Annotated in this window: 65 protein-coding genes (1 of these 65 only partly in view); 12 read left to right on the top strand and 53 right to left on the bottom strand. The window is 42.7% G+C overall.

All coding sequences use genetic code 11. The features are described 5' to 3' along the window. Nucleotides 1-371: the 3' portion of an RNA-guided endonuclease InsQ/TnpB family protein gene (locus CS060_RS07075; protein ID WP_035050106.1), read on the top strand. Its footprint begins 769 nt before the window's first position; the window shows 371 of its 1,140 coding nt (coding positions 770-1,140); the start codon falls outside the window, past its left edge; it ends in the stop codon at nt 369-371. A 156-nt stretch (nt 372-527) separates the two neighbouring features. Beyond that, the gene (locus tag CS060_RS07070) at nt 528-1,391 is read left to right on the top strand and encodes a DUF1002 domain-containing protein (RefSeq protein WP_035050132.1); all 864 of its coding nucleotides are present in this window, start codon (nt 528-530) and stop codon (nt 1,389-1,391) included. 42 nt (nt 1,392-1,433) lie between these two features. Here CS060_RS07070 and lysA read toward each other — a convergent pair whose 3' ends face one another. The 27 genes from lysA to CS060_RS06935 all read right to left on the bottom strand — a co-directional run bounded on the left by lysA (nt 1,434) and on the right by CS060_RS06935 (nt 22,167). Then, entirely contained in the window at nt 1,434-2,753 is a 1,320-nt protein-coding gene (gene lysA / locus CS060_RS07065; RefSeq protein ID WP_099668816.1) for a diaminopimelate decarboxylase, read from the bottom strand. 68 nt (nt 2,754-2,821) lie between these two features. Further along, nucleotides 2,822-4,291, bottom strand: coding sequence for a spore germination protein (locus CS060_RS07060; protein WP_035050103.1), 1,470 nt, complete (start codon nt 4,289-4,291; stop codon nt 2,822-2,824). Next, complete coding sequence (gene spoVAEA / locus CS060_RS07055; protein WP_035050101.1) at nt 4,248-4,850, bottom strand: stage V sporulation protein SpoVABEA; 603 nt, start codon at nt 4,848-4,850, stop codon at nt 4,248-4,250. The genes CS060_RS07060 and spoVAEA overlap by 44 nt, the downstream gene beginning before the upstream one ends. Beyond that, nucleotides 4,847-5,167: a SpoVA/SpoVAEb family sporulation membrane protein gene (locus CS060_RS07050; RefSeq protein WP_035050100.1), complete on the bottom strand. Its 321-nt coding sequence runs from the start codon at nt 5,165-5,167 to the stop codon at nt 4,847-4,849. The genes spoVAEA and CS060_RS07050 overlap by 4 nt, the downstream gene beginning before the upstream one ends. Before the next feature lie 2 nt (nt 5,168-5,169). Then, on the bottom strand, nt 5,170-6,177 hold the full coding sequence (spoVAD, locus tag CS060_RS07045) for a stage V sporulation protein AD (RefSeq protein ID WP_035050099.1): 1,008 nt from the start codon (nt 6,175-6,177) through the stop codon (nt 5,170-5,172). 13 nt (nt 6,178-6,190) lie between these two features. Beyond that, complete coding sequence (locus CS060_RS07040) at nt 6,191-6,535, bottom strand: SpoVA/SpoVAEb family sporulation membrane protein (RefSeq protein ID WP_035050097.1); 345 nt, start codon at nt 6,533-6,535, stop codon at nt 6,191-6,193. An 11-nt stretch (nt 6,536-6,546) separates the two neighbouring features. After that, nucleotides 6,547-6,966, bottom strand: coding sequence for a stage V sporulation protein AB (locus CS060_RS07035; RefSeq protein ID WP_035050095.1), 420 nt, complete (start codon nt 6,964-6,966; stop codon nt 6,547-6,549). Further along, nucleotides 6,956-7,576 carry a stage V sporulation protein AA gene (locus tag CS060_RS07030; RefSeq protein ID WP_035050094.1) on the bottom strand — a complete coding sequence of 207 codons (621 nt, stop codon included), beginning with the start codon at nt 7,574-7,576 and terminating at the stop codon, nt 6,956-6,958. The genes CS060_RS07035 and CS060_RS07030 overlap by 11 nt, the downstream gene beginning before the upstream one ends. An 81-nt stretch (nt 7,577-7,657) precedes the next feature. Beyond that, on the bottom strand, nt 7,658-8,395 hold the full coding sequence (sigF, locus tag CS060_RS07025; protein WP_004889712.1) for an RNA polymerase sporulation sigma factor SigF: 738 nt from the start codon (nt 8,393-8,395) through the stop codon (nt 7,658-7,660). 13 nt (nt 8,396-8,408) lie between these two features. Further along, nucleotides 8,409-8,849: an anti-sigma F factor gene (gene spoIIAB, locus CS060_RS07020; RefSeq protein WP_035050092.1), complete on the bottom strand. Its 441-nt coding sequence runs from the start codon at nt 8,847-8,849 to the stop codon at nt 8,409-8,411. Beyond that, complete coding sequence (spoIIAA, locus tag CS060_RS07015; RefSeq protein ID WP_035050090.1) at nt 8,850-9,200, bottom strand: anti-sigma F factor antagonist; 351 nt, start codon at nt 9,198-9,200, stop codon at nt 8,850-8,852. 100 nt (nt 9,201-9,300) lie between these two features. Next, nucleotides 9,301-10,458, bottom strand: a complete 1,158-nt coding sequence (locus CS060_RS07010; protein ID WP_099668814.1) for a D-alanyl-D-alanine carboxypeptidase family protein — start codon at nt 10,456-10,458, stop codon at nt 9,301-9,303. A 121-nt stretch (nt 10,459-10,579) separates the two neighbouring features. Beyond that, nucleotides 10,580-11,131: a hypothetical protein gene (locus CS060_RS07005; RefSeq protein WP_035047793.1), complete on the bottom strand. Its 552-nt coding sequence runs from the start codon at nt 11,129-11,131 to the stop codon at nt 10,580-10,582. 16 nt (nt 11,132-11,147) lie between these two features. Continuing rightward, a complete protein-coding gene (locus tag CS060_RS07000; RefSeq protein ID WP_231563586.1) occupies nt 11,148-12,449 on the bottom strand; it encodes a sensor histidine kinase in 1,302 nt (433 codons plus the stop codon). Continuing rightward, nucleotides 12,442-13,122: a response regulator transcription factor gene (locus CS060_RS06995; RefSeq protein WP_035047798.1), complete on the bottom strand. Its 681-nt coding sequence runs from the start codon at nt 13,120-13,122 to the stop codon at nt 12,442-12,444. Before CS060_RS06995 ends, CS060_RS07000 begins: the two co-directional genes overlap by 8 nt. A gap of 6 nt (nt 13,123-13,128) precedes the next feature. Then, nucleotides 13,129-13,668 (bottom strand): ferric reductase-like transmembrane domain-containing protein, encoded by a 540-nt coding sequence (locus CS060_RS06990; RefSeq protein ID WP_099668813.1) that lies wholly within the window; start codon nt 13,666-13,668, stop codon nt 13,129-13,131. A 3-nt stretch (nt 13,669-13,671) separates the two neighbouring features. Further along, a complete protein-coding gene (locus CS060_RS06985; protein ID WP_035047801.1) occupies nt 13,672-14,601 on the bottom strand; it encodes an FAD:protein FMN transferase in 930 nt (309 codons plus the stop codon). Between the two features lie 2 nt (nt 14,602-14,603). Continuing rightward, complete coding sequence (locus tag CS060_RS06980) at nt 14,604-14,882, bottom strand: hypothetical protein (protein WP_035047803.1); 279 nt, start codon at nt 14,880-14,882, stop codon at nt 14,604-14,606. Between the two features lie 15 nt (nt 14,883-14,897). After that, complete coding sequence (locus tag CS060_RS06975; protein WP_099668812.1) at nt 14,898-15,539, bottom strand: stalk domain-containing protein; 642 nt, start codon at nt 15,537-15,539, stop codon at nt 14,898-14,900. Between the two features lie 93 nt (nt 15,540-15,632). Continuing rightward, on the bottom strand, nt 15,633-16,934 hold the full coding sequence (locus CS060_RS06970; RefSeq protein ID WP_035047805.1) for a pyrimidine-nucleoside phosphorylase: 1,302 nt from the start codon (nt 16,932-16,934) through the stop codon (nt 15,633-15,635). Nucleotides 16,935-16,952: 18 nt separating this feature from the next. Further along, on the bottom strand, nt 16,953-17,777 hold the full coding sequence (locus CS060_RS06965) for a purine-nucleoside phosphorylase (protein WP_035047807.1): 825 nt from the start codon (nt 17,775-17,777) through the stop codon (nt 16,953-16,955). A 13-nt stretch (nt 17,778-17,790) separates the two neighbouring features. Further along, complete coding sequence (deoB, locus tag CS060_RS06960) at nt 17,791-18,972, bottom strand: phosphopentomutase (protein ID WP_035047809.1); 1,182 nt, start codon at nt 18,970-18,972, stop codon at nt 17,791-17,793. A 158-nt stretch (nt 18,973-19,130) separates the two neighbouring features. Next, a complete protein-coding gene (gene xerD / locus CS060_RS06955) occupies nt 19,131-20,027 on the bottom strand; it encodes a site-specific tyrosine recombinase XerD (RefSeq protein WP_099668815.1) in 897 nt (298 codons plus the stop codon). Nucleotides 20,028-20,034: 7 nt separating this feature from the next. Next, nucleotides 20,035-20,247, bottom strand: coding sequence for a YqzK family protein (locus tag CS060_RS06950; RefSeq protein ID WP_035047811.1), 213 nt, complete (start codon nt 20,245-20,247; stop codon nt 20,035-20,037). Nucleotides 20,248-20,342: 95 nt separating this feature from the next. Beyond that, entirely contained in the window at nt 20,343-20,795 is a 453-nt protein-coding gene (gene fur, locus CS060_RS06945; protein WP_035047813.1) for a ferric iron uptake transcriptional regulator, read from the bottom strand. 104 nt (nt 20,796-20,899) lie between these two features. Then, the gene (spoIIM, locus tag CS060_RS06940) at nt 20,900-21,544 is read right to left on the bottom strand and encodes a stage II sporulation protein M (RefSeq protein ID WP_035047815.1); all 645 of its coding nucleotides are present in this window, start codon (nt 21,542-21,544) and stop codon (nt 20,900-20,902) included. A gap of 83 nt (nt 21,545-21,627) precedes the next feature. Beyond that, nucleotides 21,628-22,167 (bottom strand): NUDIX hydrolase, encoded by a 540-nt coding sequence (locus CS060_RS06935; RefSeq protein WP_099668811.1) that lies wholly within the window; start codon nt 22,165-22,167, stop codon nt 21,628-21,630. Nucleotides 22,168-22,264: 97 nt separating this feature from the next. On the opposite strand from CS060_RS06935, the gene CS060_RS06930 reads away from it, so the two are divergent. Continuing rightward, complete coding sequence (locus CS060_RS06930) at nt 22,265-23,179, top strand: aldo/keto reductase (protein WP_035047817.1); 915 nt, start codon at nt 22,265-22,267, stop codon at nt 23,177-23,179. A 20-nt stretch (nt 23,180-23,199) separates the two neighbouring features. Here the strand turns inward: CS060_RS06930 and CS060_RS06925 are convergent, their stop codons facing one another. Together CS060_RS06925 and CS060_RS06920 are read right to left on the bottom strand one after the other, a co-directional pair. Then, entirely contained in the window at nt 23,200-23,400 is a 201-nt protein-coding gene (locus CS060_RS06925; RefSeq protein ID WP_035047819.1) for a DUF3886 domain-containing protein, read from the bottom strand. Nucleotides 23,401-23,591: 191 nt separating this feature from the next. Continuing rightward, nucleotides 23,592-23,831: a YqkC family protein gene (locus tag CS060_RS06920; protein WP_035047821.1), complete on the bottom strand. Its 240-nt coding sequence runs from the start codon at nt 23,829-23,831 to the stop codon at nt 23,592-23,594. 154 nt (nt 23,832-23,985) lie between these two features. Here CS060_RS06920 and CS060_RS06915 point away from each other — a divergent pair, with 154 nt between their 5' ends. Further along, nucleotides 23,986-24,192 (top strand): CDGSH iron-sulfur domain-containing protein, encoded by a 207-nt coding sequence (locus CS060_RS06915; protein ID WP_035047823.1) that lies wholly within the window; start codon nt 23,986-23,988, stop codon nt 24,190-24,192. A gap of 31 nt (nt 24,193-24,223) precedes the next feature. On the opposite strand, the gene CS060_RS06910 is transcribed toward CS060_RS06915, so the two are convergent. Genes CS060_RS06910 through CS060_RS06900 form a run of 3 tightly spaced genes read right to left on the bottom strand, consistent with a single transcriptional unit; the run spans nt 24,224 to nt 26,282 of the window. Beyond that, nucleotides 24,224-24,541, bottom strand: coding sequence for an iron-sulfur cluster biosynthesis family protein (locus CS060_RS06910; RefSeq protein WP_099668810.1), 318 nt, complete (start codon nt 24,539-24,541; stop codon nt 24,224-24,226). 11 nt (nt 24,542-24,552) lie between these two features. After that, entirely contained in the window at nt 24,553-25,338 is a 786-nt protein-coding gene (locus CS060_RS06905) for an SDR family NAD(P)-dependent oxidoreductase (RefSeq protein ID WP_035047825.1), read from the bottom strand. Then, nucleotides 25,335-26,282, bottom strand: coding sequence for an MBL fold metallo-hydrolase (locus tag CS060_RS06900; RefSeq protein ID WP_035047828.1), 948 nt, complete (start codon nt 26,280-26,282; stop codon nt 25,335-25,337). The genes CS060_RS06905 and CS060_RS06900 overlap by 4 nt, the downstream gene beginning before the upstream one ends. A 438-nt stretch (nt 26,283-26,720) precedes the next feature. Between CS060_RS06900 and proI the strand changes: the two genes are divergently transcribed. Together proI and namA are read left to right on the top strand one after the other, a co-directional pair. Further along, complete coding sequence (gene proI, locus CS060_RS06895) at nt 26,721-27,554, top strand: pyrroline-5-carboxylate reductase ProI (RefSeq protein ID WP_035047830.1); 834 nt, start codon at nt 26,721-26,723, stop codon at nt 27,552-27,554. 72 nt (nt 27,555-27,626) lie between these two features. Beyond that, the gene (gene namA / locus CS060_RS06890) at nt 27,627-28,628 is read left to right on the top strand and encodes an NADPH dehydrogenase NamA (protein WP_035047831.1); all 1,002 of its coding nucleotides are present in this window, start codon (nt 27,627-27,629) and stop codon (nt 28,626-28,628) included. A gap of 38 nt (nt 28,629-28,666) precedes the next feature. Here namA and CS060_RS06885 read toward each other — a convergent pair whose 3' ends face one another. Together CS060_RS06885 and rnz are read right to left on the bottom strand one after the other, a co-directional pair. Then, entirely contained in the window at nt 28,667-28,984 is a 318-nt protein-coding gene (locus tag CS060_RS06885; RefSeq protein ID WP_035047833.1) for a CHY zinc finger protein, read from the bottom strand. Further along, nucleotides 28,981-29,919 (bottom strand): ribonuclease Z, encoded by a 939-nt coding sequence (rnz, locus tag CS060_RS06880; RefSeq protein ID WP_035047835.1) that lies wholly within the window; start codon nt 29,917-29,919, stop codon nt 28,981-28,983. Before rnz ends, CS060_RS06885 begins: the two co-directional genes overlap by 4 nt. A 119-nt stretch (nt 29,920-30,038) precedes the next feature. On the opposite strand from rnz, the gene zwf reads away from it, so the two are divergent. Both zwf and CS060_RS06870 read left to right on the top strand, forming a co-directional pair. After that, nucleotides 30,039-31,526 (top strand): glucose-6-phosphate dehydrogenase, encoded by a 1,488-nt coding sequence (gene zwf, locus CS060_RS06875; protein WP_035047837.1) that lies wholly within the window; start codon nt 30,039-30,041, stop codon nt 31,524-31,526. Nucleotides 31,527-31,539: 13 nt separating this feature from the next. After that, nucleotides 31,540-32,151 carry a cyclase family protein gene (locus CS060_RS06870; protein ID WP_035047839.1) on the top strand — a complete coding sequence of 204 codons (612 nt, stop codon included), beginning with the start codon at nt 31,540-31,542 and terminating at the stop codon, nt 32,149-32,151. An 85-nt stretch (nt 32,152-32,236) separates the two neighbouring features. On the opposite strand, the gene gnd is transcribed toward CS060_RS06870, so the two are convergent. The 3 genes from gnd to CS060_RS06855 all read right to left on the bottom strand — a co-directional run bounded on the left by gnd (nt 32,237) and on the right by CS060_RS06855 (nt 35,308). Next, complete coding sequence (gnd, locus tag CS060_RS06865; protein WP_035047840.1) at nt 32,237-33,646, bottom strand: NADP-dependent phosphogluconate dehydrogenase; 1,410 nt, start codon at nt 33,644-33,646, stop codon at nt 32,237-32,239. Nucleotides 33,647-33,711: 65 nt separating this feature from the next. Further along, nucleotides 33,712-34,179, bottom strand: coding sequence for a chemotaxis protein CheW (locus CS060_RS06860; protein ID WP_035047842.1), 468 nt, complete (start codon nt 34,177-34,179; stop codon nt 33,712-33,714). A gap of 4 nt (nt 34,180-34,183) precedes the next feature. Beyond that, a complete protein-coding gene (locus tag CS060_RS06855) occupies nt 34,184-35,308 on the bottom strand; it encodes a M20/M25/M40 family metallo-hydrolase (protein WP_035047872.1) in 1,125 nt (374 codons plus the stop codon). Nucleotides 35,309-35,472: 164 nt separating this feature from the next. Here CS060_RS06855 and CS060_RS06850 point away from each other — a divergent pair, with 164 nt between their 5' ends. Further along, complete coding sequence (locus CS060_RS06850; protein WP_035047844.1) at nt 35,473-36,807, top strand: PepSY-associated TM helix domain-containing protein; 1,335 nt, start codon at nt 35,473-35,475, stop codon at nt 36,805-36,807. A 39-nt stretch (nt 36,808-36,846) separates the two neighbouring features. On the opposite strand, the gene CS060_RS06845 is transcribed toward CS060_RS06850, so the two are convergent. Both CS060_RS06845 and mce read right to left on the bottom strand, forming a co-directional pair. Next, on the bottom strand, nt 36,847-38,397 hold the full coding sequence (locus tag CS060_RS06845) for an acyl-CoA carboxylase subunit beta (RefSeq protein ID WP_035047846.1): 1,551 nt from the start codon (nt 38,395-38,397) through the stop codon (nt 36,847-36,849). Next, entirely contained in the window at nt 38,394-38,807 is a 414-nt protein-coding gene (mce, locus tag CS060_RS06840; RefSeq protein WP_019416974.1) for a methylmalonyl-CoA epimerase, read from the bottom strand. The genes CS060_RS06845 and mce overlap by 4 nt, the downstream gene beginning before the upstream one ends. 142 nt (nt 38,808-38,949) lie before the next feature. Here mce and prli42 point away from each other — a divergent pair, with 142 nt between their 5' ends. Then, nucleotides 38,950-39,045: a stressosome-associated protein Prli42 gene (prli42, locus tag CS060_RS14120; RefSeq protein ID WP_009373849.1), complete on the top strand. Its 96-nt coding sequence runs from the start codon at nt 38,950-38,952 to the stop codon at nt 39,043-39,045. A 37-nt stretch (nt 39,046-39,082) separates the two neighbouring features. Here the strand turns inward: prli42 and CS060_RS06835 are convergent, their stop codons facing one another. The 13 genes from CS060_RS06835 to CS060_RS06775 all read right to left on the bottom strand — a co-directional run bounded on the left by CS060_RS06835 (nt 39,083) and on the right by CS060_RS06775 (nt 56,194). Then, nucleotides 39,083-39,586 (bottom strand): L,D-transpeptidase, encoded by a 504-nt coding sequence (locus tag CS060_RS06835; RefSeq protein ID WP_035047848.1) that lies wholly within the window; start codon nt 39,584-39,586, stop codon nt 39,083-39,085. A gap of 50 nt (nt 39,587-39,636) precedes the next feature. Next, nucleotides 39,637-40,575 (bottom strand): aromatic acid exporter family protein, encoded by a 939-nt coding sequence (locus CS060_RS06830; RefSeq protein ID WP_035047850.1) that lies wholly within the window; start codon nt 40,573-40,575, stop codon nt 39,637-39,639. A 65-nt stretch (nt 40,576-40,640) separates the two neighbouring features. After that, nucleotides 40,641-41,741 carry a methylmalonyl Co-A mutase-associated GTPase MeaB gene (gene meaB, locus CS060_RS06825; RefSeq protein ID WP_035047852.1) on the bottom strand — a complete coding sequence of 367 codons (1,101 nt, stop codon included), beginning with the start codon at nt 41,739-41,741 and terminating at the stop codon, nt 40,641-40,643. Continuing rightward, nucleotides 41,738-43,927 carry a methylmalonyl-CoA mutase gene (gene scpA, locus CS060_RS06820; protein ID WP_035047854.1) on the bottom strand — a complete coding sequence of 730 codons (2,190 nt, stop codon included), beginning with the start codon at nt 43,925-43,927 and terminating at the stop codon, nt 41,738-41,740. The genes meaB and scpA overlap by 4 nt, the downstream gene beginning before the upstream one ends. Beyond that, entirely contained in the window at nt 43,914-45,896 is a 1,983-nt protein-coding gene (locus CS060_RS06815) for a methylmalonyl-CoA mutase family protein (protein WP_035047856.1), read from the bottom strand. Before CS060_RS06815 ends, scpA begins: the two co-directional genes overlap by 14 nt. Before the next feature lie 159 nt (nt 45,897-46,055). Then, nucleotides 46,056-47,366 (bottom strand): dihydrolipoamide acetyltransferase family protein, encoded by a 1,311-nt coding sequence (locus CS060_RS06810; protein WP_035047858.1) that lies wholly within the window; start codon nt 47,364-47,366, stop codon nt 46,056-46,058. Between the two features lie 12 nt (nt 47,367-47,378). Continuing rightward, the gene (locus CS060_RS06805; protein WP_003394199.1) at nt 47,379-48,362 is read right to left on the bottom strand and encodes an alpha-ketoacid dehydrogenase subunit beta; all 984 of its coding nucleotides are present in this window, start codon (nt 48,360-48,362) and stop codon (nt 47,379-47,381) included. Nucleotides 48,363-48,364: 2 nt separating this feature from the next. Continuing rightward, nucleotides 48,365-49,363: a thiamine pyrophosphate-dependent dehydrogenase E1 component subunit alpha gene (locus CS060_RS06800; RefSeq protein WP_035047860.1), complete on the bottom strand. Its 999-nt coding sequence runs from the start codon at nt 49,361-49,363 to the stop codon at nt 48,365-48,367. Nucleotides 49,364-49,377: 14 nt separating this feature from the next. Then, on the bottom strand, nt 49,378-50,799 hold the full coding sequence (gene lpdA, locus CS060_RS06795) for a dihydrolipoyl dehydrogenase (RefSeq protein WP_035047862.1): 1,422 nt from the start codon (nt 50,797-50,799) through the stop codon (nt 49,378-49,380). A gap of 12 nt (nt 50,800-50,811) precedes the next feature. Continuing rightward, nucleotides 50,812-51,912, bottom strand: coding sequence for a butyrate kinase (gene buk / locus CS060_RS06790; RefSeq protein WP_035047864.1), 1,101 nt, complete (start codon nt 51,910-51,912; stop codon nt 50,812-50,814). Between the two features lie 65 nt (nt 51,913-51,977). Continuing rightward, entirely contained in the window at nt 51,978-53,081 is a 1,104-nt protein-coding gene (bcd, locus tag CS060_RS06785) for a branched-chain amino acid dehydrogenase (protein ID WP_035047866.1), read from the bottom strand. Between the two features lie 16 nt (nt 53,082-53,097). After that, on the bottom strand, nt 53,098-54,000 hold the full coding sequence (gene yqiS, locus CS060_RS06780; RefSeq protein ID WP_035047868.1) for a phosphate butyryltransferase: 903 nt from the start codon (nt 53,998-54,000) through the stop codon (nt 53,098-53,100). Between the two features lie 127 nt (nt 54,001-54,127). Then, a complete protein-coding gene (locus CS060_RS06775) occupies nt 54,128-56,194 on the bottom strand; it encodes a sigma 54-interacting transcriptional regulator (RefSeq protein WP_099668809.1) in 2,067 nt (688 codons plus the stop codon). Between the two features lie 124 nt (nt 56,195-56,318). Between CS060_RS06775 and CS060_RS06770 the strand changes: the two genes are divergently transcribed. Further along, nucleotides 56,319-56,573, top strand: coding sequence for a DUF2627 domain-containing protein (locus CS060_RS06770; RefSeq protein ID WP_035047870.1), 255 nt, complete (start codon nt 56,319-56,321; stop codon nt 56,571-56,573). Here the strand turns inward: CS060_RS06770 and CS060_RS06765 are convergent. Then, entirely contained in the window at nt 56,565-57,299 is a 735-nt protein-coding gene (locus tag CS060_RS06765; protein ID WP_099668808.1) for a glycerophosphodiester phosphodiesterase, read from the bottom strand. The two genes, CS060_RS06770 and CS060_RS06765, sit on opposite strands and share 9 nt — an antisense overlap. A gap of 55 nt (nt 57,300-57,354) precedes the next feature. On the opposite strand from CS060_RS06765, the gene CS060_RS06760 reads away from it, so the two are divergent. Further along, a complete protein-coding gene (locus CS060_RS06760) occupies nt 57,355-57,504 on the top strand; it encodes a YycC family protein (RefSeq protein ID WP_069201716.1) in 150 nt (49 codons plus the stop codon). Nucleotides 57,505-57,540 lie beyond the last annotated feature (36 nt).

The raw sequence follows: 57,540 nt of genomic DNA, 5'->3' as shown, positions 1-57,540 counted from the left end.
TTCGGTTGGAATATAAACGCACGGACTATGAAAATAAGGTAGTCAACGAGTTGGTGAGAACCAAGCCTTCTCGAATCGTCATGGAGCATTTACATGTTCGCGGGATGATGAAAAACGGCCATCTATCCAAATCGATTCAACAACAACGGTTGTACACGTTGAAACAAAAAATCAAACACAAATGCGAATGGTACGGGATCGAGTTTGTCGAAGCCGATCGGTGGTATCCATCAACAAAGATGTGTCATTCGTGCGGATATATTCAACCGAAAATAAAGCTATCAGACCGCGTATTTCGATGCGAGCATTGCGGGATGGAAATGGACAGAGATTGGAATGCAAGTATCAACCTTTCAACATATCCTGCATAGCTGTTTGTACCGTGAGTTACACGGGAAGTCAAGCCTTCGGAGCGCCAAACAAACGAGAGTAGCTTCGGCAAAATCGGGCGCGATGAACAAGGAAGCAAACAGAAATGTCTACAAGGTTCTTGTAGAGTTTTGTAAGTTTTGCGTAACGGTTATGAAATGAAGAAGTGGTTTACGATATTTATTTTATTATTGTTTATGATTCCATCGGTTAGTTTCGCTGATGCGATTGAAGGAGACGTCATTATTACGCTCGGGGAAAATTTAACAGAACAGCAAAAGCAACAAATATTAAAAGAAATGAATGCACCTGAAAACGCTGAAATCATTACAGTCACAAATGCAGAGGAGCATAAATATCTCGGCGATATTATTCCGAAGGGACAAATTGGAACGAAAGCCATTTCGTCATCAAAAATTACGATTGGAGCACCAGGTTCAGGTCTGCAAGTCGAAACAAATAACATTAACTGGGTAACAAAAGAAATGTATATGAACGCCCTAATTACGGCAGGAGTGAAAGATGCAGTTATTTACATTACTGCACCGTTTCCTGTATCCGGAACAGCTGCGTTAACAGGGTTAATGAGAGCGTACGAACTTTCATCGAATGAAACGATCCCTGATGAAGTGAAAAAAGTAGCGAACGAAGAAATGGTGAAAACGGCACAGCTTGGCGAATCCATCGGAAACGATCAAGCGGTCGCGCTGCTTGCGAAAATTAAAGAAGAAATAGCGAAAAATCCACCGCAAACAGATGCGGATATGCGTGCACTCATTGAACGGATCGCTCAAGAACTTGGCATTACGCTAACAGAAGACGAAATAAACAGCTTGCTTTCTTTGTTCAATAAAATGAAAAACGTGAACATCGACTGGAATCAAGTAAACGAACAGCTCGCTCAAGCGAAAGACAAGCTATCTGCTTTTTTACAAACGGAAGAAGGGCGAACGTTTATTCAACGCATCGTCGATCTCTTGCGTGAAATATGGAACGCCCTTCGCGGAGCATTTGGGGCGTAACGCCTACTTATGAACGAGCAATAACCGAGGTAACGACCTCGGTTATTTTTTTACACTTGCCTTTAATGGCAAATCAAGTCGAATTAAATCTTCATACGTTTCGCGTTTCACGACAAGCGTTGCCTCGCCATCTTCAACAAATACGACCGCTGGACGCGGAATGCGATTGTAATTATTCGCCATCGCATAACCGTAAGCACCAGTACAAAAAACAGCTAAATAATCGCCCGGTTGCGCTTTCGGAAGCGGCAAGTCCCAGATGAGCATGTCTCCTGACTCACAACATTTCCCAGCGATCGCTACCACTTCTTCACAATGTTCATGCATGCGGTTAGCTAACACCGCTTCGTATTTTGCCTCATATAGCGCAGGACGAATATTGTCGCTCATTCCACCATCTACGGCAACATATTGACGAACATTTGGCACTTCTTTACGGGAACCGATCGTATAAATCGTTGTCCCTGCATCTCCAACAAGCGAGCGACCTGGTTCGATCCAAATTTCAGGAAAAGGTAGATCAAATGATGCGACATTTCGTTTCACTTCTTCAATAATTTGTTCGACATATTGTTCCGGTGCAAGCGGATCATCTTCTTTCGTGTAACGAATGCCAAAACCGCCGCCAAGATTGACAACTTGTGCAGTAAAACGGTACGTATCACGCCACGTAGCAAGTTTCTCAAATAGCTTTTTCGCTGCAAGAACAAAACCTGTCGCATCAAAAATTTGTGAACCGATATGACAATGAATGCCTAGCACATGAAGATGGGAAGAAGCGAGCGCACGCTGTAATGCTTCATCGGCTTGTCCGTTATGCAAATCGAATCCAAATTTCGAATCTTCTTGACCTGTTAAAATGTAGTCGTGTGTATGTGCCTCAATGCCTGGTGTGACACGTAATAAAATAGGCATCGTATATTCATGCGCACAGCAAAGCTGTTGCAGTAGCTGTAATTCATAAAAATTATCGACGACAACACAACCGATTTTCGCTTCAATTGCCATTTGTAACTCTTCTTCGCTTTTATTGTTGCCATGGAAATGAATGCGTTCGACCGGAAATCCAACAGCTAATGCGGTGTACAGCTCACCACCGGAAACGACATCGAGAGATAATCCTTCTTGTTCCATCAATTGCACGATGGCCATTGTCGAAAACGCTTTGCTTGCATACGCCACTTGCGCACGTACACGATGTTTATCAAACATTCGCTTAAACGCTCGCGCACGCTCACGAATGAGAGCAACATCATAAACGTAAAGCGGGGTTCCGTATGTACGAGCTAATTCAATGGTATCCACACCGCCAATTTCTAAATGTCCCCGGTCATTTATTCGCATCGTTCCGTGCATAATTATACATCCTCCTGATGATTCGAAAATAATTAAAGAAAACGTACCATAAATTTTGGTACGTTTCAACCTTTTTATGTCGATTGTTTTTGTTTATTTTGCGGATGTACGATGCTCGGGCGAATCGATGAACCAGCTACAGATCGACGCACGATAATTTGCATAAACGCCCCTGGATCAAATGGGATAAACGGCCATAAATATGGGGTATTTAACGAGCGAATATTGGCAAGGAAAAGTAAAAACACCGTAACGCCTATCATAAACCCAGGAACACCAAACACCGCAATGACCACTAAAAATAAAAGACGGAAAATTTTATTCGCAATACTTAATTCATAACTTGGTGTCGCAAAAGAACCGATCGCAGCGACAGATACGTATAAAATCACTTCTGGTACAAACAGTCCAACATCAATGGCAATTTGCCCAATTAACGCTGCTGCAATTAAGCCCATCGCTGTGGACAGCGGTGTTGGGGTATGAATCGCGGCCATACGCAAAAACTCAATACCAATATCAGCAATGAGAAGTTGCACAAAAATCGGGATATTTGTTTTTTCATTCGGACCGATATACGATAATTTCTCTGGTAATAACGACGGGTCAAGGACAAATACGAACCAAAGCGGAAGTAAGAAAAGGGAAGCAAAAATACCTAAAAACCGTACCCATCGTACGAACGTCCCTACTGCTGGCGATTGCCGATATTCTTCCGCATGTTGAACGTGATGGAAATACGTTGTTGGCGTAATAATGACGCTCGGTGACGTATCGACCATAATGATCACATGCCCTTCTAATAAATGTGTGGCAGCGACGTCAGGTCTCTCTGTATAACGAACGAGCGGGTACGGGTTGTATCCTTGTTTCACTAAAAATTCTTCAATTGTTTTATCTGCCATTGTTAACCCATCAATTTTAATTTCGTTTAATTCCTTCTTAATGAGCTCAACAAGTCCCGGATCGGCCACGTCTTGAATATATGCGATACAAATGTCCGTTTTTGACCGTTCGCCAACTTGCATCATTTCAAAGCGAAGACGCTCATCTCTAATACGTCGGCGAGTAAGTGCTGTATTGACGACAATATTTTCAACATACCCATCGCGCGCCCCGCGCACTACTTTTTCTGTATCCGGTTCTTCAGGAGAACGCCCTGGATAACTGCGTACATCGACAGCAAACGCTTTTGTCTCCCCATCAATAAACAATAAAATTAACCCTGTCAATAAAAAGTCGACCGCTTCATCTAAACTTTTTACTGGATTCACTTGCTGATGGACGAGACGATTTTTAATAATTTCAGGAAGCTTGGTCGGTTGTCGCTCGCGATCATTCACCTGAACGAGCATTTCAAGCAGTTCAATAATATATTGTGTATCACAAAGTCCATTGCAATAATATAAATGGACATCTGTTTTTAAAATGTGCAATTTGCGAACACCTAAATCGAAGCTCGTGCCAACGCCGATCGCATCTTTGAAAAACTGCTCGTTTTCACTCAACTTCGGAGAAATCGGTGTGTAACTTTCTGTTTTCATCGCGTTTGCTCCTTTCGAGAATATATTCAATCGCTTTGCGTGTAATCGGGCAACCGTTGCGAATATCATCACGACGTCTCATTTTTCCGATATCGCCAATTCCAACAACAATCGGGATATTTAATTCATCTAAACAATATACCGTATCTCCATTGATTCGACCGAACTCCCATTCACGAATACCTTCTTTATCAACACCGTATGTTGTGAAATGACCATCATAATCGATACAAAGATGTACTTTTGTCCATTCCTGGTTGTTCGTATCAGATGCAACCGCAATCGCTCCTAGCACATCAATTTGTTCGTGTGTCGCAACATAACGAAGTGCTTGCTCCCCCGCTCCTTCGCCGATAATGCCACTATCATCAAACATGACAAAAACAGGGTCATACGGCGTCTGCAAAATAAGATCAACAAGCTGTTTCCCTGTGAGACGAGATGGATTGCCTTGCGATTGGCTAATGCAACGAGCACCAAGTTGTTTTGCAAGCTTCTCGAGTGCACGTTGCACATGTTGATCACCATCTGTCACTAAAATGACTTTTCTTTTTTTCATTCGATCCTTCCTCTCGGTCTACAAACGATCGCGGTCATCCATGCGACAAAAAGCGGAAATGAAATAAAAAAGATGACATTTGTAAAGTCCCCCGTTTTTACCGCTTGTATACAAGAAGCGCCAACGTGAACAAGTGTCGCTTCTATCCCTGCATGGGCAAATGACTGGATAGAATGATATACACCGACCGATTCGAGCGCTATACCAATGAATACAAATATCGTCATCATGCGAATAAACGACCACTTCCTTAGCAACAACTGTCCAATTAGTGCCAATGTACCACCGATGACAAATACGTATACGTATGTTTCCATTTTTACGTCACCGCTTCAATGGCAATCGCATGTGCGATCGCTGGAATTGTTTGATGTTGTTTCACCATCGTACTATTAAACAATGCTCCTGTCGCTACAACGAGCATCGTCTTTATTTTTTTCTCTCTCATTTTCTTAAGGAAATAACTATACGTCACAACAGCACAACATGCACATCCGCTCCCCCCCGCAAACGCTTGTTGTTCCGCATCGTAAATGAGCACACCACAATCATCATATCGCTCGCTTAAGTTCATACCCGCGTCATAGCATAACGACTTCAATTCACTACTTCCGACTTTTCCTAAATCCCCTGTGATAATCACATCATACGCTTCGCTCGAAAGTCCACAGTCCATCAAATGCTGCCTAATCGTCGCAAACGCCGCCGGCGCCATCGCTCGTCCCATGTCGAGTGGATCCGTCACCCCACTATCGACGACCCGACCAATCGTTGCGGCGCGAATGCGAAAAGGGGAACGTGTCGTACTTAATAGTGCTGCCGCTCCCCCTGTCACCGTCCACGATGCACTTCCCCCTTTTTGAACACCGATTGTCGTCGGGAAACGAAACTGTCGCTCGGCTGCACCGTAGTGACTACTTGTTGCAACTAACACACGATGAGCAAATGCGCCATCAATAAACGTACTAGCCACGAGCATCGCTTCCGTAATCGTTGAACAAGCGCTAAATACTCCTAAAAAAGGAATGTCTAATTCACTTGCAACATAATTTGCAGTAATCGTTTGATTCAGTAAATCCCCCGCAATAAATAAGTCAATGTCTTTTGTTTGTACGTTTCCGTTTGTTAAACAAATCGTAATCGCTTCTTTCATCAACCGCCGTTCTGCGAGCTCCCAACTTTGTTCCTCGCAATATAAATCGTCATAAGCTCGATCAAATGTTGGACCGAGTGGACCTTCAAGCTCTTTCGGGCCGACAACCGTGCCGACCGATTCGATATAAATATTAGTATCAAACATAATCGTTTGTTCCCCTACTTTTTTCATCTAAACCCCCCCCTCACAAAAATAAAGTTGCAACATACGATGCTACAACTAACGTGACAATGATGCTCCCCCCAACAGAAAGCATATGTTCTGCTGCTCCTTCATTCCGATACTCAAGGGCACTAGCGCTCCATATGTTTGCTAAACTCATCATTGGCACGATCATCCCCGCCCCTGCAAATTGCGTCAATCGGCGATAAAATCGGGTTGGCGTAAATATCGCAGCGCATACGATGAGCGTACCATTCATCCAGCGAACGGCTCCTGCTTCATCCATCTGGAACCATATGCTGTACATATCGATAAGCGCTTGTCCAATGACAGCAATAAAACCTCCGAACAAAAATGCTTTTCCCATCTGTTTCACTCCTATTGATTCACGAAATATATCCAATGAAAAAGAGAACCTGCTACTTTACCAAGTACCATTGCCATGAGTAAAACGACAATTTGTTCGTCAATGCCGAGCCGTTTAGCTAAAATCGGAAAAACATTTAACACTTCCGTTAATGCTGCTGCAAGCATGCCAACAAATACACCGCTAAACAACCCAATAGCGCTTGCCAAAATAGGAGGAAAAGAAAAAAGAGGATCGCGCAAGCTCATCCAGCTACTTACCACTGCCCCAAGTACAACGCCCCATTCGTACGTTGCAATCCATTTCATTGTTTTAGTTAATTGTGTTAAGCGCGGGATGACGCCAAGAACAGTTAAAAATGCGACAAAACCAGAACCGACAGCTAATCCCCCTGCTAATCCGACAAATGCTACAATGAATTCACGAATCATCGTCCATTCGCCTCATCGCCTCTTTATTTTCATGCATAATGACATATTGATCGAGCGATTGTTGGTATTGAAACATTTCAACTTCAAGCGGGCTCGGCTCTTCATTAATTCGTTTTTTGAAAAAATGGTTAAAAAATAAAATCATACCAATCCCCAATCCGAGTGAATACGGAATTTGAAACCATAACGGTTTGTCTACTTCTTTTCCTGTGATTACCCGATACAGCCGTTGTTGTACTTGTTGCATGCTCACATCTTCGTGAAAATTCATAATCGCAAGCCCCGATCCGATAAATAAAAGAAGCCAAACGATTGGAACATATAAATAGCCCCATCGTTTTTTTTCATAAACGACTTCAACGATCGTTTGTGACGGTCCGAGCGACTGAATATCATCATGCGGCGCAACGGCCATTAATGCTTTCATCACATGCATCACGTCGATAATGACAATGTTACGATCTTTCTTTTGCACTGTATAAATAGGAGTTTTTACAATATCATCGATGCGTTTGTTTGCGACGACTTGTGCTACATCTCCTACCCGAATCGTTGCGTTCGGTTGTACTTGAATGCGATGACGCATTTTCAAAAAAATCGTTTCTTTCATACTGACACCTTGCTTCCATCTTTGTATTCGTAGTATGACATATGACCGTTCTCTATATGCATAAGAAAAGCCCGAACAGACTTATTCGTCCATTCGAGCTTTCATTTGTTGCAATATTTTTTTCTCTAAACGAGACACTTGCACTTGAGAGATGCCTAATCTAGCTGCCACTTCTGATTGGGTTTGGTCTTTATAATAGCGCAAGTAGACGATGAGCCGTTCACGTTCATCTAGCTCTTCCATTGCCTTTTTCAATGCAATTTTGTCAAACCAAACATCTTGCTCGTCCGCAATTTGATCGAGCAGCGTAATCGGATCACCATCGTTTTCGTACACCGTTTCATGAATGGACGTCGGTGAACGGACAGCTTCTTGCGCTAGTACAACATCCTCAGGTGAAATTTGCAAAAACTGTGCGATTTCATTCACCGTTGGAACACGACCGTTTTGTTTCGATAATTCGTCTTTTGCTTTTCTAATTTTATTGCCAATTTCTTTTAATGAACGACTCACTTTGACAGACCCATCATCGCGAATGAATCGTTGAATTTCCCCAAGAATCATTGGTACCGCATACGTTGAAAACTTGACATCGTAAGATAAATCAAACTTATCGACCGATTTCATTAAACCGATACAACCGATTTGAAACAAATCTTCAGGTTCGTATCCGCGGTTTAAAAACCGCTGCACGACCGACCAGACAAGCCGCATATTTTTTTCGATAATCTCATCGCGCGCCTGCTGATCGCCTTGCTGGCTTCTTCGAATCAACTCTTTGATTTCATGATCTTTGACAGCTTGTACCTCGACATCCATAGGCACGTCTCCCTTAATTGCATAGCGCTTTGCTTTTCGTTAAATGCTTAATCAACTCCACCGTTGTTCCTTCATTCACTTTGGAATAAATGTTCACTTCATCCATAAAGTTTTCCATGATTGTAAATCCCATACCAGAACGCTCAAGCTCCGGCTTTGTCGTAAATAACGGTTGTCGCGCTTCTTCCACGTTTTCAATTCCTTTTCCGTGATCACGAATCGTTAAATGAACGGTATGCCCTTCAATGATGACAGAAATATAGACAACACCGTTTGGATCATTTTCATAGCCATGAATAATCGCATTCGTTACTGCTTCAGATACAACCGTTTTAATTTCCGTTAACTCATCGAGCGTTGGGTCAAGTTGCGCTACAAATGCTGCAACCGTCACACGAGCAAATGATTCATTTTGGCTGAGGGCGGAAAATTGAAGGTGCATTTCATTTCTCATTTACGCCACCCCCAACGTTTGTAATGCATATTGTTCATTCACTTCTAAACGAATAATTTTGAACAACCCTGACATATCAAATAAGCGTTTAATTGATGGAGAAACTGAACAAACAACCATCTCTCCACCCATACGTTGTATTTGTTTATATCTTCCTAAAATAACACCTAATCCTGAGCTATCCATGAACGTTAACTCATTCAAATTTAAAACGATTGCTTTAATCCGTTCGCGTTCTAATACATCAGTGACAGCTGCGCGCAACTGTTCAGCTGTATGATGATCTAGTTCGCCAGCTAATCGAACAAGCAATACGTGTTGTTTCACTTCTAACTGAATCGATAAACTCACTATCGTTTCCCCCTTATCCGTTTAGGTTAAGGAAGAATTCGATTTGTTTATGCGTCAATCCTTCTTACTGACAAAACTAGTCGTCATTCGTCCTATTTCGTCAAGAAGTGCGGGAGAAGGTACTAAACATTCGTTTAAACAATTCCCACATATTTGCTTCTTCTACTTGCTCTTTCGCCACTAAAGGACTTTTCGCGATAACCGCTCCATCTTTTTTCACAACGAGCGTACCTAGCACGTCCCCTTTTTTGACAGGTGCCTTCACTTTTTTATTTAACCTCCACGTTGTTTTCACCGCTTCTGATTTTTCGCCTTTTTTCAACAAAACAGAAACTGGCTCAGATGTCACAGCTGCAATCGATTTTTTCTTTCCTTTGCTGACAGGTAGCAGCGCAATTGTTTCGCCTTTTTTATAAAGCGGCTTCGTTTCATAATGACTAAATGCATAGTCTAACATTTTTGTAATTTGTGCATTCCGCGACTTTGGCGTTGGCGCCCCAAACACGACTGCAATGACGCGCATATTTCCTTTTTTCGCCGTCGCTGTTAAACAATATTTTGCTTCGCTCGTATAGCCTGTTTTTAATCCGTCAACACCGGGATAAAATTTTACAAGCCGATTTGTATTAACGAGCCAAAATTTTTTATCCGAATTTTCTCGTAAGTAATCTTCATACGTACCTGTATATTTTGTAATTAAATCATATTTCAATAGCTCTTTGGCCATAATCGCCATATCATATGCAGTACTATAATGATTTTTCGCTGGTAAACCTGTTGTATTTTCAAATGCAGTATGCTTTAAACCGAGCTGTTTTGCTTTTTCGTTCATCATATGAACGAACGCTTCTTCTGATCCCGCAATTCGTTCCGCTAACGCAACAGACGCATCATTGCCCGATCCGATCGCCACACCCTTTAGCAAATCGTCAACCGTCATTTCTTCTCCTGGTTCAAGAAAAATTTGCGATCCGCCCATCGATGCAGCATATTCACTTGCGCGCACCCGTTCGTCTAACTTTAGCTTCCCTTGATCAATCGCTTCCATAACGAGAAGCATCGTCATAATTTTCGTCATGCTCGCTGGTGGGAGCGGCTCATGGGCATTTTTTTCATACAAAATAGCCCCTGTGTCTCGTTCAATTAAAATGGCTGATCGCGCCTCTGTTGCCAATTCGATTTTCGGTTGTTCCGCATGCACAGATACGATCGGGAAAAATAATAACGTGATGACAAGCACATAAAAAAATCGCTTCATCTCCAACCCTCCATTTCTTTATACTTGCCATCCTTTCCATTTTTTATTTTTTATATACAACTACAACGAATGAAAAAAAGTCGGATCATCCTTTTGTATATAGGACGTCCGACTTGTACATTCACGAAAATGCAATATGAATGGCAGTCAATATTCCAGCAATCGATAGCAAACTAATATGTGCAGCCCGAACAAAACCATTTCTTTTTTGCTTTAAAAGAATAAATCCAACAAGTGCCGCCATCCCTATTAGCATCGTTGCAATACCGCCAACATACTCCCTTATTTCTAGCTTTTCTTCGGATATATACATTAGCACACCGTGGGAGAGCATGAGAAGAAAAGCAATGATACCGGCTCTTATGTGCCATTTCCCTAATATCCTCAACATAAAAATAACGATCGATTGACTTTTGGGGAACATTTTTAAAAAATGATTTGCTTGACGTCTGAAAGGAAAAAGTATCCCAGCAAAAGAAGCGACCATTACAGATCCCCAACCTAGCAGTTCCCCAGCTTCTTCGAACACTTCTTCTTTGCCCTCGCCATATTGCTCATGAAACTCTGTTTTATCGTCATCATCAGCTAAAACAATATGCGACGAATACGCTACAAAATAAAGAGATAAACAAAATAACAACATCATAACAATCGAACTTGCTCGTCTTCCCATTTATTTTCCCTCCGTTTTATGCATGTATTTGTGGAAGTGTGATAATGAACCGACTTCCTTCTCCTACTTTGCTTTGCACAGTGATTGTGCCATCGTGGGCATCGACAATCCATTTGGCGATCGAAAGTCCGATGCCATTTCCTTGCAAATTTCGCGATCGCGATTGATCAACACGGTAAAAACGCTCGAAAATAAAAGGCTGGTGTTCCGGTGGGATCCCTATTCCGGTGTCGCTCACCTCAATTTCCACCTTGCCTTTATCATCACGAACCGTAATCGTTATCTCCCCATTTTCTACGTTATACTTTATCGCGTTATCAAGCAAAATAAACAATAGTTGTGCAATTCTTTCTTTATCTCCGTAGATCACGACATGCTGTGGTACACTCGCATCGCATGTAATCTTTTTTTCTTCAGTTAACATTCGGCATTTTCTCATCCATTCGTCAATCATTGGGGCTAATGCAAATTGCTCTTTTGTAAGGAAAATTGTGTTTGCATCGAAACGGGCGAGCAACAACAAATCGTGAACAAGTTTCGTCATTCTCTTTAATTCATCTTTCATGTCATGAAATATTTGCAAAGAAAAGTCGCTTAGTTTTTTCCGCTCTTCCACTTCAATCACTTCAATCGAAGATTGTAATATGCTTAGCGGTGTTCTAAGTTCGTGAGAAGCATTTGTCACAAAATCTTTTTGGCGTTGAAACGCATTTACAATCGGAATCATCGCTTTTCCAGACATGTAATATCCGAGCCAAATCGAAAGCCCAATAAATAAGACAGCAATGATGCCTAATGCGATTACTAGCACCTTGATAATATCCATTTGCGTCGTAATATTCGTTCCTGTATAAATCGTTCCGATGTGTACACCGTCTTGAAAAACGGGTTTTCCTGATAGAAGAAACGAAATCGTTGTTCCATCGGCCATGTTCATCGTTTCGCGTCGAACTTCTCCATCCCGCGGAATCCAATCAGCGATAAAACGAATTAATTGCTTGCGAATTTCGGGTAAAGACTCATCACCGTTAATAATTTTCCCATCTTTCGTGACAACATAATAAAACATCGGAATTTCTGCGCGATAATCGACCGTATTCTTTTTCGTATGCATCGCATATGGCCGGTTATGTAAATACAAAAGTTCGGAGCGATGTTCTTTATATTCTTCTTCGGCCAATGCAACGACTTGTTGTTCTTGCTTCGTGATGATGAGGGCAGAACCAACGATATAGCTAATAGCTATGAAAGAAATAAGAAAAAAAACCATTAAACTTGTAAATAACAACGTTAGACGAAACCGCATTTGCTTAAACATTCGATTGCCCATGGCTAAACTTGTACCCTACCCCTCGCACATTTTGAATGAGTGTTCCGTCGTCTTCTAATTTTTTTCGCAGTAAGCGAATAAATGAATCGATATTGTTGTTTGAAATTTCTGTGTCTAATCCCCAAACTCGTTCAATCATCACTTCACGTCGCAAAATTTGATTCGGATGGCGCATGAAAAGCTCCATTAACTGAAATTCTCGAGCAGTCAATGGAATCTTTTTATCACCTTTTCGAATGGCATGTTCATGCAAAAGAAGCGACATATTTCCAACCGATAGCTCCTCCGTTTGAAAAGGCTGAACAGCTCGCCGCGATAACGCACGAATACGAGCAAAAAGTTCAGCGAACTCAAACGGCTTGACAATGTAGTCATCCGCTCCATCATCTAACCCCATTACTTTATCTTCAATACCATCTCGCGCTGTTAACATTAAAATCGCGCCGTTAAACCTCTCTTTACGCAACTTTCTACAAATCTCAATTCCGCTTTGATACGGCATCATCCAATCAAGAATGATGAGATCGTAAGTAGTTTGTTTCGCAAAAAAGTACGCATCTTCTCCATTTGTCACCCAATCGACTACATAATTTTCTTTTTTCAACATATGAACAATTAATTTACCAAGCCGCTCATCATCTTCTGCGAGTAAAATGTACATCCCTCTTTACCCCCTATGACGATTGTTGACTGCGTAAAGTAAACGGAATGAAAGAATGATAAAAAAACAGCATAACGTCGCTGTGTACATGATCGTTACCCATCGTTCATTCGTATCTGCTCCAATGAGTATACCGTGGATAGCCGCAAAAAGAAAGCCAGGTAAAATAAGTAAATGAACAACTTTCCATATTGTCCTTCCTACCTTTTTCACTAGATCACTTGTCACAAAGATAAGAAACATAAAATAGAACGATACGATCCCTGAACTTGTTGCGAAAGGGCGATATGAAGCTACGAACGGAATAAAAATTTCTCGCCAAGAAAACGGTTGGTATGAATCAAAATGCAACAACAACCCATGAAAAAAAGCGATTAGAAAAGCGAACCATCCGAACGTTTGATGAGCGAGAAGAATAATAAGACGAACTTGTTTAGAGACAATATTCATTTGCTGCACAAACCCGAAGCAAACGGATAAAAAAAGAAGACAATATGCCGCCAACCCGGCACCGCGAATCCACTCCCAAGTAGAAAATATAGTCATCGTTTAAATCACCATCTTATCGACATGTTTGACGATTGAAGGGGACATGAGCATTTGCTTATTTTGCTTCACAATGACGCAAGCAGCATTCGGAAAATAAGCATTCAACCATCGAATGCCTTCATTTGCCGGCAACATACATAACACTTTGGAAATCACTTCAGCTTCTATAACGCTATAAGCAAAAGCTGTCGCTTGCACAACATCACTACGTGGATTTTGACCCGTTTGTCCATCGATAATGTGGTGAGCGGTTTGACCATTCATTTTCCAGCTTCGATACAAAACGTTTGATGTTGCAACAGCTCCGTTTGACATAATAAAATGGGCGATATCTTCATTTTCGCTAAACGGATTTGCGATACCAATTGTTTTTTGCGACTCTCCCCATATGAACATATCGCCGCCTGCATCGATAAGCCCATCATCCATCCCCAAACGTTTTAATTGTCCATACGCTTGATCAACGCTCCAGCCTTTTCCGATCCCACCGAGATCTATTTCATCCATCGTATGTTTCATTACAGCTTTATTCTGTGGTAAAAAAGAAAGCGAAAGACTTGATGGCATACGATGTACTTTCTTTTCGTATGAATGCACGGTCATTTGTTTTTGAAAAGAGTGAACATATCCCATTTCTTTTAAAACAGTCCCGATGAACGGATTGAAACGAAACTGCGTTCGTATCGCATATTCAAACGCAATATGTAAGACGTCATATAAAATAGGGTGAATGGCAATCACGCTGTTTACTTGCGCTTTATTTAGTCTCGTCAGTTCACTATTGCTTAGAAAACGTGAGCAAATCGCTTCGCAAGTGGCAAACCATTCCCGCATCTGTGTTTGCCAATCGTTCGCTTGGCGTGAACAACTCCCCTCAATTTTGATCGTCGTTCCCATGCCGTGAAAAGTGATCGACTGTTTTCTCTCCATCTTTACGATCTCCTCGTTCGATTTTCAGCTGGCGGTAAAGATTGTCTTCCTTCTTTTGGCGTAACTATGATCGCTTCTTTCGAATATTGAACATCCCAGTTTCCTTCTTCCCAATCTAAAGCTATTAACTGCTTTTCGCGTTGCTCATTGACTTCTTCAGCAATCGTACGTTGCAATTGAGACGGATCATTTAATGGCTCATTCACAAGCCGGAGGCAGGCTGTAAAAACCGCAACACTTCCTAATCCTGTAACCCACTTTACCCATTTGTTCGTACTCATATTTATTCCTCCATATCAATATAGTTCGATTTGTTGTCCCATCCATCGCACTTCGAATCCTAAGCCGTTTGCCAACACGCTAATTGGAATGTACATTTCTCCACCTTCCGAAAATAAAGGGAGAGGCATTGGCGTTTTTTTCATCATCTCGTAAGCGACTCTCGTTCCATTTTTAACAATTAAGTGATGTTCGCTAAACTGAATTTCAGCAATTTGCGAGCGCGAATAAACTGTAACAGAAGCGCCGATATATTTCGCCGTTTCTTCAAGCGGAACGAATATTTGCCCTTTCATCGGAACAGCTACAACATGAATAGGATTTTTCGCTGACATAGCGATTGTAATCGTCTGTCGATTGTTTATCGGCGTGTTTTCATATTCGCTTAGCATTTCTGGATATCTCGACCATTTGTACCAATACTCTTTTCTCACCATCGTTTCTTTCACATCTTTGACACCCTCATATCGGTCATCTTCACGTTCAAAATGACGTTTTTTGTATCCATCATCTTCGTACTGTTCATATTCATCCTCAAACTCGTGTTCCTCGTGATCGTTCTTTTTATACTTGTTGTCATGAGCGTACACGAAAGATGCGAAGCTGTAAGCACTAAACATAAGCATACATACGGCGAAGAAAAAGACTGCCTTTCTCATCGCTATTCCTCCTTATTTACACCGTTTTACGTCTATTGTAGACATTTATTATGAAAAGAAAATGAAAAAACCTGAAGGAACGAATCCTTCAGGTTACGAAATTTTATCGTAAATTAATGTTGGTGCTTGAACTGGTGTCGCTGAAATACGAATGTTTTCATATAGTTTTTGTTTTACATCATCAATTTGTTCGCGGTTGCTGTAAATCGTAACGAGCGATTCCCCTTTTTTCACGGCATCGCCAACTTTTTTACGAAGCACTAAACCGACCGCTAAGTCAATTGTCGATTCTTTCGTTGCACGACCGGCACCGAGCCACATTGCTGCTGTTCCGACTGCATCTGCGACAATTTCTGATACGTATCCATCTTCTTTTGCTTCAAGTTCAATGACGTATTTCGCTTGTGGCAATTTGCTTGGGTCATCAACGACAGATGCATCGCCACCTTGTGCAGCTAAAAACGTTTTAAATGTTTGAAGTGCGGAGCCATCTTTCATTGCTCTTTCTAACATATGACGAGCTTCTTCAAGCGAAGATGCTTTTTCCGCTAAATATACCATATGACTTCCAAGCACTAAGCAAAGCTCTTGTAAATCTTCTGGACCTTCCCCTTTTAACGTATCGATCGCTTCTTTTACTTCGAGGGCGTTTCCGATCGCATAACCGAGCGGCTGGCTCATATCGGAAATAATCGCCATCGTTTTACGTCCAACACGGTTTCCAATATCGACCATCGCTTTCGCTAATGCTTTCGCATCGTTTAAATCTTTCATAAACGCGCCCGCACCTGTTTTTACGTCTAACACGATCGCATCTGCACCGGCTGCAATTTTTTTGCTCATAATCGATGAAGCGATTAACGGAATGCTATTGACCGTTGCTGTTACATCGCGAAGCGCATACAATTTTTTATCGGCTGGCGTTAAGTTGCCAGACTGACCGACAACCGCAATTTTATTTTTATTTACAAGTTCAATAAATTCATCGTTGCTAATTTCAACGTGAAATCCTGGCACAGATTCTAGTTTATCAATTGTTCCGCCTGTGTGACCAAGGCCGCGACCAGACATTTTTGCAACCGGAACGCCGACAGATGCAACAAGTGGACCTAACACTAACGTTGTTGTATCACCCACACCGCCCGTTGAGTGTTTGTCAACTTTAATTCCTTCAATTCTTGAAAGGTCAATCGTATCACCTGAATGTACCATCGCCATCGTTAATTCCGCCGTCTCTTCTTCGTTCATGCCGCGGAAAAAAATCGCCATCGCTAGTGCGCTCATTTGATAGTCAGGAATGTCACCTTTTGTATAGCCTTCAATAATAAATTGAATTTCTTCCTTCGTTAACGCATGACCGTCTCGTTTTTTCTCAATTAAATCGACCATTCTCATCGCCATTCACCTTCTCGTTTATTTTTTCGCCATGTTGCGCACGATTGCTTTTACAAATCGTAAAAAGTCAGCTTTTACTTTTTCTGTCGTTTCGATCACTTCATCATGTGTGAGCGGCTGATCTAAAATGCCGGCAGCCATATTGGAAATGCACGAAATGCCTAACACTTCCATTCCTCCATGGCGAGCAACGATCACTTCAGGCACAGTGGACATACCGACTGCATCGCCGCCCATGACGCGAATCATACGAATTTCTGCTGGTGTTTCGTATGCTGGACCTGTATTGGCGACATATACCCCTTCGCGCACACGCAATCCAATTTCATTCGCCACATCTTTCGCGAGTTGACGAAGTCGTTTGCTATATGCTTCCGACATGTCTGGGAAGCGCACACCAAGTGCAGCATCGTTCGGACCGATCAGCGGATTGCCACCCATGTTATTAATATGATCTGAAATAATCATTAAATCGCCTGGTTCAAACGATTCATTTACACCGCCTGCCGCATTTGTCACAATTAATTGTTCAACACCGAGCGCTTTCATCACGCGTACAGGGAATGTTACCTTTTCAAAACTGTACCCTTCATAATAATGGAATCGCCCTTGCATCACGATGACAGTCGCACCTTCTAACTGGCCATATACAAGTTGACCGGCATGCCCTTCGACTGTCGATACAGGGAAATTTGGAATATCACTGTACGAAATTTTAATCGCTTGTTCAATTTCATCTGCCAACACACCTAAACCAGAACCAAGAATTAAGCCGATTTGCGGTGAAGTTGGAAACTTTTCTTTTAAAAATTGTGCCGCTTGTTCAATTGCTGCTCGATTCATTTTGTCACGCTCCTTATTTCAACTCATGTAAAAAACTCGTTCCGTATTTCGGCATATTTACACGAAAGTTTTCCGCAATTGTTGCTCCAACGTCTGCAAACGTTTCACGCAACGGAAGTTGTTTTCCTTCGTTCATGCTCGGACTATAAACGAGAAGGGGAACATATTCGCGCGTATGGTCGGTTCCATGATGAATCGGGTCATTTCCATGGTCTGCCGTAATAATTAATAAATCGTCTTCTTTTAAACGTTCAAACACTTCTGGTAAACGGGCATCAAACTCTTCTAACGCATCTCCGTATCCTTTTGGGTCGCGACGATGACCGTATAATGCATCGAAATCAACAAGATTCACAAAGCTGAGCCCTGTAAAGTCCATTTGTAACGTATCGACTAATTTGTCCATTCCGTCCATATTTGATTTTGTGCGCAACGTTTGTGTCACACCTTCGTTATCGTAAATATCAGCAATTTTACCGATGGCGATCACGTCGTAACCTGCATCTTGTAATTCATTCATTACCGTACGACCAAACGGTTTTAACGCATAATCGTGACGATTCGCTGTCCGTTGGAAGCTTCCTGGCTTCCCGATGAATGGACGAGCAATGACGCGACCGACCATATATTTTTCATCAAGCGTCAATTCACGCGCAATTTTACAAATACGATACAATTCTTCTAACGGAATAATTTCTTCATGCGCTGCGATTTGTAACACTGAGTCGGCTGACGTATATACAATAAGCGCACCTGTTTCCATATGTTCAGGGCCGAGCTCATCAATAATCGCTGTGCCACTTGCTGGTTTATTCCCAATCACTTTTCTTCCTGTTCGTTTTTCTAATTCATCAATCAGCTCTTTTGGAAATCCGTCAGGAAATACTTGAAACGGCGTATCAATGCGAAGCCCCATTAACTCCCAATGTCCTGTCATTGTATCTTTTCCAGCCGACGCTTCTTGCATTTTTGTATAGTACGCAAGCGGTTTGTCCGCTTTCGCCACTCCTTTTATTTCACGAATATTGCTTAACCCAAGCTTCGCCATGTTCGGCATGTTCAAGCCGCCGCGATGTTCGGCAATATGTCCAAGTGTATCTGCACCTTTATCATTATATTTTTCAGCATCTGGCGCTTCGCCAATTCCAACTGAATCCATCACAATTAAAAATACACGTTTATATGTAGGCTTCACCTTTTTACCTCCTCAATCGCTTCATTCGCTTTATAGCATACCCACCATAAAACAAAATCACGCATCGTTCATATTTGTCAGAAGTCTGACAACTAAATTATAAAACGTTTTCATAATGAATTGCAATAAAAAAACTGTGACAAATCATCGTCACAGTTTTATGCTCTCGGATGAAACTGCTTGTACACGTCTTTTAAACGCGTTTTCGTGACGTGCGTATAAATTTGCGTCGTTGAAATATCGGCATGCCCGAGCATTTCTTGCACCGCTCGTAAATCTGCCCCATTTTCTAATAAATGTGTCGCAAATGAATGACGCAACGTATGAGGAGTTAATTGTTTTTGAATGTTTGCTTCTTGAGCGAGTCGTTTTAAAATTTTCCAACATCCTTGTCGTGTCAAACGCTCACCATGATGATTTAAAAATAACGCGTCTGTCGTTCCTTTTTTTCGTTGCAACAGCTCTGGACGACCTTGTTCTATATACCGTTTTAATGCTTCTGTCGCCATTTTCCCAATCGGAACGATGCGCTCTTTTCGCCCTTTTCCGTAACAACGAATAAACCCCATTGTTAAATGAACATCGGATATGTTTAATTGAATAAGCTCGCTCACGCGCATACCGGTCGCATACAGCAACTCTAGCATCGCCTTATCCCGAATGCTAAATGGGGTATTTTGTTTCGGTGCTTCCAATAACGCTTCAACTTCCGCCATCGACAACACGTTTGGCAATTTTCGCGGCAGTTGCGGTGTTTCAATATGAACAGTCGGATCTTGGTCGACTACTTTTTCACGTAATAAAAATTGATGAAATGACCGAACAGACGCCAGATGGCGCGCAATCGTTTTTGGTGAGCTTCCTTTTTCTTTTAAAAACTTTAAAAATTGCATAATATGAAAACGGGTTACATTGTTCCAACTACACAGTTGTTCGACTTTTTGCAAATATTGAACATATTTTTTTAAGTCGCGCTCATATGACACAATCGTGTTATGAGCTAAATTTCGTTCTACAATTAAATAGTGAATAAAATCTTTTACTTGATCTTCCACACGCATCCTACTCCCCGTTTTGATAAAAAAACAACAGTCGATCGAGCCAACTCGTTTCTTGTCGTTCCGTCGTTGATACTTTCACAGCTGATCCCATCGGCTCGTCGTAACGACGGTAATAGTTATATTCCTCGCTCATCCATACAATACTATAATAAAATAAAATCGTACATCCCGTAAATAAAAGAAACACTTTTAGCACGTCAACCATTCTTCTCATCGCATACCTCCGTCAACTGTCATATAGTAAGAGGATATGCCCGTTTCATCGCATTTTATACATAAATGAAAAAACCTTTTCATAGACGAAAAGGTTTACTGTTCTTCATGCTTCTCTTGACAACGGTAACAAATGCCGTGAAATGTTAAACGGTGATCTTTAATTTTAAAATTCCAATCCCGCTCTACAATCGCTTCAACGTCTTCTAATAAATCTTCTTGAATTTCATCGACCGCTCCACATTCAATGCACACTAAATGATGATGAAAATGCGCCGCACCTTCCTTACGAAGATCGTAGCGGGAAACGCCATCCCCAAAGTTAATTTTATCGACAATTTTCAATTCTGTTAATAGCTCCAACGTGCGATATACTGTCGCTAACCCTATTTCCGGTGCTTTTTCTTTCACGAGGAGGTAAACATCTTCCGCGCTTAAATGATCTTCCTCATGTTCAAGCAACACACGTACCGTCGCTTCCCGTTGCGGCGTTAATTTATAGCTTGCGGCATGCAATTGTTTTTTAATTCGTTCAAGGCGACCTTCCATTGTTATTCCCTCCCTCGTTACTCATTCTCATTATAACAAAAGAAAGGAACGTGTCAAAATAAAATGATTATAAACTGATAAATAAAATGATTATTAAATAATAATTATTTCTCTATTAATTCAACAACTTCTTTCATGAGCAACGGGGATACGTATGCTTCAAGTGAAGATGCAAACACTAATGCGATGCTAAACGATAACATGACAAACGTATAGCGAAGCATCGCTCGAAAAATTGGTTCGTTCGTTCGTTTCACAAATTGATGTCGAATCATTTTTAAAGAAAATGAAATCGATACAGCGGCCATTATAATAAAAATGGGAACGAGAATAATATTTTGTGGGACGACGGAGACGAAAGCTAGCAAAAATCCGTTCCATCCCATTTGATTAACTAAAAATCCAACAGTAAAACCGACAACAAGCCCTTTTAAAAATAATAAAATTAAAATAAGTGGTAACCCTACAAGCGACATTGCTAAAATCCACATCAACCCAATATATTTTAAATTTTGTAAAAAACTTTCTTTCCATACGTCATGCGCACTTGCAATATGTCCCGCGGACACTTGTCCAAAAAAATTCGTTAAATAATAATATAAATCTTGTTTTTGGTTGAAACTTAAACTATTGACAACAATCGCGCCAAAAACAACGCCCATCACAAAAAGAACGACGGTAAACACATATGTCGTATAATGCTCTTGTACATGCTGGCCCCATGTTGTCGTCCATGATCGCTTTCTCATCGCTCCATCCCCCTACACGTTCTGTTACTACATTGTATGGGAAAAGGAGCGTGATATGACAAAAAGCGGTCGGGATGACCGCTTTACGCCTGCAATTGCCAATATAAAAGAGCATAAATCGTTTTTGCATCGTAAATTTGCTTTTCTTCGACCATGTTTAGTGCTTCTTCTAACGTCACTTCGAGCACATCGACAAACTCGTCATCATCGAGCATTTGCTTTTCGCTTTTTTTCGTTAGTCCTTTAGCAAGAAATATATGTACTAATTCATCCGCAAATCCTGGGGAAGTGTAAAAAGAGTGAAGCGGCTCCATTTTCTCGCATACGTATCCCGTTTCTTCCTCGAGTTCACGTTTCGCTGTTTCAAGCGGTTCTTCCCCTTTTTCTAGCTTTCCTGCTGGAATTTCAACAAGCACTCGCTCCAACGCTTTTCGATATTGACGAACGAGCACAATTTTATTTTCTTCTGTGATCGCAAGCACCGCAACCGCTCCAGGATGCTTGACAATTTCACGCTTGCTCGTTTCTCCGTTTGGCAACAACACATCTTCCACATATACGTCAATCACTTTTCCAGAAAAAATGCGCTTTTGATTTATCGTTTTTTCATATAAATGATCCATCTTTTCACCACCATGTCATTTTTCATTTCCATTGTACTACATGAACAAAGACAAATGGAAAACTTATTCGTTATAATGATGAAAAAGGAGTGGGAACATGAAGAAACGAAAGCTCGGACATTCGAACTTATATGTGAGTGAAATTGGGTTTGGATGTATGTCGCTCGGTACATCGGAAAGCGAGGCAATTCGTATCATTCACGAAGCGATCGATCAAGGCGTCAACTACTTCGATACAGCCGATCTATATGATCGTGGGCTAAATGAAGAAATTGTTGGAAAAGCGCTAAAAGGGAAACGCCACGATGTCATCGTTGCAACGAAAGTAGGGAATCGTTGGACAGAACAAGGAGATGGCTGGATGTGGGATCCGTCAAAAGCATATATAAAAGAAGCGGTGAAGCATAGCCTGCGACGATTACAAACCGATTATATTGATGTATATCAACTACATGGTGGGACAATTGATGATCCGATCGATGAAACAATTGAGGCGTTTGAGGAATTGCAACAAGAAGGCGTGATTCGCTATTACGGCATTTCCTCTATGCGCCCAAACGTCATTCGCGAATACGTCAAACGCTCGCGCATCGTTTCTATTATGATGCCGTATAGTTTACTTGATCGCCGTGCTGAAGAATGGTTTCCGCTTTTGAAGCAACATCACGTTAGCGTCATTGCTCGCGGACCGCTAGCAAAAGGATTATTAACTGAACGTCCGATCGAACGAGCAAGCGAAAATACGAAACAACACGGCTATGTCGATTATTCATTTGCCGAGTTAGTGACGCTCATTCCAAAATTAAAAGCGGTTGCTCCGAACGAAACGCTTACAACGATTGCCCTTCGTTTTTGTTTAGCTCATGATGCAGTTGCCACTGTCGTTCCAGGCGCAAGCCGATTATCGCAACTAATCGAAAACGTCGCTGCTCAATCAGTCACATTGAGCGATGAACAAATGGCTTTATTAAAACAACTTACAAAACAAACGATGTTTACTGATCATCGGTAACCGAGGGTGTTCGCCCTCGGTTATTTAAATTTTCGCCAATCTAAGTCACTTTCTTCTAACCATTCGGCAAACGTTTTATTTTTTTCTCGCCTACGAGCTTCTTCCTTCCGCTTTGCTTCCTCTTCTTCTTTTCGTTTTTGTTCTTCCTCTTGCAGTTGCTTTTGTTTTTGCTTAAGCTGTTCGACCAATTGCTCATTTAATCGATCTTTTAGCATAAACATCCCTCTCTTTCTCCAAACTAATAAAGAACAAACGTAAAGGAGTGAACTGTCATGACAAAAAATAAAAGCCAAAAAGGAAAAACGACAGCCGATACCGTTCGTCCTGTGATTGCTAAAGAGGAATTAGAAAAAGCGATTCATCCGACAAAGCGTCAAAATTCTCCGCAATAAGAAGGGGGGCACTCGTCCCCTTACAAAATATCTGTAATACGCGGCATATGTTGTTCGATCCACGCAAGCGCTTCATCTAACTGTACGAACGATTGTGTTTCAAATGTCATCTCATCCTGCAGTAACCAAACATCCCGTTCGTCGTTTGAAAATCCTGCAACGGACCAATGAAGTAAGCTATATGGATGGTTATTGTACAAAAACGACACCCATGTTTTTTCTTTTGCTATTTTCCGAAGACGGTTCACTTGATCATTCACAACTATCACTCTTTCTATGTCAATTACGTATACATCCCTATTTTAACCCAATATTGTAAAATAAGAAAAGAGCACTTCTAAAACAAAAAAAGTTGCGATCTCTATAGGAACAAGATAGTATATACGATATAAGGTATACAAGGAGGTGGAATATATGGCGAAAGTGCAAATTAAAGTGATGGATAACGGTTCATTTCGTGTGACCGGAGATGTTGAATTAATTGATATGGAAGGAAACAAGTTTGAAACAAAAGAAACATTTTCCCTCTGTCGTTGCGGGCTCTCACAAAACATGCCGTTTTGTGATGCTGCCCATAAAGGAAAATTTGAATCAGTTGTTCGCGCACCGAAAAACGAATAAGCCCGGCTTTTATTCCGGGCTTTTTACTTTGTTAGCGCTCCATAAGCGACATGCGCGGATTCAATATTTGATTCGGGCTTTTTAATTGAAAACAGCCTGCTCCATCGACAACATCAATCGTCATTTGTTCATCAAAAAAAATGAGCCGATGTTTTTCCAGCCAAATCGGCATATCGTTTGTTTCAATCGCTACATCATGTTCGTCTAATTGATCGACAAGCAGTAACATAGGCACTCCATTTACAGCACATCCACAATCATCTGTATCGTATGTCAGCTTGACGTGCTTGTTTCCACGAACACGATGAAGCTGTTGGATTGCTCGTTTTGTTATCGTAATTTTCACCATTTACACCTCGCTTACTTTTTTAAAAACGCTTGTTTTCCGACTTTTTCGATAAGCGCCGGGAACAATTGATACAATCGACTTCCTATATGCATCCAAAACGGCAAGTTCACTTCGCGCGTCGGAGTAAGCATCACATCAACGATGCGCTTTGCGACAAATTCAGGGCGAAGCATCCATCGTTTCACGTTTTTCACATATTCTCCAGACGTATCAGCAACAGTAAAAAAGTTTGTTTCAATAGGTCCAGGGTTGATAGCCGTCACATAAATGCCGTACATGGACGCTTCCATTCGCAAGCTATTTGTAAATCCAAGGACAGCATGTTTTGTTGCAGCATATACGCTCGATTTCGGCGTCGCCATTTTTCCTGCTTGAGATGCGACATTAATAATGTGTCCCGATCGTTTTTTCATCATATGTGTGTACACTTTTTTTGTACATGCGATCAATCCAAGCACGTTGACATCAAACATTTGCTTCGCTTCCGAGAGATCGATATGCTCGACATATCGAAACACACCGAACCCAGCATTATTGACGAGAATATCGATATCGACAGACGCGAGTAATCGATCAAATACAACATCTACTTCCTCTTGGTTACTGACATCTAACTGTTCATATAAGCAAGACATGCCGTACGTTTGTTCAATATGTTGCGCGATTTGCGCCAACTTTTCTTTTGAGCGGGCGAGCAATATCGGTATTCCTCCACGCTTCGCTACTTCGTATGCAATTTGTTCGCCAATGCCGCTCGACGCTCCTGTAATAACGACGTATTTCCCTTTTAGCTTCATGATCTCACCACTTCGTACATATATATTTGACCGTCTTTTTCTTTTCTCACTGCTCCAATTGCTTCTAAATAATCGAGTTGACCGATCGTTTCGGACATCGTCAATAAAAATTCACGTTCATATACGGACGGAAAAAGCGCGCGACATACGTCAAATGCTGTCATTGGTTTTTCACTTAACAATTGCCATACGTATTGTGCACGCTCTTTTTGTTTTTCAAGCCGCTTTTCGACCAGTGATGCAACATCTGTCACATCTTCTCCATGTCCTGTAACAATTGTGGCAATGTCGTAATTCAGTAGTTTTTTTAATGAATCGTTATATTGCAAAAGTGGTTTTGGGCGCTCTTGTTCACCGATCGCAGGCGGCTCTAACAACGGATTGGATGAAATGGTCGCTAACAAATGATCTCCTCCGATCATCAAGCCGTCTGCTTCCCGATATAATACAATATGACTTTGCGCGTGACCTGGCGTTTCGATCACTGTCCATCCTTCGATCATATCTCCTTCTTTCACCTCTTGAGTGAGCGAGCGCTCGCACGAAAAACGGAGAGAACGTCGAAAGTTCCCAAGTTTCGCTATTCCTTCTTCACCAATTCCACATTCAATTAAAAATTGCTCAAAATATTGTTGATGCCATGCAAAAAAAGCAGCATCTTTTGCAATCCAAGGGGCCGCTTTGCGATGGCCAATAACAGGAAGCGACGATGGTAAATAGTCGAGTAAACCGACGTGATCGGGATGGTGATGAGTAATGATGACTTGCTCAATATCTTCCGGTTCATAGCCGAGTGCGCGTAATTCACGAACGAAGACATGCCATGCTTCTTCCGTTTTCACCCCAGCATCAATAAGCGTTAAACGGTCTCCTTTGACAATATACATATTGACATCGCCAACGGCAAATGGCGTTGGGACGACAATGCGATGCAACTGTTCCATTTTTTTCGGCTCCTTCATTATATCATCATAACTTTTCGTTTCGTCTGTTTATCAGTTTACACTTATTTTTTTCGTTTGTCATTTATTTTTATTTATTTATTAAAAAATTCAGAAAATAAAACTTTATAACCTATTGACAACAAGCTTGTCTTTCATGCATAATTGCAAACAAATCATATATACATGAAGCGATGAATAGGGCCAGTACATGATAAACGGTAACAAGAGAGTGAAACCCGTTGGCTGAAAGGTTTCATTACCCTCTTTATCATGGAACCTACCCTATGAGCAGTTAGGCAAACCTAACCGTCTTGCCGACGATACCGGCATAAGAGGTGGGCACATTGTGCCAACAAAGGTGGTACCGCGGAAATAAAGACCTTTCCGTCCTTTATCGGACGAAAGGTCTTTTTTATTTTGAGATGAGGAGGAGAAAAGATGAGCAAAGAAACAACCATTACGTTTCTTGGGGCAGGATCGATGGCAGAGGCGCTTATTTCAGGGGTAGTCAAAACGTTATATGAACCAACGCAAATCATCGTGACGAATCGCTCGAATGGCGAACGTCTTCAATATTTGCAGCAAACATACGGGGTGCGAACAGAAATTAATAAAGAAAAAGCAGTGAAAGAAGCGGATATCGTGATTTTAGCGATGAAACCGAAAGACGTCGCCGAAAGCCTTACGCCAATTGCGCACGCTTTTTGCGAACAACAGCTCATTATTTCTTTACTTGCTGGAGTGACGACCGATACAATTACATCGTTCATCGGAAAAAAAATGCCTGTCATTCGTGCCATGCCAAATACATCGGCAGCCATTCGAAAATCAGCGACTGCCCTTTCATCCGGTCGCTATGCGTCAGATGACCATTTAGCGGTCGCCAAAAAGCTATTTGAAACAGTCGGCATCGCCACAGTCGTGGAAGAACAGCATTTGCATGCCGTCACAGGACTATCTGGAAGCGGACCAGCGTACGTTTATTATTTAGTTGAAGCGATGGAAAAAGCAGCAGATGAAATTGGACTTGAGCGCGAGATTGCCAAAGAGCTTATTTTACAGACAATTATCGGCGCGGCTCATATGCTAAAAGCAACGAATAAACATCCGTACGTGCTGCGCAAAGAAGTCACAAGCCCAGGCGGAACGACAGAAGCTGGCATTGGCGTGCTTGAGCGCTATCGCTATCAAGAGGCGATGGTCGCCTGCATTAAACGAGCGACGGAACGATCCAAAGAGCTTGGAGAGGCACTCCTTTCCTCCGTCCAGTAGTGCAAGTTGTTTTTCTTTTCCAAATACCCATGGTATCATTTGTTATGAAACATACTATGGGAGGGAGTAGACATGTTATTTTCACCATATACGATTCGAGACGTCACATTAAAAAACCGCATCGTGATGTCGCCGATGTGCATGTATGCATGCGACCGTGAAGACGGAACGGTACACAACTGGCATCTCATCCATTATCCGACGCGAGCCGTCGGGCAAGTCGGACTCATTATTGTCGAAGCGACAGCGGTAACACCGCAAGGGAGAATTTCTGCCCGCGATTTAGGGATTTGGGACGACAACCACATCGACGGATTGCAGACGCTTACGATGCTCGTTCATGAACAAAGGGCAAAAATCGGCATTCAGCTTGCCCATGCGGGACGAAAAGCAATGGTTGCAGGAGAAATCGTTGCACCATCGCCACTTCCGTTTGATGAAACGATGCCGACGCCAAAAGAAATGACAAAAGCCGATATTGAAGAAACGATTCATGCGTTTCAACAAGGTGCACGTCGCGCTAAGGAAGCTGGATTTGATGTCATCGAAATTCACGCCGCTCACGGTTATTTAATTAACGAGTTTTTATCGCCGCTCACAAACAAACGAACAGATGAATACGGTGGAGAAAACCGTTACCGCTTTTTAAGCGAAGTGATTGAAGCGGTAAAAGAAGTATGGGACGGTCCGCTATTTGTTCGCATTTCTGCTTCCGACTATCACCCAGACGGTTTAACGGTGAACGACTACGTCGAATATGCCAAACGCATGAAAGCGCAAGGCGTTGACCTCATTGATGTTAGCTCTGGCGCTGTCGTTCCAGCAAAAATTCATGCGTACCCAGGCTATCAAGTGCCGTTTGCGGAAACGATTCGCCGTGAGGCAGACGTCGCGACTGGTGCTGTCGGACTTATTACGTCAGGCTTACAGGCAGAAGAAATTTTACGCAACGGCCGCGCCGATTTGATTTTTATCGGTCGCGAGCTTCTTCGCAACCCATATTGGCCAAAAACAGCGGCAAACGAACTAGGCATATCGCTTGAAGCACCGAAGCCATATGTCAGAGGGTGGTAAAACACAACAAAGGATGTCCAATGTGGCGGACATCCTTTTTATACTTCAAAATAATAATGTGCGTGAAGTTGACATCCCGGATTAAACGCCGCGTTGCAATGTGGACAATGGTAATTGCTCGTCATATATTGTTTAATCGTCAGCTCCGTTTGACAAACCCCGCATAAAATCGCCTTTTCATGAAAACGTTCTTTTGGCCATACCGCATGTTTTCCGCAACCATGTTCTTCATGACAGTGCACGCACGGGAAGTACGTTTGGCAACAATAAAACTTAATCGCGATAACATCGCGTTCACTATGATAATGTACACATCGTGTCTGTTTGTCGATGACGCTTCCTTTTACCTCGATCATCTCTCATCATTCCCTTTTCTTATAATTGGAAATGATGAAAAATCAAAGGCAAGCGCGACATTTGGAAAAATCGTTTTCGCTTCTTCAACGAGTTCGTCACACATCTCTCCTTGGTAACGGGAACTAATATGTGTCAAAATAAGCTGCTTCGCTCCAGCCCGCTTCGCCACCTCAGCCGCCTGCACCGTTGTGGAATGATAGTAATCTCGCGCTAAATGGGCTTCGTTTGCACTAAACGTTGCTTCATGTACGAGCACGTCCACTCCTTCGGCAAGTTCCACACTTGCCTCACAATAACGCGTATCTCCCATAATCGCAATCATACGTCCTTTTTTTGGCGAGGCAACAAATTTGCGTCCATCAATCACCGTTCCATCGTCTAACGTAACAAGCTCTCCTCGTTTAATCTGTTGATAAATGGGACCTGGCTTCACCCCGAGGGCACGCAACTCGTCAACGAGCAACGTACCCGGTAAATCTTTTTCAACGATTCGGAAACCGTATGAAGGTAAACCATGATCAAGCAATTTCGCTGTAACAATAAACTGCTCATCTTCAAAGATGACTCCTTCTGTAAACTCTTCAATATACAACTCATATTTCAGTCGCGTACCGCTTACCGTTAGTGATGTTTCGATAAACGAACGAATACCAGCCGGACCATAAACAAAAAGAGGAGTCTCTCCACCTTGAAATGAGCGACTTCCAAGCAACCCCGGTAAACCAAAAATGTGATCGCCGTGTAAATGAGTAATAAAAATACGTTCAATGCGTCGCGGGCGAATAGACGTATGTAAAATTTGATGTTGCGTTGCTTCACCGCAATCAAACAGCCATGTCGCTCCTCTTTCTTCTAATAACTGAAGGGCAATCGCCGATACGTTTCTCCCTTTCGACGGGACACCAGAGCCCGTTCCTAAAAACAATAATTCCACGCTACAAACTCCTCTCTTTTCTTTAGTCGGATAAAACATTTGCGTTTACCACAATAAACCTCTAAAATTACATTATCATGAACCTTTCAAAAAATGAATAAAAGTGAGGTATATGGTCCGTGAATGACGTACAACCAAAAGCAACAATTGTTATTTTTGGCGCGACTGGCGACTTAGCAAAACGCAAATTATTCCCATCTATTTATAAACTTTATCAAAAAGGAAAGCTTTCTGAACAGTTTGCGGTTGTTGGCGTCGCTCGTCGCCCCCATACAGATGAATCGTTTCGTCATTACGTAAAAGAAACGATTGAAGAGGCAACAAAACAAGAATTAATAGATGAAAAATTTATTTCTCATTTTTACTATCATTCATTAGATGCAACAAATACGCAATCATACGAACAATTAAATGAATTATTAACGCGTGTGGAAGAGCAATTTCATATTCCGGGCAACCGCATTTTTTACTTGGCGATGGCGCCTGAGTTTTTCGGAACGATTACATCGCATTTAAAATCAGAAGGACTGACAGCGACAAACGGCTGGACGCGATTAGTCATTGAAAAACCGTTCGGACACGATTTGCAAAGCGCACAAAAATTAAATGAAGAAATTCGACAATCGTTTTCCGAGGAACAAATTTTCCGGATTGACCATTATCTCGGCAAAGAAATGGTGCAAAACATTGAAGTCATTCGCTTTGCAAACGCCATTTTTGAACCGCTTTGGAACAATCGCTTTATTGCCAACATTCAAATTACATCGAGCGAAACGCTCGGGGTGGAAGATCGCGGTCGCTACTATGATCATTCTGGTGCGCTTCGCGATATGGTGCAAAACCATATGCTGCAAATGGTTGCCCTTCTCGCAATGGAGCCGCCAATTAAGCTGACAACAGATGACATCCGCAGCGAAAAAGTGAAAGTGCTTCGTGCGCTTCGTCCGATGACACATGATGATGTCGATAACTATTTCGTGCGCGGGCAATACGGACGCGGCATCGTGGGCGGGCAACAAGTCGTCGGATATCGTGAAGAACATAACGTCGATCCAAACTCCAATACAGAAACGTTTGTTGCAGGGAAATTAATGATCGACAACTTCCGCTGGGCAGGTGTGCCATTTTACATACGAACAGGAAAACGAATGACGGAAAAATCGACGAAAATCGTTGTACAATTTAAAGATGTGCCGATGAACTTATATTATCGCACAAGCGAACACGTTCATCCGAACTTGCTCGTCATCCATATTCAGCCCGATGAAGGCATTACCCTCCATTTAAACGCGAAAAAAAGCGGCGAAAGCATGAAAACGACGCCAATTAAGCTCGATTACTGCAACAACTGCATCGACGGCATTAATACACCAGAAGCGTATGAGAAATTGTTATATGACTGCATGCGCGGCGATGCGACAAACTTTACGCATTGGGATGAAGTCGCTGCCTCATGGAGCTTTGTCGACCCGATTTCTGAAGTATGGGCAAACACGAAAGCCGCTGACTTCCCGAACTACGAAGCTGGCTCGATGGGACCAAAAAAGGCAGATGAACTATTACAAAAAGACGGCTTCCACTGGTGGTCGCTAAACGGAACAATGTAAGGAGGAACAAAACATGAAAATGTACGATGCCACCGCTCCAATTTTTGAAGGCATGCCTGTGTATAAAAATAAGCCGGAAAAACAACCGAAACTAACGACCGTCACGAACGATTACGTCACTGAATCGCGCATCGACATGGATGTACATACCGGCACGCACATTGACGCACCGCTCCATATGGTAAAAAACGGAGAAACGTTTGAAACGATTCCGCTTGAAAAACTCGTCGGCTACTGCAAAGTATTAGACGTCACAAACGTCCATGATCGCATTACAAAAGAAGATCTCATTCATTTTGATATTCAAGAAAATGATTTTCTCTTATTCAAAACAAAAAACTCGTTCGACGACGCTTTTAACTTTGAATTTATTTACGTTGCCGAAGATGCTGCGATGCACTTAGCAGAAAAACGCATTCGCGGCGTCGGCATTGACGCGCTCGGCGTCGAACGCAACCAAGCGGGACACCCAACACATAAAACGTTGTTCGGTCACGGTATTATTGTGATCGAAGGACTTCGCCTAAAAGACGTTCCAGCAGGCGAATATTGGATGGTCGCTGCTCCGCTTAAACTCGTCGGCACCGACGCCGCCCCAGCGCGTGTATTGTTATTTGAACAATAAACAATCCCCCTCATCGCATGGTGAGGGGGATTTTATAAATTCTCTTAAAAACCCCCTAGAGCCTCTTGCCCTAGGGGGTGTTCGTTTATTTTAACCATTCCGTATGGAAAATGCCTTCTTTGTCGATGCGCTCGTATGTGTGGGCACCGAAGTAGTCGCGCTGGGCTTGGATAAGGTTCGCTGGCAATGTTTCCATCCGATAGCTGTCGTAGTAGGCTAAGGCGCTTGCGAACGCTGGTACTGGGATGCCGCGCATTGCTGCCGTTGCGACGATTTCGCGGAGCGATTGTTGATAGTTTTCGACGATTTCTTTAAAGTATGGGTCAAGCAATAAGTTTGGAAGCGCCGGGTCGCGGTCATACGCTTCTTTAATTTTTTGCAAAAATTGCGCACGAATGATGCAGCCGCCGCGGAAAATCATCGCGATATTCCCGTATTGTAAATTCCAGTTGTATTCTTCGGATGCGGCTTTCATTTGCGCAAAGCCTTGGGCGTACGAGCAAATTTTGCTCATGTAAAGCGCACGGCGAACAGCTTCAATAAAGTGCGCGCGATCGCCTTCATACGGCTTCACTGCTGGGCCAGCTAATAGCTTGCTTGCTTTCACGCGCTCTTCTTTCATTGCAGAAATAAAGCGAGCAAATACCGATTCCGTAATAATTGGAAGCGGAACACCTAAATCGAGCGCGTTTTGGCTCGTCCATTTTCCTGTTCCTTTTTGCCCTGCTTTGTCTAAAATAACATCGACGAGCGGTTTGCCAGTTTCTTCATCGATTTTCGTGAAAATGTCTGCCGTAATTTCGATTAAATAGCTATCTAATTCACCTTTATTCCACTCCGCAAACACTTCATGAAGCTCTTTGGCATTTAATCCGAGCACATGCTTTAATAAAAAGTATGCTTCGGCAATTAATTGCATATCGCCATATTCAATGCCGTTATGCACCATTTTTACGTAATGGCCCGCACCGTCTGGACCGATGTATGTCGTGCACGGTTCGCCATCGACTTTTGCCGCAATCGCTTCGAAAATCGGGCGAACGAGTTCATGCGCTTCTTTTTGTCCACCTGGCATAATCGAAGGTCCTTTTAACGCCCCTTCTTCTCCACCAGAAACGCCTGTCCCGATGAAATGAATGCCAAGCTCAGCAAGTTCTTTATTGCGGCGTTGTGTATCTTTAAAATACGTGTTGCCGCCATCAATCACGATATCGCCTTTTTCTAAATACGGCTTTAGTTGCTCAATGGTTGCGTCTGTTGCGGCACCTGCTTTTACCATCAACAAAATTTTCCGCGGCTTCTCAAGCGCGTTAACAAACTGTTCGATGCTATATGTACCGACGACGTTTTTCCCTTCCGCTTCTTTTAAAAACTCGTCTGTTTTTTCGCGTGAACGGTTATATACGGCAACGGAATATCCACGGCTTTCAATGTTAAGCGCCAAGTTTTTTCCCATGACCGCTAAACCGATCACACCAATTTGTTGTTTCGCCATAGCAAACGTTCCTTTCTATATTTTGATTGTTCAAAAAAGAACATACCATAATCATCTTTTCTCGTTCAAGTGTTCTGTTTCTCATTTTTTATATGTTCTTTAATAGTACTTGATCCTTCTAAATGATCGAACAATATTGTCGGATCAATGACGGTAATTAGCCGATCAGGCAAGTTCGCAATACCGATGAAATATGGCGTTTGTTGATAAGCGAGCATATTGACTTGCTTCATCATATGTGACGGGATATCAATAATTTCTTTTGCATCGTCTACAATAAACGCGACATGTACATCGTCTGTATGCACAACGATGAGGCGCGTTTTTTCTGTTTCCGTATATGGACGGCGATATAAAATTTGCGACGTATCAAGCACAGGAACGAGTTCACCGCGAATGCGCACAACACCGAGCATATACGAAGGCATTCCCGGAATGATCGTCGGATGGCTCATTTTTTCGATGGAAACAACATGTTCAACCGGAATGGCATATTGTTCATTCGCAAGTTGAAAAACGACGACTTTCTCCATCGTTTCACCCCCTTGTCGCTACTTCCTCAATAATGGCAAGCACCATCTCCGTTGCTTTGACAAGTTCTTCAATTGGCATCCGTTCATTTGTTGTATGAATGTCTTCATAACCGATCGCTAAGTTTACGGTTGGAATGCCAAATCCTGCAATGACATTCGCATCGCTACCCCCACCGCTACGCAACAGCTCATGCGGACGACCAATTTTTTCAGCCGCTCGCTTCGCTACTTCAACAACATAATCCCCATCTCCAAATTTAAATCCTGGGTACATCACTTCCACGTGAACATCTGCACGACCACCCATTTCTTCCGCTACTCGCTCAAACGCTTCTTTCATTTTCGCGACTTGCGCTTCCATTTTTTCTGGAACGAGCGAACGCGCCTCTGCTAAAATGTCAACGCGATCGCAAACGATATTTGTTTGTGTTCCACCTTCAAAACGGCCGATGTTTGCGGTTGTTTCTTCATCGATGCGCCCGAGCGGCATTTGCGCAATCGCTTTCGCGGCGATTGTAATTGCCGACACGCCACGCTCTGGTGCAACACCGGCATGAGCCGTCTTTCCGTGAACAGTCACTTTCAACTTCGCTTGCGTCGGAGCAGCAACGATAATTTGTCCAACTTTTCCATCGCTATCTAGCGCATATCCAAATTTCGCTTGAATGAGCGACGGATCAAGCGCCTTCGCCCCAACGAGCCCAGATTCTTCTCCAACAGTAATAATAAATTGAATTGTGCCGTGCGCGATTTGTTTTTCTTTTAACACTCGGATCGCTTCAAACATGGCGGCAAGCCCTGCTTTATCGTCCGCTCCTAAAATCGTTGTCCCATCTGTCACAATATATCCATCTTGAATCGACGGCTTGACCCCTTTTCCTGGCACAACCGTATCCATGTGTGATGTAAAGTAAATCGGATCTATCCCTTCTTTTGTCGCAGGCAATGTGCAAATTAAGTTTCCTGCACCATGACCGGTTTGTGCTGTCGTATCATCTTCAATAACGTGTAAACCGAGCGCTTCAAACTTCGCTTTCAGCACATCTGCAATGTCACGTTCATATTTTGTTTCGGAATCAATTTGCACAAGTTCTAAAAATTCATCAACTAAACGTTGCTTATTGACCATCATGCATCCTCCTATGAATGTACTCACTTTTAAGTATAACGAAAATTCCTTCATATGGCGATGAACATGTACACATAATTTTTTTCTTTCATTTCACACATTTGTCACAATTTCATTATATCATTCATCTTGAACTTCATTTCATAGTAAATTAGGAGGTTTTTATGGATTACTTAACGAACAAAGATTTTTACAAAGCAATATGGCGTTGGCACTTTTATGCTGGAATCATTTTTGCGCCATTTTTAATTATTCTTTCCATTACGGGAGCCATCTACTTATTTAAGCCACAAATTGAATCTGTTTTATACAACGATCTCTATTATGTTCAAGAGGGAGAACATGAGCTAGCCCCAAGCTACGTGATTGAACAAGTCAAAAACACGTATGAAAATGCCACTGTCGTCAGCTATCGTCCGAGCGATGCCCCTAACCGTTCAACAGAAGTGGGCATTGTTTTAGATGGAAAAACTTATATCGTTTTTGTTAACCCATATACCGGCGATATTGTTGGTAAACTCGCAAAAGAAGATAAGCTTATGAATATCATTGTCAAGTTGCACGGCGAGCTCATGGTCGGAACAGTTGGTGATCGAATCGTTGAACTTGCAGCATGTTGGGCCGTTATTTTATTAATAACGGGATTATATTTATGGTGGCCACGAAACCGCTCTTTATATGGCATTGTAAAAATTCGCTTTCATGAAGGAAAGCGCGTCATGTGGAAAGACATTCATTCCGTTCTTGCTATTTGGCTTTCTATGTTTATTTTATTGCTTATTTTAACCGGTTTACCTTGGGCTGGATTTATGGGCGATAAAATTAATCAAATCGCTACAGCCACCCATACAGGATATCCATCTGGATTATGGGATGAAATACCTGAATCTGTTGTTCCAACAAAATCGGTCGCAGATGTGCCATGGGCTGCAGAAAATATGCCTGTGCCTGAATCGAAACAAAATGGGGCAATGACGATTCCGGTTGAATCAGTTATTCAAATTGCAAAAGATCGGCATGTTCACCCTGGCTTTTCTATTTACTTCCCTGAAGGAGAAAAAGGAGTATATACCGTTTCCGTCTTTCCGAACTTGCCGCAAGATCAAGCTACATTACATATTGATCAATATAGCGGGGAAGTGTTAGCAGATTTACGCTTTAAAGATTATGGGTGGCTAGCTAAAATGATCGAAATTGGCATTGCCCTTCATGAAGGTCGATATTTCGGCTTATTTAATCAATTGATCGGTCTTGTAACTTGCCTCGGTCTTATTTTCATTGCGTATAGCGGTGTTGTCATGTGGTGGAAACGACGTCCAAATGGGGCACTTGGTGTACCACCTGCACCACAAAGCAAAAAAGTGATGCGAATAGTCACCTTTATCATTATCGTATTAGGACTTACCATGCCTTTAGTCGCTCTTTCATTAGTCATCGCTTTTGTTGTCGATTGGATTGTTATCCGTCGCATTCCAAAATTGCAAACATGGTTCTCGTAAGGGAAAGCGAACAGTGCACCCACTGTTCGCTTTTCTCTACTACAACGGAATATTCCCATGTTTCTTTTTTGGACGCTCTTCCTGTTTATGGCGAAGCATATCGAGCGCTTGAATGAGCTTGATTCTCGTATCTCGCGGATCGATGACGTCATCGACCATACCGTACTTGGCTGCGACATACGGATTCGCGAACTTATCGCGGTATTCTTCAATTTTTTGCGCCCGCGTTTCTTCTGGGTTCGGACTATTTTCGATGTCGCTTGCGAAAATAATGTTTGCTGCCCCTTGTGGTCCCATAACGGCAATTTCTGCATTTGGCCATGCGTATACGACATCGGCTCCGATCGATTTACTGTTTAATGCAACGTATGCTCCGCCATATGCTTTCCGTAAAATGACCGTTATTTTCGGCACGGTCGCTTCCGAATACGCATATAAAATTTTCGCTCCATGGCGAATGATTCCCCCGTGCTCTTGTTTGACTCCTGGGAAAAAGCCTGTCACATCTTCAAATGTAATAATCGGAATATTAAATGAATCGCAAAAGCGAATAAAACGCGCCGCTTTATCCGATGAATCGATATCTAGTCCTCCCGCCATAAACTTCGGCTGGTTGCATACAAGTCCGACAACTTCTCCTTTTATGCGGGCAAAGCCGATGACAATATTTTTCGCAAAATCTTTTTGTACTTCCATAAACGATCCTTCGTCAACGACTTGCCACACGACGTTTCGCACATCGTATGGACGCACCGCATCAATAGGAATGGCATCCGCTAAATCGGGACGATAATCGCTTTCCTTTTGTGCAGGTGCAGCAGGCGGCTTTTCTTGACAATTTTGTGGAAGATAGCTTAATAGTCGTCGTACTTGCGCAAGCACCTCTTCTTCTGTCGCTCCTGAAAAGTGAGCATTTCCGCTAATCGTATTGTGAACGCGCGCGCCACCTAAATCTTCGGCACTAATTTTTTCTCCTGTCACCGTTTCAATTACTTTCGGTCCCGTAATAAACATTTGGCTCGTTTTTTCAACCATAAAAACAAAATCGGTAATGGCTGGTGAATAGACAGCCCCTCCTGCACATGGACCCATAATGACAGAAATTTGCGGAACGACACCAGAATAAATGGAGTTCCGATAAAAAATATGTCCGTACCCGTCTAGTGACAATACCCCTTCTTGAATACGCGCGCCACCAGAATCGTTTAATCCGATGATTGGAGCCCCTGTTTTCGCTGCTAAATCCATAATATTCGCAATTTTTTTCGCATGCATCTCCCCAAGCGCTCCACCGAATACAGTAAAGTCTTGCGAAAAGACAAATACTGTTCGTCCATCGATTTTGCCGTATCCTGTGACAACTCCATCACCCGGACCTTTTTTTCCCGCTAATCCAAAATCGGTGCAACGATGTTCAATAAACGGATTTAACTCAACGAACGTCCCTTCATCTAATAAAAGATCGATGCGCTCTCTTGCTGTTAATTTTCCCTTTTCATGTTGCTTTGCAATTTTATCGTCTCCACCGCCTAACTCAATTTCTCGGCGACGGTCATATAACTCGTTTATTTTATCGTACATGTCCATTATTGCCCACCGACCTTTTCACAAAGCTCATATAACACGCCGCGGGCTGATTTCGGATGCATAAAAGCGATGTGTGCACCGCCTGCACCGCGCTTCGGCTGCTCGTGAATCATACGAATGCCGTTATTTTTTAACTCTTCGATGCGCTGCTCGATATGATCAACCCCAAGCGCAACGTGATGAATACCTTCGCCCCGCTTTTCAATAAAAGAAGCAATTGGGCTATGTTCAGAGAGCGGCTCAAGCAGTTCAAGCTTGACATCGCCAACTTTTAAAAATGCTACCCGAACTTGTTCTGATTCAACCGTTTCAATACCAACGCACGATAAGCCGAGCGTATCCGTATAAAACGGAAGCGCCTCGTCTAACGATTTGACTGCAATGCCAATATGATCGACTTTTTTTACTTCCATGACCCCCACCCCTTTGTTGTTCTCGGTTGCAAACCATCTGTGTATTTCGACATCTTTTTTCTTTTTTCCTTCTTTTTTTGCATTTTTCCTGCTTGTTTGCCGCACAGCATGTTTGTACAATAGGAAGCAAGAGGTGAAGAACATGCATTCAAAAAAAGTGCAAAAAATTGTTGTTTATTTAATGCTTGGCTCGATGCTTTTAACCTCTTTGCTCGCTGGATTAAGCATGTGGATATAGAACAAGCTGACCATATTCGGTCAGCTTGTTCTTTGTTTTATTTCAGCGCCCCATACTTTTTACCGAGCTGTTGGAACGATTCATTTGTTTTTACAATCGCTACTTTCGTTCCTAGTGGCACGTTCGGGTATAACGCCTCGACATCGCGATTGTGCATACGTACACATCCTTCTGTTATATAACGTCCAATCGATTCAGGTCGATTCGTTCCATGAATCCCATACGTTCGTCCATCCGTCCCACGCGCATCAAATCCAATCCAACGCGTACCAAGCGGATTGTTCGGGGCGCCGCCTGGAATATTTTTCTTTCGATAGTACGGATTGACCGCCTTTACCGTAACGGTAAATAATCCTTCTGGCGTGAGCGCATTCTTTTTTCCTGTAGCAACACGATATATACGTTCAATTTTTCCATGGCGAATAAAAGCAAGTTGATTCGTTTGTTTGTTAACAATAATCATCGGATCACCAACGCGCGGATTGTCTCCAAGCGGCCAAAGCGGTGAAAGAAAAAGAAAGAAAGCAAAAAGAAGCGGCATCATCTCACCCTTTTTCAATTATTGTGCGTAAAAAAAGGGGGATCATACCGTTACAATTGACTTTTGATGATTAAATATTGTTCCATCTCTTTCACAAAATGCAAAAGAGCCGCACGTTGTTCAAACTCCTCGCGCGTTTTTGGTAACGGCATTTGTTGAAACTGTTTTTTCATCTCCTCAAGTTGCCGAATAAAACGATCCGCTGTATTTCCCGGGTGAATCGCATCGCTTAGTTCATCGATAAAATCAGCAATCATATTGCGTTGCTCGACCGTATATGTCATGGAACTAATAAGCGGCAACATCCGCTCAATAATTTCAAATTGCCGTTCGCGCATACGAAAATATCGGTAATAATAATCTTCATTGCGTAAAAAATGGTTTTCAATGTTTTGTAATGCAAGCGCCTTTGCTTGCTTTAACGTATCGCCCGCTAAAGCAATTTCTTTTCCGTCCCATAAACTTTCATTCGTCCGTAAATAATGAACAATTTCTTTAAAAATAATGCGAAATAAATCTTCTACAATACGTTGATATTCTTTTAAATCTTTTTCCACGCTCGGCATGTACATATTGACGAGCAAAGCGATGCCGATGCCGATGATCATTAACATCACTTCATTATAAACGAGATGCCACGTCATCGCTTTCGCCATATATACGTGCAAAATGATGACCGCACTTGTCGCAATTCCTTCGGTCACTTTCAACGAAACGGTTGTCGGAATAAAAAATAATAGCAATAAACCGATCGAAATCGGATGATAACGAAGCCCTTCAAAAAAGAAAAACGAAAACAACAAACCAACTAAACCAGCAACAAACCGAGCACGCGCTGTTTGCAATGATTTTTTTTTCGTCACTTGAACGCAAAGTAATGTAATAATGCCAGCAGAAGCGAAATTTTCAAGATGCAACGATTGGGCAATCGCAATAGCGCTCGCCGTTCCGATTGCTGTTTTTACAGTTCGATAACCAATTTTTAGCATAGCTATCACACTCCGCCCTCATTATAACACATTCCAATATAAAAGGTGCCCATCACGGACACCTTTTACATTTGTTCATATAAATGAATTAATTGCTCGGCAGCCATCGTGACAGGCTGTTTTCCTGCCATCACCTCTTGTTCAATAGCCGGCAACTGTTGTTGTACAACTGGATGATGAAAAAAGCGGTTGTGTAAGTAATCTTTAATCATTGCATGCAGCCAATCTTTCATCTGTTCTCTTCTTCTTTCCTCAAACACACCCGATTGTTTTGTCGTTTGCACAAACCGTTCGATCACTTCCCAAATTTGTTCAATTCCTTCTCCGTAAAGAGAAGAACATGTATAGGCTTTCGTTTCCCAGCCTTTCGTTGCGTGGCGCAAGTAGTGTAAAATTTGATTATATTCTTCTTTCGCTACTTCTGCTTTCTTTTTATTGTCGCCATCTGCTTTATTAATGACGATCGCATCGACGAGTTCCATCATTCCTTTTTTCATTCCTTGCAATTCATCACCAGCGCCCGTTAAAGCGAGCAATAAGAAAAAATCAACCATACCGCGCACCGCCACTTCGCTTTGACCAACACCGACCGTTTCCACAAGAATTACATCATATCCAGCTGCTTCACAAAGCAACATCGTCTCGCGTGTTTTGCGATGCACGCCACCGAGCGTCCCGCCTGATGGGGAGGGACGAATAAACGCACGCGGATGGCGCGCTAAATGTTCCATGCGCGTTTTATCTCCAAGAATGCTTCCTCCTGTAATTGAACTGCTCGGATCGACAGCTAATACGGCAACACGATGTCCTTTCTCACATAAAAATTGTCCGAACGCTTCAATAAACGTACTTTTTCCTGCTCCCGGCACACCGGTGATGCCAATGCGAATGGAGCGCCCGACATATGGAAGGAGTTCATGCAAAATGCGCTGAGCTTTTTCGGTATGTTTTGCTGCATTGCTTTCAATAAGCGTGATCGCTTGCGCTAAAATGGTGCGATCATGATTCAATACACCTGCAACATATTCCTCAACGGAACGTTCTTTTCGTTTTACCGATCGGTTTTCTTTCGCTAAATGGGCACGATCGTTTCCTTTCACATACGACGTTGCAAACATCTTTCCGTCATCAGCCCATTCAGGCCGAGATGTCCGTTCTTCGCTCATTCACTCACTTCCTCGTAACCGAGTCGTCGATAAATCTCATGCAATACTTTTTGTGCTGCTACCGGAATGATTGTACCTGGCCCAAAAATTGCAGCTGCACCATGTTCATATAAAAATTCGTAATCTTGCGGTGGAATGACTCCACCAACGACAACGATAATATCTTCACGCCCTAATTTCCGCAACTCTTCAACAAGTTGTGGCAACAACGTTTTATGCCCCGCAGCAAGCGAGCTCATGCCGACGACATGGACGTCGTTTTCAACCGCTTGCCGAGCTGTTTCTTCTGGTGTTTGAAAGAGAGGACCGATATCGACATCAAACCCTAAATCAGCAAATGCTGTTGCAATTACTTTTGCTCCGCGGTCATGTCCATCTTGTCCCATTTTTGCGATTAAGATGCGTGGTCGTCTTCCTTCTAGCTCGTAAAATTCATCCGTCATTTTTTTGACGCGGGCAATTTCTTCTTCGTTTGTAAACTCGGAACTATATACGCCGCTCACGGAACGAATGACGGCTTTATGCCTGCCTGCTACTTTTTCAATCGCATCAGATATTTCCCCTAACGTCGCCCGAGCGCGCGCTGCCTCTACCGCCAATTCAAGCAAGTTTCCTTCACCTGTTTCTGCTGCTTTCGTAATTGCTTGCAACGTTTGTTGAACGCGTTCTTCATCACGAGAAGCGCGCAACTGTTTTAATTTTTCAATTTGCCGCTCTCTAACGGCCGTATTATCGACTTCTAAAATATCGATCGGTTGTTCTTTTTCTGGACGATATTTATTCACGCCGATAATCGTCTCCGCACCGGAGTCAATTTTTGCTTGCCTTCTTGCCGCAGCTTCTTCGATGCGCATTTTTGGCAAACCTGTTTCAATCGCTTTCGCCATTCCGCCGAGATTTTCGATTTCCTCAATGTGAGCCCATGCACACTTCATTAATTCGTTCGTTAACGTTTCCACATAATACGAACCTGCCCATGGGTCAATGACTTGGCAAATGCCTGTTTCTTCTTGTAAATAAAGCTGCGTATTGCGTGCGATGCGAGCGGAAAAGTCCGTCGGTAATGCAATTGCCTCATCAAGCGCATTTGTATGAAGCGACTGCGTATGTCCCATCGCTGCGGCATGCGCTTCTAAACATGTGCGCACGACGTTATTAAACGGATCTTGTTCAGTTAAGCTCCATCCCGATGTTTGCGAATGCGTGCGAAGGGCGAGCGATTTTTGGTTTTTCGGGTTAAATGTTTTCATCATTTTCGCCCAAATGATTCGCGCTGCGCGCATTTTTGCTACTTCCATAAAATAGTTCATCCCAATCGCCCAGAAAAACGATAGACGCGGAGCAAATGAATCAATGTCAATGCCTGCTTTTAGTCCTGTGCGAACATACTCTAATCCATCCGCAAGCGTATAAGCGAGTTCAATATCTGCAGGTGCTCCTGCTTCTTGCATATGGTAACCTGAAATGCTTATGCTGTTGAATTTCGGCATATGTTTGGACGTATACGCAAAAATGTCTGCAATAATACGCATGGACATTTCTGGTGGATAAATGTACGTATTCCGCACCATATATTCTTTTAAAATGTCATTTTGAATCGTTCCAGATAGCTGTTCTTGTTTTACTCCTTGTTCTTCGGCCGTCACAATGTAAAACGCCATAATTGGCAATACGGCACCGTTCATCGTCATCGATACGGACATTTGGTCAAGCGGGATGCCGTCAAATAACGTTTTCATATCTAACACAGAATCAATGGCGACTCCTGCCTTGCCGACATCCCCGATAACGCGCGGATGGTCGGAGTCATATCCCCGATGTGTTGCAAGATCAAAAGCGACAGACAGCCCTTTTTGACCCATCGCTAAGTTGCGACGATAAAATGCATTGCTTTCTTCCGCTGTCGAAAAGCCAGCGTATTGACGAATCGTCCATGGGCGATTGACGTACATCGATGGATATGGTCCACGAACGTATGGCGGAATGCCCGGCATATAGTCAAGAAAATCGAGGTCTGCTATATCTTCTTTCGTATATAGCGGTTTGATCGCAATATGTTCGTTTGTTTGGAATACGAGTTCATCGAATGTTGCTCTTACTTTTTGTTCGATCGCTTTTTTCCACGTTTGTTCATCAACTGGCTTTCCATATTGTAACGATCGATTGGCAAAATTAATTTTCCCCATCCACGTTCACCCCCATATCTTTCATAAATGCGAAAATCGTATCGTAGCAGTTCGAACCGATATGAATGAATCCATTGACGCCCGCTTCTATAAACGTTGCTTCAATATGTGATGGTTGCTTTCCTGCGACATATATGCGAACATCGCTTTTTTTCGTTTTTACTTGACGCACAATATGCGGAACGGCATCTACATAATCATCATCTGTCCCGCAAATGATATAATGCGTTCCGTTCATTTGTAGCACTCCGTCTACGGCTTCTTCTGGCGTCATATAGCCATCATTTTTTACGACTGAAAATCCACCCGCTTCAAAAAAACCTGTCATAAAATCAGCGCGCGCTTTATGTTTTGGAATCGAACCGAGATTTACAAGATGCACAGTTGGACGCTGACCGCTTGTTTCTGCATGGCGTTCCGATGCTTTGCGAAGCTGTTCAAACGGCTCAGATAAACGCCATTGTCGAATCGGTGACACGATCACGGCTGAACTTTCCTTTTCATGTATAACATGTTGAGCGATCGCTCGACGTTTAACAAGCGAAAGCGCCTCTTCCATTGTTTTTATATCGATATACATATGATTGCTTCCGTAAGCAGTGTACGTATGTTTCGGTGCTGACGGCTCAGCAATGTTTGCATATACGTTCGTTCCGACGATCTTTTCTTTTCTTGCTTTCACATGTTGTTCACGTTGTTTTGCTATGTTTTCAATTTCCTTTTGCACAAATCCGCATTGAAGCGCTTTTGTCATCCCGCCTTGCGCTTCGACCTGTTGAAATAATTTCCAAGCTTCTTCAGCAACTTGAGCCGTCAACGTTTCGACATAATAAGACCCACCAGCTGGATCGATCACTTTTCCGATATGGGCTTCTTCTAACAAAATAAGTTGTGTATTTCTCGCGATGCGCGTTGCAAATTCATCTTCTGTTGCAAATGGCTCATTAAATGGTGAAACATGCAAACTATTTGCCCCACCGACAATCGCAGCAAACGCTTCTGTCGTTGCGCGAAGCATGTTGACGTACGGATCGTATACCGTTTTCGTAAAATACGACGTACGCGCATGAATGGATAGTTTTTGCGCTTGTTCGCTTCCTCCGAACGCTTGCACAATGTTTGACCAAATGAGCCGCGCAGCACGTAGCTTCGCAATTTCTATAAAGAAATGTGAGCCAACTGGGAAAGAAAAATCGATACGGTTGGCTACGTCATCAATCGTTAATCCACGCTCGAGACATTCGTTTATATACTCTACGGCTGAGGCAAAAGTAAATGCAAGCTGTTGAATCGCATGGCCTCCCCCATTATGATATGGATCAGCATGAACGAGAATTGTTTTCACATGCGGCATATGTGTTTTCGCCCATGTCGTCACATCTGCCATGACATCGTATAAAGTAGAAAGCGGCATAGGAAGCTTTCCTGTGATCGTCAGTAAATGAAGTGGATCCATTCCGATCGTCCCGCGCATGCGACTAAGCGGCTGTCCACTTTCCTCAAGGTATGTCACAAAAAGAGGAAAAAACGGAAAAGAACACGCTCCTGTATCGATGCGAAGAGAATGATTAGTTAAAGGAATGTTTGAAAACATCGCTTCGATTTGCTCGATCGTTTGAATGAAAAAGTTTAAATTCGGCAATACGACATGAATTTCTGTCTGTCCACGTTCTAACTGATGCTTCATGCTCGCATTCCACTGTTGAGGTGTAGAAGCTGAGCATTGCTGGCTTACTTCCCATCCTTTTTTTATATATCCTTCTACTTCTGTTCCGCGTACATATGAAGGAAAACCTGGATATTGTTCGATATGTAATCCTTCTAAATCCGCACGCGTGTAAATCGGTTTTAATTCAATTTGTTCATATGTTTTAGCATGTAGTTGATCGATCGATTTTCCTTTTAACGATTTTTCTACTTCTTGTTTCCATTCGTCGTAGCTTGGAATCGGAAACGATATTTGTTTCATTGTGGCACCCCATCCCCCTTTGTTGTTAAAACGCTTTCTTTTCTTATTTTTGAAAATATTCGTTACATTTTTTATTGTAGTACATCGTCGAAAGGAAGAAAAGAGAAATCGTTGATATAAGAAGAAGAGGATAACTATTCGTTACCCTCCTCATCATCATTAGTAAATTGGTGTGTTTTCTTTTGTGACATGCTCTAAAATTTCTTTGACACGCGCTAAAAAGCGACCGCAAATTAAACCATCGAGCACGCGATGATCTAGCGATAAGCAAAGGTTAACCATATCGCGAACCGCAATCATACCGTCTTTGACAACCGGGCGTTTCACGATCGATTCAACTTGTAAAATCGCTGCTTGCGGGTAGTTAATGATTCCCATCGATTGCACCGAACCGAACGAACCTGTGTTATTGACTGTAAATGTGCCCCCTTGCATATCTTCCGGACGGAGCTTACCTGCGCGCACTTTTGCGGCTAATTCAGCAATTTCACGCGCAATTCCTTTAATTGATTTTTCATCAGCATGTTTAATGACTGGAACGAATAAGGCGTCATCTGTTGCTACGGCAATTGAAATGTTAATATCTTTCTTTTGAACAATTTTATCTCCTGCCCACATCGAGTTCATTTGTGGGAATTCTTTTAACGCTTGAGCCACCGCTTTTACAAAAAACGCAAAATACGTTAAGTTAAAGCCTTCGCGCTTTTTAAATTCGTCTTTAATCGAATCGCGATAAGCAACTAAGTTTGTTACATCGACTTCAACCATCGTCCATGCGTGTGGCGCTTCATGTTTACTACGAAGCATGTTTGTCGCAATCGCTTTTCGAACTGGTGTCACTGGAATTTCAATATCGCCTGGTTGAAGCGGTACGTTAGGCGCAGCGGCTTGTTTCGGTGCTGCCGCAACTGAAGCTTCCGCTTTTGGCGCTTCTTGTACCGACTGCACAGGCGCTTGAACCGAAGCGGTTGGCGTTTGACTTGGCGTTGGAATGTTGCCGGATTCGATCAATTTCAACAAGTCTTTGCGCGTAATGCGTCCGCCCATGCCTGTTCCTTGTACTTGTTCAAGGTCGATGTTGTGCTCTTGGGCAAGGCGAAGAACGGCTGGCGAATAGCGGCCTCTTTCTCCCACCGGTTTTTTCGGCATTGCTGCTTGTGCTGGCGCTGACGGAGCTTCCGCTTTCGGTGCTTCTTCTTGTTTCGTTTCCGCCGTTTCTATGCCTTCTCCTTCGACTTCAATCGTACAAATGACGGCGCCAACTGGCAACGTTTCCCCTTCTTTTGCGATAATTTCTTTAATGACACCAGCAAATGAAGATGGAATTTCTGCATTCACTTTATCTGTCATCACTTCGGCAAGCGGATCATATTTGTTGACACGAGTGCCAACAGATACGAGCCATTGACTAATCGTCCCTTCCGTTACACTTTCCCCAAGCTGTGGCATCGTAATTTTCTCAATCGCCATCGTGACTCCTCCTTAAAACTGCGCCAATTCGCGCATCGCCTTTTCGACTTTATCTGGGTTGACCATAAAGAATTTTTCCATCGTTGGCGCATATGGCATAGCTGGAACGTCTGGACCAGCTAGTCGCATAATTGGTGCGTCTAAATCGAATAAGCAATGTTCTGCAATAATCGCCGCTACTTCGCTCATGACGCTTCCTTCTTTATTGTCCTCTGTCACAAGCAATACTTTTCCTGTTTTGCTTGCTGCTTCAATAATCGCTTCTTTATCGAGCGGATAGACGGTACGCAAATCTAAAATGTGAGCGGAAATGCCTTCTTGCGCCAATTTTTCAGCAGCTTGCAAAGCAAAATGAACGCATAAGCCGTACGTAATAACTGTAATGTCTTCTCCTTCACGTTTGACATCTGCTTTACCGATCGGAAGCACATAGTCGTCTGTTGGAACTTCTCCTTTAATGAGACGATATGCGCGCTTATGCTCAAAGAACAACACTGGATCTTCATCACGAATCGCCGCTTTTAATAATCCTTTCACATCGTACGGTGTAGACGGCATGACGATTTTTAATCCCGGTTGATTCGCAAAAATTGCTTCAACAGATTGAGAATGATATAACGCTCCGTGAACACCGCCACCGTATGGAGCACGAATAACAATCGGACAATTCCAATCGTTATTCGAACGATAACGAATGCGCGCCGCTTCAGAAATAATTTGGTTGACAGCAGGCATAATAAAATCCGCAAATTGAATTTCAGCAATTGGGCGTAATCCGTACATCGCTGCACCGATCCCGACACCAACGATGGCAGATTCCGCTAACGGCGTATCGATGACTCGCTCTTCCCCAAATTGATCATAAAGCCCTTGCGTCGCTTTAAATACGCCCCCTTTTTTTCCAACATCTTCTCCAAGTACGAATACGCGCGGGTCACGTTCCATTTCTTCGCGAATGGCCATCGTAACGGCATCGATATATGAAATGACAGGCATGTTTATTCCTCCTCTGCGTACACGTATTTCAACGCATGTTCTGGTTGTGCATATGGTGCTTTTTCTGCGTAGTCTGTCGCTTCGTTCACTTGTTTCATCGCACGATCAACAATTTCTTTTTCCAGCTCATCCGTTAATACGCCTACTTCTTTTAAGTAGTTCGCAAATAAATAAATTGGATCTTTTGATTTTGCTTCTGCAATTTCTTCTGGCGTACGATATGCACGATCGTCATCGTCTGATGAATGCGCTGTTAAACGATAAGCAACCGTTTCAATTAATGTTGGTCCTTCACCACGGCGCGCACGATCTGCTGCTTCTTTTACGACGCGATATACTTCAAGCGGATCTGTACCGTCTACTGTATATCCTGGCATGCCATAGCCGATCGCACGGTCTGACACTTTTTCGCATGCTAATTGTTTTTCAATTGGAACAGAGATGGCATATTTATTGTTTTCGCACATAAAGATGACCGGCAGCTTATGAACGCCTGCAAAGTTTGCTCCTTCGTGGAAGTCACCTTGGTTCGAAGACCCTTCTCCAAATGTAACGAACGATACGAAATCTTTTTTCTCCGTTTTTGCTGCTAACGCAATGCCAACCGCATGCGGCACTTGTGTTGTAACAGGGGAAGAACCTGTGACGATTCGGTTTTTCTTTTTCCCGAAATGCCCTGGCATTTGGCGACCGCCAGAGTTTGGATCTTCCGCTTTCGCAAATGCTGAAAGCATCAATTCTGTCGGTGTCATACCGAACGTTAATACAACACCCATGTCACGATAATAAGGCAAGACGTAATCTTTCGTGCGATCTAAAGCGAATGCCGCTCCTACTTGCGCCGCTTCTTGTCCTTGGCAAGAGATAACGAACGGAATTTTACCTGCACGGTTTAACAACCACATCCGCTCGTCAATTTTACGCGCTAACACCATCGTTTCATACATTTGTAAAACGGTTTCATCGCTTAAACCGAGTTGTTTATGACGATTTTCCGCCATCATTCATTCCTCCTTTAAAAATGAATCGCTTTTCCGTCAACAGCAAGCGCCGCTTCCATCATCGCTTCTGACAGCGTCGGATGCGGATGAATCGTGTGGGCAATTTCCCAAGGTGTTGCATTGAGCACACGCGCTAATCCAGCTTCAGAAATCATATCCGTTACATGTGGGCCAACCATATGCACACCGAGTACATCATCTGTTTTTGCATCGGCGACGATTTTTACAAACCCTTCAGCTTCCCCGTACACAAGCGCTTTGCCGATCGCTTTAAACGGAAATTTGCCGACTTTCACGTCATATCCTTTTGTTTTCGCTTCTTCTTCTGTTAAACCAACGCTTGCCGCTTCAGGACGACTGTAAATACATTTTGGCACCATCGTATAATCGAGTGGATAAACAGTATTTCCAGCAAGATGTTCAATCGCGATGATTCCCTCATGTGAAGCAACATGGGCAAGTTGTAAACCACCGATCACATCGCCAATCGCGTAAATATGTTTTTCTCTCGTTTGATAATACTCGTTTGTTTGAATAAATCCTTTTTCAATAACAATATCGGTGTTTTCCAATCCGATTCCTTCAACGTTTGCTTGACGTCCGACAGAAACGAGCATTTTTTCAGCTGTAAACGTTTCGTTTTGTCCATTGGCCTCTGCTTGAATGCGTACACCATTTTCAACAATGAGCGTTTCCGGTAACACTTTCGCTTTTGTAACAATGCGTACGCCACGTTGTTTTAATATTTTTTCAATTTCTTTTGATACGTCGCGATCTTCCGTTGGTAAAATGCGATCGGCATATTCAACGACCGTGACATCTACACCAAAATCGTTTAACATCGATGCCCATTCAATTCCGATGACTCCGCCACCGACGATGATAATGGAAGCTGGCAACGTTTCCATGCGCAACGCTTCATCTGACGTCATAACGAATTGTCCATCAATCGTTAACCCCGGTAACGTGCGCGGGCGAGATCCTGTTGCGATGACAACGTATTTTGGTACAAGCATTTCATTTTCTGTTCCGTCATTCATCTCAACAGAGATCGTTCCCGGCATTGGTGAAAAAATGGATGGACCTAAAATACGTCCCGTTCCTTCATACACATCGATTTTTCCTTTTTTCATTAACATGTGGATCCCTTTATGCAGTTGATCAATGATCGACTGTTTGCGCGCTTGTACTTGAGCAAAATCTAAACGCACTTCCCTAGCAAACACGCCAAACGTTTCGCTTTGTTTCGTTTGAGCATATACTTCTGCGCTGCGCAATAACGCTTTGCTCGGGATACATCCTGCATGCAAACACGTTCCCCCAAGCTTTCCTTTTTCAACAACCGCTGTTTTTAAACCGAGTTGGGCCGCACGAATGGCGGCAACATATCCGCCCGTTCCACCGCCAAGTATCACGACATCGTACTCTTTAGCCATCGTTTCATCCCCTTAAACTGTTGTTTTGACCGCTTGTGGATATTGTTTCGCTTCTTCTTCTCCACGCAACACGCGAAGTGCCCCTTCAGCAAGTGCCTGCAATTCATTTTCCCCTGGTTGCACGATGACATCGGCAATCCATTGTACCCGATCAGCAATTTCTTTCACAAACTGTTTTCCGTATGCTAAACCGCCCGTTAAAATGATGGCGTCAACTTTTCCAGCTAACACAGCGCTTGCTGCTCCAATTTCTTTCGCTACTTGGTATGCCATCGCGCTATAAACGAGTTTCGCTTTTTCATCACCATTTTCAATCATTTTTTCAACTTTCACCGCATCATTCGTTCCTAAATACCCAACAAGACCTCCTCCTCCAACGAGCATGCGCATCACTTCTTCGCGATAATATTCACCAGAGAAACAGAGAGAAACGAGGTCACCTGCTGGCACGGTCCCAGCACGCTCCGGGCTAAACGGACCTTCTCCGTCCAATCCGTTGTTGACATCAATGACACGCCCGCACTTATGTGCACCGACTGTAATACCTCCGCCCATATGTGCAACGATGAAATTGACTTCTTCATACGCTTTTCCCATCTGTTTGGCGACGCGACGAGCGACCGCTTTTTGATTTAATGCATGGAAAATGCTGCGACGCTCGATTAACGAAAAACCAGAAATGCGAGCGATCGGATCAAGTTCGTCTACAACGACTGGGTCGACAATAAATGCAGGAATGTTTAATGCGGAAGCAATTTCATGCGCCAAAATCCCACCAAGATTTGAAGCATGCTGACCGGAATAGCCGCGTTTCAAATCTTGCAGCATCATCTCATTAACAGCGTATGTGCCACCTTCAATTGGACGAAGTAAGCCACCGCGTCCGCATACCGCGTCGAGCTTAGAAATATTAATACCTTCATGATCAAGCGTTTCTAAAATCGTTTGTTTGCGAAATTCGTATTGGTCAATAATTTTTTTATACGCTCGTAACGCCTCTGTATCATGGCGAATCGTTTTTTCGAAAATGGAGCGTTCATTATGAAAAACGCCAATTTTCGTTGACGTCGATCCCGGATTAATGACTAAGATGCGAAATGAATGTTCTTGCAATGTGTAACCCTCCATTTTTATCATCGACGAAGCGAGAACGGACGTCCTCGCTTCGTTACATATGTTTAGCGCGTACGACGACGGCTTAAAATGTGTTGACCGTTTTGTAAGAACTGGCTCCGTGATTGACGCATTTTTGCAATGCGCTCCTCAGCTAGACGGTCTGCTGCTTGGTATGTTGGAATGCCGTCACGTTTCGCAATTTCGATAACTTTTTCAATATTATTATAAATTTGTTCAACTTTTTTCATCGCGCGTTCGCGGTTATATCCGTATAGCTCATCCGCTACGTTAATGACACCGCCCGCGTTAATCACATAGTCTGGCGCATAAACGATACCCATTTCATGAATGATGTCGCCATGTCTTGCTTCGCGCAATTGGTTGTTCGCAGCGCCTGCAATGACTTTTGCTTTCAATTGCGGAATTGTTTGATCATTAATAATTCCACCAAGGGCACACGGAGCAAAAATGTCGCAGTCTACGCTGTAAATATCGTTTGGGTCAACGGCTTGTGCGCCAAACTCTTCAACAACGCGTTGCACCGCTTCTTTATTAATGTCTGTAACGATAAGCTTCGCTCCTTCTTCATGAAGATGACGGCATAAATTGTAAGCGACATTACCGACTCCTTGTACCGCGATCACTTTTCCTTCAAGTGAATCGCTACCGAAAGCCTCTTTCGCTGCTGCTTTCATGCCACGATAAACGCCGTACGCAGTAACCGGAGAAGGATTTCCAGACGAACCGAATGCTGGTGAAATCCCTGTGACATAGTCTGTTTCTTCGTAAATAATATCCATATCAGCGACGGTTGTACCAACGTCCTCCGCTGTAATGTAGCGACCGTTTAATCCTTGAATAAAGCGACCGAACGCACGGAACATCGCTTCGTTTTTATCTTTCCGCGGATCCCCAATGATGACCGCTTTTCCACCGCCAAGATTTAACCCAGCTGCTGCGTTTTTATACGTCATCCCACGCGCTAAACGGAGCGCATCTTCAATCGCTGCATCTTCAGATTCATACATCCACATGCGCGTGCCGCCTAATGCTGGTCCAAGCGTTGTATCATGAATAGCGATAATCGCTTTCAATCCTGATTCTTTATCTTGGCAAAATACTAATTGCTCATAGTCGTATTGCTCCATATATTTAAAAATCTCCATCGTTCGTTCCCCCTTGTTATTCGTTCGTTGCACAAATGGCTAATGCTAGTGAATACAATTTACTTTCTGCTGAATCCGCGCGCGATGTTAATACAATTGGTGCTTTCGCGCCAGCAATGATCGCTCCTACTTGCGCGCGGGCAAAATAAACGAGCGACTTATATAGCACATTTCCCGTTTCAATGTTCGGTACAACTAAAATATCAGCATGTCCTGCTACCGAACTTTGAATGCCTTTATGTTGGGCTGATTCAACGGAAATGGCATTATCTAAAGCGAGCGGGCCATCGACGATGCAATCTTTTAGCTGTCCGCGTTGATTCATGAGCGACAACGCTGCTGCATCAATCGTAGCTGGCATCGCTGGATTCACAACTTCAACAGCGGCGAGCGGCGCAACTTTCGGTGTATGAATGCCAATCGCTTTCGCCACTTGTACTGCGTTCATAATAATTTCTGTTTTTTGTTGTAAATCAGGTGCGATATTCATCGCTGCGTCAGTGACGAGAATTGGGCGTTCATAATACGGTACATCAAATACAGCAACATGCGATAAGACACGGCCTGTGCGCAGCCCATACTCTTTATTTAGCACCGCTTTTAAAATGGTTGCTGTCGGTACGTTCCCTTTCATTAAGACGCTTGCTTCTTTTTCGTGCACCGCTTTCACAGCCATGTGGGCTGCTTCTTCGTTTGTCGAAGCATGAACAATACGAATCACATCGTCATTTGCTTCCTGTACATATTCAGCAACGAGGCGTGATAAAACGGATTCATCGCCATATAAAATAAATCGCCCGAATCCTGCTTGTAACGCTTGTGCGACTGCTTTTAACACCTCTTCGTCTTCAGCTGCCGCAACAGCTACGGTTGCTTCAGGAAATTGGGTTGCTTTGGTGATTAACGATTGTAGCTTCATCTCATCTGCTCAACCCCTTTGTTTTTTCGTCACCTTTTATTCTTGCAAAAACCATGCCAACTTTTTTGTTATTGAAAACGCTTTATTTTATTTCTTTTTCGTTGCAACTTTTTGCATACTATGAACATTATTGCATGCTTTTTTTATCAAGTCCATACTTTTCAAGCTTGTAGTATAAATTTCGAATCGAAATGCCTAGTTGTTTGGCAGCTGCGGTTTTATTTCCTTGGCACGCTTGCAAAACGTTCTCAATGACTTTCGCTTCGTATTGCTCCACGAGCTCGTTTAGCGGTTTATGCCCATAAAGCAATTCAGAGGACGAAAGATGTTCTGGCTCTTTCGATTTGTGCAACAATGAAATATGCTTCCGTTCAATGACCACTTCATTATATTTCATAAAAATCATCGCGCGTCCTAGTACGTTTTCTAGTTCACGTACATTTCCCGGCCAATCGTACGATAGTAAATAAGCAAGGGCATCATCCGTAATTCCCTCCACATTGCGCCCGTAATCTTGATTTAGTTTTTGTATGAGCCGTTCACATAACGCAGGAATATCTTGCTTTCGTGCACGCAACGGAGGAATGTAAATCGGCATGCGATTGAGTCGATAATATAAGTCTTCACGAAATGTCCCGTCGGCAATCGCTTTTTCCAAGTGAACATTCGTCGCAGCAATGACGCGCACATTAATTGGAATAGGCTTCGTGCCACCGACGCGCACAATTTCTTTTTCTTGTAACACACGCAACAATTTGGCTTGCATATTGGCGGATAATTCGCCAATCTCATCTAAAAAAATGCTTCCGTTGTTCGCTTCTTCAAACAATCCTTTTTTCCCTCCGCGTCTTGCGCCTGAGAACGCTCCTTCCTCGTAGCCGAACAATTCACTTTCAAGCAACGATTCGGAAATGGCGGCGCAGTTTACACGAACAAATTTATGATATTTTCGATCACTCGCATTATGAATAGCGTGAGCAAACAATTCTTTCCCTGTTCCCGATTCACCGCGAAGCAAAATCGTTGCTGGAGTTTTAGCTGCCAATTTCGCCTGTTCAATCGCTAACATCATCTCTTCTGACGTGCCGACAATGTCGTCAAAGGAATATTTCGCCTCTAACGTACGAATAATTTGACGAGCACGTTGCAACTCAGAAGTTAATTGTTCAATTTCTGAAACATCGTGAATGACACCAACACTTCCTTTTAACATGCCATCAACGATAATTGGAGCAACATTCACGACAACATCGCGCTTTTTCGGACCGACTTTCATGCGCACACCTCTGACCGGTCGTCGTGTTTTTAACACTTTCATATGCATGCTTTCCCCTTCAGAAATGTCCGCTGTCGCCGGTTTTCCGATCACTTCTTCTTCTGATAAACCCGTTAACTTTGTATATGCTGGATTAATTAAAATACCGTTACCGTATTCATCAACAACGGAAATCGCTTCTTCTGAAGAGTGAATAATCGCTTCTAACATCGTGCGAATTTCTTTTAAATTTGTTACTTCTTCCGCCAAATGAACAACTTCTGTAATATCTTTGAATACCGCAAAAGCGCCAAACAATTTTCCAGTTTCATCAATAAGCGGGATGCGTGTCGTAATCATTTTTTTTCCGTTTTCTAATATTAATTCTTGATTCAACTCAACTTCTCTCGTTTGTAATACACGCGGCAATCCGCTAGCTGGAATAACACGCAAAATATGCGTACCAATGACTTCTTTTTTTCTTTTTCCAATCATTTTTTCTGCGCTCGGATTCATATGAGTGACAAAACCACGTTCGTCAATGACGATCATTCCGTCATGCGTAGAATGAAAAATTAAATCATGTTTCGTTGTCGCTGTTTTTAACGTAGCAATGAGTTGTTCTTTTTCTTCGACAAGTTGCGCAATAATGTAAGCAATATCGCCAGGGATAACGACCGTATGCGCAGCACTTGCTTTACGCAACGTAGCAAACACGTCGTCGTCTCCCGTCACTTCAACAATGACGTCAATATCGTCGGTTAACACGTCACGCCAATGGTTGCTCGTCTGAATACCCATGTCACGCGCAGCCTTTATCCCTGGTGCATCGTCGTTTCGATCCACAACCGCTACAACATCCATCAGTTTTGTTTCATGAAACATTTTTAATAGCGCACTTCCACCTTTGCCTGCCCCAACAATTAATACTTTTTTCATTCCCCATCACCTGTTCGTTTGCAATTTTTTGCAGACGCTTTCATCATACATTGTTTTTCTCTTCTTGACAAACAAACAAAAACATTTATGATGAAAACAGAACAAATGGAAAGGGTTTTGTTTTATGCAACGAATGATCGCCCTACTTATTTTACTAATTCCAGGATTTATCGCAGCGCTAGGGATTAAATGGATGCGCGATACGGTGTTTGGCATTTTACACGCACCGATCCCTTCACTTATCATTCAATTTTTGCTCGGTTTATTTTGTTTTATCATCGGACTCGGCTTTATTGCAGGATTTATTTTGCACCGCGATCGAAAACGAAACAAAGTGCAACCACGTTTTCAAAAAAAGAAACGCTTCGATTCAAAGTGATCGAAGCGTTTTTTCACGTATGTTTTGCGCTTTCTCTGGAAAATCGGTAAATATGCCGTCTACTTCATATTGAAACATCGTTTTCATCTGTTCTTCTTTATTGATTGTAAAAGGACGAATGAGCAATTGATTAGCATGAGCTGCTTCAACAAACAATCGATCTACAGCGCGATGATACGGATGAAGCGCCAAAGCGTGTAAAGTATGGGCATAATCCCACGGCTGATGCAATTTTTCCATATATAGTAGCGCTGTTTCAATATGAGGAGCTAATTGATGACATGTTGCCATACTTTCATGGTTAAACGATGAAAAAATGACGCGCGATGCTAAACGATATTGCTCCACAAGTTCAATTGTTTTTTCTTCTAGTCGTTCGTAAGGTACAAGATTGTTTTTTAATTCTATATTAATAAGCAACGACGTGTGTTGTGCCCACTCAAGCACTTCTTGTAACGACGGAATCGGACAAAATCCGTATTGTTTAAATTTATAGTTGGCGTTTAATTTTCGCAATTGCCGATACGTCATTTGTCCAACCCATCCTGTTCCGTCTGTCGTCCGATTGACTGTTTCATCATGAATGACGACGACGACTCCGTCTCTTGAAAGTTGTACATCAAGTTCAATTCCATCCGCTTGCACACGTGCCGCTTCTATAAACGAGGCCATTGTATTCTCTGGATGCGTCCCGGCCGAACCGCGATGAGCAAAAATATGTGTCATTCTTTTCCCACCTTTAAAAACGTTTTATACTTAACATATGAAAGGAGTTGAATGTATGCGACCTCTAAACATTTCGTTAGAGACAGCCCAAAAGCTAGCGAAAGCATTAAACATGCCGCTAGAACAAATTATGCATATGCCGCAGCACATATTAATCCAAAAGTTGCTTGAAATTGAAAAAACGAAATCGAGTAGGAGGAGGTGATTAACCTCCGTCCTCTCACACCACCGTACGTACGGT

It is taken from the genome of Anoxybacillus flavithermus, from assembly GCF_002742685.1.
GTDB lineage: Bacteria > Bacillota > Bacilli > Bacillales > Anoxybacillaceae > Anoxybacillus > Anoxybacillus flavithermus_E.
This window is presented reverse-complemented; position numbering and strand designations above follow the sequence as displayed.

Coding starts and splice junctions, on each gene's coding strand:
- CS060_RS07070 (WP_035050132.1), top strand. CDS start 528: ATGAAGAAGTGGTTTACGATATTTATTTTATTATTGTTTATGATTCCA.
- CS060_RS07060 (WP_035050103.1), bottom strand. CDS start 4,291: ATGAAAACAGAAAGTTACACACCGATTTCTCCGAAGTTGAGTGAAAAC.
- spoVAEA (WP_035050101.1), bottom strand. CDS start 4,850: ATGAAAAAAAGAAAAGTCATTTTAGTGACAGATGGTGATCAACATGTG.
- CS060_RS07050 (WP_035050100.1), bottom strand. CDS start 5,167: ATGGAAACATACGTATACGTATTTGTCATCGGTGGTACATTGGCACTA.
- spoVAD (WP_035050099.1), bottom strand. CDS start 6,177: ATGAAAAAAGTAGGGGAACAAACGATTATGTTTGATACTAATATTTAT.
- CS060_RS07040 (WP_035050097.1), bottom strand. CDS start 6,535: ATGGGAAAAGCATTTTTGTTCGGAGGTTTTATTGCTGTCATTGGACAA.
- CS060_RS07035 (WP_035050095.1), bottom strand. CDS start 6,966: ATGATTCGTGAATTCATTGTAGCATTTGTCGGATTAGCAGGGGGATTA.
- CS060_RS07030 (WP_035050094.1), bottom strand. CDS start 7,576: ATGAAAGAAACGATTTTTTTGAAAATGCGTCATCGCATTCAAGTACAA.
- sigF (WP_004889712.1), bottom strand. CDS start 8,395: ATGGATGTCGAGGTACAAGCTGTCAAAGATCATGAAATCAAAGAGTTG.
- spoIIAB (WP_035050092.1), bottom strand. CDS start 8,849: ATGAGAAATGAAATGCACCTTCAATTTTCCGCCCTCAGCCAAAATGAA.
- CS060_RS07010 (WP_099668814.1), bottom strand. CDS start 10,458: ATGAAGCGATTTTTTTATGTGCTTGTCATCACGTTATTATTTTTCCCG.
- CS060_RS07005 (WP_035047793.1), bottom strand. CDS start 11,131: ATGGGAAGACGAGCAAGTTCGATTGTTATGATGTTGTTATTTTGTTTA.
- CS060_RS07000 (WP_231563586.1), bottom strand. CDS start 12,449: ATGTTTAAGCAAATGCGGTTTCGTCTAACGTTGTTATTTACAAGTTTA.
- CS060_RS06995 (WP_035047798.1), bottom strand. CDS start 13,122: ATGTACATTTTACTCGCAGAAGATGATGAGCGGCTTGGTAAATTAATT.
- CS060_RS06990 (WP_099668813.1), bottom strand. CDS start 13,668: ATGACTATATTTTCTACTTGGGAGTGGATTCGCGGTGCCGGGTTGGCG.
- CS060_RS06985 (WP_035047801.1), bottom strand. CDS start 14,601: ATGGAGAGAAAACAGTCGATCACTTTTCACGGCATGGGAACGACGATC.
- CS060_RS06980 (WP_035047803.1), bottom strand. CDS start 14,882: ATGAGTACGAACAAATGGGTAAAGTGGGTTACAGGATTAGGAAGTGTT.
- CS060_RS06975 (WP_099668812.1), bottom strand. CDS start 15,539: ATGAGAAAGGCAGTCTTTTTCTTCGCCGTATGTATGCTTATGTTTAGT.
- CS060_RS06970 (WP_035047805.1), bottom strand. CDS start 16,934: ATGAGAATGGTCGATTTAATTGAGAAAAAACGAGACGGTCATGCGTTA.
- CS060_RS06965 (WP_035047807.1), bottom strand. CDS start 17,777: ATGAATCGAGCAGCAATTGAACAAGCGGCACAATTTTTAAAAGAAAAG.
- CS060_RS06950 (WP_035047811.1), bottom strand. CDS start 20,247: ATGAGAAGAATGGTTGACGTGCTAAAAGTGTTTCTTTTATTTACGGGA.
- fur (WP_035047813.1), bottom strand. CDS start 20,795: ATGGAAGGTCGCCTTGAACGAATTAAAAAACAATTGCATGCCGCAAGC.
- spoIIM (WP_035047815.1), bottom strand. CDS start 21,544: ATGAGAAAGCGATCATGGACGACAACATGGGGCCAGCATGTACAAGAG.
- CS060_RS06935 (WP_099668811.1), bottom strand. CDS start 22,167: ATGGATCATTTATATGAAAAAACGATAAATCAAAAGCGCATTTTTTCT.
- CS060_RS06930 (WP_035047817.1), top strand. CDS start 22,265: ATGAAGAAACGAAAGCTCGGACATTCGAACTTATATGTGAGTGAAATT.
- CS060_RS06925 (WP_035047819.1), bottom strand. CDS start 23,400: ATGTTTATGCTAAAAGATCGATTAAATGAGCAATTGGTCGAACAGCTT.
- CS060_RS06915 (WP_035047823.1), top strand. CDS start 23,986: ATGGCGAAAGTGCAAATTAAAGTGATGGATAACGGTTCATTTCGTGTG.
- CS060_RS06910 (WP_099668810.1), bottom strand. CDS start 24,541: ATGGTGAAAATTACGATAACAAAACGAGCAATCCAACAGCTTCATCGT.
- CS060_RS06905 (WP_035047825.1), bottom strand. CDS start 25,338: ATGAAGCTAAAAGGGAAATACGTCGTTATTACAGGAGCGTCGAGCGGC.
- CS060_RS06900 (WP_035047828.1), bottom strand. CDS start 26,282: ATGGAACAGTTGCATCGCATTGTCGTCCCAACGCCATTTGCCGTTGGC.
- proI (WP_035047830.1), top strand. CDS start 26,721: ATGAGCAAAGAAACAACCATTACGTTTCTTGGGGCAGGATCGATGGCA.
- namA (WP_035047831.1), top strand. CDS start 27,627: ATGTTATTTTCACCATATACGATTCGAGACGTCACATTAAAAAACCGC.
- CS060_RS06885 (WP_035047833.1), bottom strand. CDS start 28,984: ATGATCGAGGTAAAAGGAAGCGTCATCGACAAACAGACACGATGTGTA.
- CS060_RS06870 (WP_035047839.1), top strand. CDS start 31,540: ATGAAAATGTACGATGCCACCGCTCCAATTTTTGAAGGCATGCCTGTG.
- gnd (WP_035047840.1), bottom strand. CDS start 33,646: ATGGCGAAACAACAAATTGGTGTGATCGGTTTAGCGGTCATGGGAAAA.
- CS060_RS06860 (WP_035047842.1), bottom strand. CDS start 34,179: ATGGAGAAAGTCGTCGTTTTTCAACTTGCGAATGAACAATATGCCATT.
- CS060_RS06855 (WP_035047872.1), bottom strand. CDS start 35,308: ATGGTCAATAAGCAACGTTTAGTTGATGAATTTTTAGAACTTGTGCAA.
- CS060_RS06850 (WP_035047844.1), top strand. CDS start 35,473: ATGGATTACTTAACGAACAAAGATTTTTACAAAGCAATATGGCGTTGG.
- mce (WP_019416974.1), bottom strand. CDS start 38,807: ATGGAAGTAAAAAAAGTCGATCATATTGGCATTGCAGTCAAATCGTTA.
- prli42 (WP_009373849.1), top strand. CDS start 38,950: ATGCATTCAAAAAAAGTGCAAAAAATTGTTGTTTATTTAATGCTTGGC.
- CS060_RS06835 (WP_035047848.1), bottom strand. CDS start 39,586: ATGCCGCTTCTTTTTGCTTTCTTTCTTTTTCTTTCACCGCTTTGGCCG.
- CS060_RS06830 (WP_035047850.1), bottom strand. CDS start 40,575: ATGCTAAAAATTGGTTATCGAACTGTAAAAACAGCAATCGGAACGGCG.
- meaB (WP_035047852.1), bottom strand. CDS start 41,741: ATGAGCGAAGAACGGACATCTCGGCCTGAATGGGCTGATGACGGAAAG.
- scpA (WP_035047854.1), bottom strand. CDS start 43,927: ATGGGGAAAATTAATTTTGCCAATCGATCGTTACAATATGGAAAGCCA.
- CS060_RS06815 (WP_035047856.1), bottom strand. CDS start 45,896: ATGAAACAAATATCGTTTCCGATTCCAAGCTACGACGAATGGAAACAA.
- CS060_RS06810 (WP_035047858.1), bottom strand. CDS start 47,366: ATGGCGATTGAGAAAATTACGATGCCACAGCTTGGGGAAAGTGTAACG.
- CS060_RS06805 (WP_003394199.1), bottom strand. CDS start 48,362: ATGCCTGTCATTTCATATATCGATGCCGTTACGATGGCCATTCGCGAA.
- CS060_RS06800 (WP_035047860.1), bottom strand. CDS start 49,363: ATGGCGGAAAATCGTCATAAACAACTCGGTTTAAGCGATGAAACCGTT.
- lpdA (WP_035047862.1), bottom strand. CDS start 50,799: ATGGCTAAAGAGTACGATGTCGTGATACTTGGCGGTGGAACGGGCGGA.
- bcd (WP_035047866.1), bottom strand. CDS start 53,081: ATGGAGATTTTTAAATATATGGAGCAATACGACTATGAGCAATTAGTA.
- yqiS (WP_035047868.1), bottom strand. CDS start 54,000: ATGAAGCTACAATCGTTAATCACCAAAGCAACCCAATTTCCTGAAGCA.
- CS060_RS06775 (WP_099668809.1), bottom strand. CDS start 56,194: ATGAAAAAAGTATTAATTGTTGGGGCAGGCAAAGGTGGAAGTGCGCTA.
- CS060_RS06770 (WP_035047870.1), top strand. CDS start 56,319: ATGCAACGAATGATCGCCCTACTTATTTTACTAATTCCAGGATTTATC.
- CS060_RS06765 (WP_099668808.1), bottom strand. CDS start 57,299: ATGACACATATTTTTGCTCATCGCGGTTCGGCCGGGACGCATCCAGAG.
- CS060_RS06760 (WP_069201716.1), top strand. CDS start 57,355: ATGCGACCTCTAAACATTTCGTTAGAGACAGCCCAAAAGCTAGCGAAA.